Below are 57,671 nucleotides of genomic sequence, written 5' to 3' on the forward strand. Positions count from 1 at the left end.
GTAGCATCATGGCCTTGTGTGGCAACAATTTCATTGTCCCAACGACCAGCCAAGTGTGCTTCATGGGCTTTTTGATGCGAACGTGCACCAAAAGCATCTTGCATTTCACGGGTAATACCGTGTTGCTTACCCAATAACTCAGCAGTAAGGCCCATATTGCCAGAGGCTAAAGCAATATGTTTATTTAGTGCCGGATCAAAATCAACATCATACATCATAGGTACGTGACCCATGTGTTCTACACCGCCAATTAGAAATACATCACCTTGACCAGACATGATACTGGTAGTCGCTTGGTGCAACGCTTCCATAGAAGAGCCACATAAACGGTTAACCGTAACACCAGCAATAGATTTTGGTAAACCAGCAAGTAATGATGCATTACGTGCAATATTAAAACCTTGTTCTTTAGTTTGTTTTACACAGCCCCAAATAACATCTTCAATATCTTCTGGGTTTAATGCAGGGTTACGTACTAAAATTTGTTTCATTAAGTGTGCTGATAATGCTTCAGCACGTACATTGCGAAAAACACCGGCCTTAGAGCGACCCATTGGAGTTCGTATGCAGTCTACAATTACAACTTCGTTCATTTTATTCTCCTCGGCTTAAGCTGATTTAACATCGGTAGTGAAATAAGATTTACCTGATTTTGCCATCTCACGTAGGCCATCAGTAACTTGATATATTTCACCTAAATCAGCATATTTATCAGCCATTGCGATGAAGTTATCTAGACCAAGTGTTTCTAAATAACGGATTGCACCACCTCTAAACGGTGGGAAACCAACACCATAGATTAAGCCCATATCAGCTTCAGCTGCAGTATCTACTACACCTTCTTCTAAACAACGAACAACTTCATTAACCATAGGGATCATCATGCGAGCAATAATTTCGTCGCTGCTGAAATCTTTCTTATCCGCACAATTTTGGCCAAGTAATTCATAAGCTACAGGAGCTGGTACTTTCATTGGACGACCACGTTTATCTTTCATGTGGTCATAAAAGCCTTTGCCATTTTTCTGACCAAAACGCTCATTAGCATACAAAGTACTAACTGGGTCGTTATCAATTTTTTTCATGCGCGTAGGGAAACCAGCTGACATTACACCGGTACAGTGATCAGCAGTATCAACACCAACAACATCAAGCAGATATGCTGGACCCATTGGCCAACCAAATTGTTTTTCCATTACTTTATCGATAGCGCTAAAGTCAGCACCTTCAAGTACTAACTGACTAAAGCCAGCAAAGTATGGAAATAAAACACGGTTTACATAAAAGCCAGGGCAATCATTGACAACAATTGGCGACTTACCCATTTTAGCGGCATAAGCAACAACAGCGGCTACCGTTTCATCTGAGGTATCTTTACCGCGAATTACTTCAACTAATGGCATTTTATTTACGGGATTAAAAAAGTGCATTCCACAGAAATTTTGCGGACGTTTTACACTCTGTGCTAATAGGTCAATTGAGATAGTAGAAGTATTAGAAGTAAGAATAGCATCGTCACTGATTACGGCTTCAACTTCGGCTAAAACCATACCTTTTATTTTAGGGTTTTCAACAACGGCTTCAACAACAATATCTACATCTTTTACACTATCGTAACTTAAGCTTGGCGTGATGTTATTTAATACACCAGCCATTTTCGTAGCATTCATACGGCCACGTTCAACTTGTTTAGCTAATATGCCTGTAGCGGTTGTTAAACCTAAATCAAGTGCTTGGTCATTAATATCTTTCATAATGATAGGCGTGCCTTTATAGGCTGATTGATAGGCAATACCACCACCCATAATACCTGCACCTAATACAGCGGCTTTCTTGATAGTTTTAGTGGCAAGCTTACCTGCTTTTTTAGCTTTGCCTTTAATTACTTGGTCTGCCATAAACAAACCAATTTGTGCTGTTGCGGCATCAGTTTTTGCTAATTTGGCAAAACCGGCATTCTCAGCAGCCATCGCACCAGTGCGATCTAAGTTAGCACTAGCAATTAATGTATTTATCATCACCATTGGTGCAGGGTAATGTTTGCCAGCTTTTGCAGCAATCATGCCTTTGCATGTTGTCGATGACATGATTAATTCTGTCGGAGATAAGTTTAATGGCTCTAATTTAGGCTGACGTTTAGCGCGCCAATCTAGCTTGCCATTAATTGCCAATTTAAGCATGCTAATAGCAGCACTGCGTAAATTTTCTGGCTCAACAACTGCGTCAAGAACACCTTGTGCAAGTGCCGCTGCTGGTTTAAATGTTTTACCTGTAGACATCCAAGTTGCTGCATTATCAAAACCGATAAGTCGAGGAAGACGTACTGTACCACCAAAACCAGGCATAAGGCCCAGCTTAACTTCTGGCAGACCAATGCTGGCATTAGTATCAGCAACACGGTAGTCACATGCTAAAGACATTTCACAACCACCGCCTAAAGCGATGCCATTAATAGCAGCTATAGTGGGTAATTGAATATCTTCAAATGAATCGAAAACGTCAGATGCTTTCTTTGCCCAAGAGGCCAATGAATCTTCAGGCTGACTAAATGAAGTTAAAAATTCAGTGATATCTGCACCAACGATAAATGTTGATTTACCTGAGGTAACCATAACGCCTTTAGCGTCACTGCAGTTGTTAATTGCGGCAACTACAGCGATATATTCTTCAAAAGTTGCTTGATCAAATTTGTTTACTGAACCTTGAGCATCGAACTTAAGTTCGACAATGCCATCTTCGAGTAATTGGGCAGAAAGGCTGTTGCCTTGATATATCATGCTTCGTCTCCTTCACCTAAAAGTGGTGTTGATATTTGAATGATTAATCTAGTTTTTTTAGCGAAATTATCATTCTAAAAAACTTAGATAACTAATAATAGCTGACTGAGTGTGCCTTGAAAAAAAGTAAAACGCAATAAATTTAAACAGGTGTTTTAATTGAGTGTTTGTTTGCTCTGAATAAGTATAGTAAAGCATACAAAAAAATACCCAGCGAATATGGCTGGGTATTTTCATTGAATGCACTCGCGCTAATAAATAGCGGTAAATTTCGTCTTATCTGATGTTTTAATTTTGTTGCTGGAGAAAATTGATGAAATCACTGGCTGGCATTGGTTTGGCATAATAGAACCCCTGTACTTCATCACAGCCAAGTTCAATTAAGCGTTCTTGTTGCTCAATTTCTTCAATACCTTCAGCAATAACTTTAAGTTTCATCTTCTTACCAAGATTGATAATGGTTTCAGCAATAACTGACTGACCTTCTTTATGAATATCGGTAACAAAGGCGCGATCAACTTTGAGTCGATCAAGAGGCAGTTTTTGTAAATAGCTTAATGAAGAAAAACCAGTACCAAAATCATCTAAGGCTATGCTGATCTCTTGGGCCTTTAACTTAGTTAAAGCATCAATAATGATTTGTGGCTCGTCCATTAAAATACTTTCAGTAATTTCTAACTCAAGTTTACTTGGCTTAATTTTATGTTCAGTAATGGTGTTAATAATATTATCAACGAAATTATCTTGTCTAAATTGAGGTATCGATACATTGACTGAAATACTAATGTCGGCGAAATCTTTCTCTAGAATTTTTAATTGTTTACATGCTTGGCTAATAACCCAGTCACCAATTTCAATAATTAAGCCTGAATATTCAGCTAAAGGAATAAAAACAGCGGGGGAAACAAATTTTCCATCAGCGGTGCGCCATCGAAGTAAAGCTTCAGCGCCTATTACTTTACCGGTACTTAAAGATAGTTGTGGTTGATACCAAAGTTCCAGGCAATTATTGGCAAAATCATTACGTAGTTGACGGATCATATTCAGTCGCCACTGCATTTGATCTTCTATATCGGAGTGATAATAAGCAAAATGCTCTAAACGATTCTTTTTGGCAATATTTAAAGCAATATTAATTTGATTTAAAACCTGTACACCACTGCTTTGCGCATGCTCTTTGGTACAAAGACCAAAACAAGCATTGATGGGAAGATGTTGATCACCTGCTGCAAAAGGTTGATGGAATAAAGCCATTAAGCTTTCTGGGGTCAAAGAATCTTCAGGACCGATAATGCCAAAAACATCTGCGCCAACACGGGCAAATTTACAATCACGATTGATACTTTGCATGCGTTGACCAACAGCGGTAAGTAGTTTATTACCGATATCTTGCCCTAAGGCATCGTTGATATCACTGAAATGGTTAATGTCGATTAAGGCCGCGACTTGGTTTTCTTGATCGCTTTGTGCAAAGTGGTCAAGTAGACGAACAAACTCTAGGCGGTTTGGTAAATTAGTTAGCCAATCTTTATAAGCAGCATTAGTGAGCTTTTGGAATAAGTGGACATTTTCGTAGCCGACTGCAACTCCGGTTAAAAACACATTAAGTAGCTGAGTTTGAATTTCGGTAAGTGGGTTAGGGAGCGTTACATGGATAACTGCTCGATAATCTCCTTTGGCAACATATAGATTTAGACTTTCATCTTGGTATTGATGCTTTTGTTGTAAGAAACAAGCTTTTACTTGTTTACTCGCTTGCTCATTTTGAAGTTTGTCGAGTTTTTGATTAATTAAGTTATCATCAAAACCGGTTTGTGCTAAAACATAAAAACTTAAATCATCAACATTCTCAATAATACCTTGGCCTCTAGCGCAAAATACGGCAGATAGATCATCATCTATTAGAGCTCTTAATTGTGCTAAAACTCCTTGGCTATAGGTCGAGAGCGAATGCTGAGATGATAGCTCTGTGGCACCAGAAACTATTTTCTCTAGACCTTTGCGATTCTCATTGACGGTAGCTATTTGTTGAAAAGAACGAATTGCAGCAAAAACAGTTGTTACAAGTTTACGGCGAGTTAATTCTGTTTTTGTTTTATAGTCATTAATATCATATTCTTTGATAACACTTTCTTCGGGAGCATAGCCGGGCTGACCGGTACGTAAAACAATGCGGATATCTTTTCGTTCTAATGTTTCTCTTATGTATTTTACTACATTTAAGCCGGCATCATCCGTTTCCATAACGACATCAAGTAGTACCAGCACAATATCACTATGCTCTTCAATAAGCTGACAAGCATCCTTACCTGAGTAAGCATGTAAATACTCAAGGCGGCGGCCTAATACAATTAAATCGGATAATGCTAATTGAGTAACGGAATGAATCTCGGGATCATCGTCAACAATTAAAACCTGCCAAGTTTCATCACTGCCAAACGCTAAAATCTCGTCTTCATCACTATCATCGATAAATAAAAAATCATCGTTTGAATTTTCGGATGCTTGCATACTGCCCTCATAACTAAGCATATTTATTACCTATATACTCAGCTAAAACTGAAATGTATTTTATTTAGTTTAACTATAACCTAATACTACTTTTTTACACTATTGAACTGGATATTAAAAGTCTGTTTACAAAAAAATTATTTGATTTATTTCGGTAAGTTATAATAAATTGAATTGATTGCTGTCCGGTTAATAGCACTTTATCATGTAGCTCAGTGATTTAAGCCGCTAAGTATTGACCATTAGGTGAATTATACCTACTTTATCTTAAGATATTGCGAGAAGGAGTTAGCAGAGTGAGTAAAGATAAATCAGAAGTTGTGCTACTGGAAAAAGATCTTCAAAAGTCAGGCGATGATAAGGTAATAGTGACAACCAGTAAATCGACTGAAAATTCGGTTGAAGCAGGTGTTTCTCAGCAGTTCTTTAAGCTTGCCAAAAAATTCGCCATCGATGGCGCTTTATTGCCTGAAGATAAACAAATGCTCATTGAAGATAGAACAGTTAAACGAGCTAGGTTAAGCCAGTTACGCAAGCAGAAAAATATTGAAAGCATTATGCAGAAAACGTTAACTTATTGTGCGGATTTTGAAATAGGGCAAAGAACGGATCTTGATTGGTTTAGTCGCTATATTGCTTTGTCTGAAGAGGTAAGTAATCCTACCATGCAAGATCTATGGGCTAAAATTTTAGCGGGAGAGCTGACCAAGCCTGGCGCATTTTCATTTAAGGCCCTACAAGTTTTTCGAGATATGAGCATTTTTGATGCAAAACTATTAGCTAAAGCTTGCTCCTTAGCGATAAAAGATCCCAATAAAAAAGGCATTCGGTTAATTACTGGTGCTTATCAACAGCCAGGTTTATTTAATTTCTTCTCTAAGCAGCGGCAGCAATATTGTAATTTAAGCCATTATGGTCTGAATTACGCGGACTTATTAGCTTTATCAGAGAATCACCTTATATATTTGCAAGAAAGTGAATCGAGCCTGATAAGTAAAGGAGAAATTCTACAGTTTACCTATAACGGTTTACCGTTAAAGTTAACGGCAATAAAAGCCAATGTTTGCCTGCAATTTTATAAATTTACCCCACTAGGGGCTGAGCTTGCTCACTTGATTAGCGATAAAAGTAATGATGATTTTTTTGAACACTTAAAAAGTAAATTAACGCATTATTTTGCTGTTCATAGTACTTAAAATAAGCACAGTTTTTATGAACTATATCTCGTTCAAAATATCGGGATAGATTAGGTTTGCAGCTTTAATATTAATTTACTAATGTTATACTATCTCAATTGTGATACTATCTCATTTTGAGGGCCTGAACTGGCCAATGAAAATAAATTAATTTAGACTCACGGAATAATCATGTTAGATAGAATAGGCATTACAGCAACTTCCTTATGTGCATTACATTGCATATTATTACCTATTTTATTACCACTGTTACCCTTACTAGGTTTAAGCTTTCTAGCTGATCATGCGTGGGAGCATGTCTTCCTGCTGATGACCGCGGCACTTGGTACCATCGCCTTATTTTCTGGCTTTAAACGCTACCACAAACGCCTTTATCCGTTCTATTTACTTTATTTAGGTGTTGCCTTGTATTGGATAAAACATGACTTCTCTCAGGAGTTAGAGCCGTACTTTATTATTGGTGGCGCTAGCCTCATTATTGCAGCTCATTTCATTAATATGAAACTGTGTAACAATTGTAAGCAATGTGATGACGAAGCTTGTAATAGTTAATAGCTGTAAGTAATGCCCCACCAAGTACTAACTTAGTGGGTTTAGAAACTAGCTTTCAAACTCTTTTAATTTTCTCGTTAAAGTATTTCTACCCCAGCCCAGTTTTTTCGCTGCATCTTGTTTATGACCTTGGGTAAAGATTAGCGCCCGCTCGAGCATGATTTTTTCAAATTCTATTTGAGCATAATCAAGAATAGCATCTTTACCTTGTGCTAGTTCTTGATCCATCCAAGCGCTGAGCACTTCCTGCCACGCATTAGACTCATGCTTTAAAGGTGTCGAACTTTCGGTTAATTCATTTGGTAAATCTTCAATCAGAATTTCTTGACCACTTGCCATTACCGTTAAAAATCGACAGATATTTTCTAACTGCCTAACATTGCCTGGCCAATGGCAGTTATTTAGAAAGTGACTGGCTTTTTTACTTAATGTTTTAACCTCAACACTCAATTCATTCGCCGCTTGTGTTAAAAAATGTTGGCTAAGCTGGGGTATATCTTCTTTACGTTCCCTAAGGCTAGGTAAGTGAATTCTAATAACATTGAGTCGATGAAATAAGTCTTCTCTAAATTCACCTTTTTTTACTCGCTCTTCAAGGTGTTGATGAGTGGCTGCAATAATACGTACATCAACCTGGACCGGTGAATGTCCACCGACTCGGTAGAATTGGCCGTCAGACAGTACTCGTAAAAGGCGGGTTTGAATATCTAGCGGCATATCGCCAATCTCATCTAAAAATAGCGTACCACCATGGGCTTGTTCAAATCGTCCTTGTCGCATAGCATTGGCACCGGTAAAAGCCCCTTTTTCATGTCCAAATAATTCTGATTCAATAAGGTCTTTTGGAATGGCTGCCATATTTAATGGAATGAAGGGGGCATTTACTCTTGGACTATGGGAGTGTAGGGCTTGTGCAACTAACTCTTTACCTGTGCCGGACTCACCATTAATCAATACACTAATACTTGAACGTGATAAGCGGCCAATGGCACGAAATACTTCTTGCATAGCTGGCGCTTCACCAATCAAACCAACCGCTAAAGGAACATCTTTTTTTTGCTTATTTTTTGGATTTTGTTCTCTAGCATGAGTAAGTGCACGTTTGGTAAGACTGATGGCTTCATCGATATCAAACGGCTTGGGCAAATATTCAAAGGCGCCACCTTGATAGGCATTAACGGCACTGTCTAAATCTGAATGTGCAGTCATAATAATTACGGGAATATGATTGTGCTGTTTATTTATCTTTTTTAATAATTCCATACCATCAATATTCGGCATACGAATATCCGAAATAATCACTTCTGGTTGGCCATGATCTAAAGCAATTAATAAATTTTCAGCGCTTTCAAAGGCGGCACAACTGATATTTGCATTGGCAAAGGCTTTTTCTAACACCCATCTAATTGAGCTATCGTCGTCAACTATCCACACTTCTTCTGTGATCATAATTCATTCTCTTGTGATAAATGTTCTTGCTTTAAAGGCTGTTGTTTCAATGGTAGTAGAATTGTAAACTCGGTATGACCAGGACGGCTATGGCAGGATAGTTTACCTTGATGCTGATTTATCAGGGTTTGTGCAATGGATAAACCTAAACCTGTGCCATTTGAACGTCCAGATACCATTGGATAAAACAAGGTATCTTGAATTTTACTTGGAATACCAGGGCCATTATCAATAATACTAATTTGCACGGCTAATTTTACGCGTTTGCCATGAATGGTCTTATTGCTGGCGATTCGTGTTTTTAAAGTAATGTCATGTACTTCATCTATGGCTTGAATTGCATTATTAACAATATTAAGTACGGCTTGTTGTAGCTTTTCTTGATCACATTCAATAGGGGGAAGTGAAGGGTCATAGTCACGCAATAAATGAAATTTTTGTCCATTTGAATAACTGACCAGCTGACATACTTTTTCGAGTATACCGTGAATATTGTGTGCCTCTATTTGCGGCAATTGATTTGGCCCCAGTAAACGATCAACTAAATTTGTTAATCTATCTGCTTGCTCGATGATCATGTTGGTGTATTCTTGTTGGTCTTCATTTAGTTCTTTACTTAGTAGTTGTGCCGCACCACGTAAGCCGCCAAGTGGATTTTTAATTTCGTGAGCTAGGCCCTTGATGAGATCGCGTGCAGCAAGCCATTGTTGGTGTTGAAATACCTCTAGGCTTATTTGTTTTTGTTGGTCTATTTGCTTGAATTCAAGTAATACATGAGGACTGCGAGCAAACTCGACCGAAGATGCTGTTACTTCTGCGGTAAAGCGATGACTTTCATTGAGCTCAACAACTATATCACTATCAGTAAACTCCTGACCTGTGGCAAATAGTTGTTTTAAGCGAGGGCTATTAATGCTGGTATTAGCAAAAATTGTTTCCGCTGCAGTATCATATAAACGATAAAGGCTCTTGTTTAATAGTGCTTCGGCAGCAGGGTTTGCATATACAATGGCTAGTTCTGGATTAAGAATAATTACAGCCGTCACTAACTGATTAGCGAGAGCCTGCTGATAAGATAATTTTTGCTCTTGTATATAACTTCGACTACGCATAAAAACCCTTAGGAAGACATATCTATTGCACTGTTTTGGTGCGTAAAAGGCAAGTTTACTAAAGAAAGGTTTTATTTGCAGTGCTATTTTTATTAACTAGAAGATACTAACTCTGTAATATTTCTTGCTAGCCCAGTGGTAGTAGGCACTAAAAACAATAGGGTTAACTTAGTTAGCAGAAGCTCTATGCATATAAAACGTTACTGATGCTGATGATGCAATAACCTTGCCTTTTTCATCAAGTAGTAACATTTTTATTTTATGTTCACCTCTATCAATATTTCTTAGAGAAAACATAGAGTGCTTTTGAGGGTTTTGATGAGGTTTTCCGTCGAGGACTAATTGTACTTCTAATCCAGACTTAAATCTTGGCTTGATACCGCCGCCAATATATATAGAGCCAGTATTATCACGTATGGTGGCATTGTTTTTAGGGGTATTTATTACTATTTCGTATTTTTCAATAATTTTTTGAGGAGTAATATCTAGTACTTTAGTTTCAACCGAGGTACTTGATTGAATTATATTACCAGGCTTAGTTTTTACTTCTACTGCGCCAGCTCTAGGGGAGTCAGAAAAAACTAATACGCCTTTTTCATTACGCCAGACATAAATTTTGGCTGTGTTTGGGTGCACAGGAGCTGCTAAGGTAATTACCAATAGTGAAAACAGTAATAACTTGATCATAGTTCGTTATATTCTTCCTGTGCTTGGGTGTTCAAAATCCGCATCGTTCCATAATGTACGCTAACTTAAGTATATATCTATAATTTATACAACAAAATGTTTTTTATTGTTTTATCTGTCAATTAGTAATCTTTAAAGATGAACCGCTTGTAACTTGCTATTTTACCCATAAAAAAACTCACCTAAGTGAGTTTTTTTATGATGAGCGCCAAGCGCTACTGATATAGTGCTAAGCGAAATTAAACGCTGTAGTACATATCAAATTCAACCGGGTGAGTAGTAGCGTTTAATAGTTCAATTTCTTTACGCTTAAGGCCAATATAAGCATTAATCATATCGAGATCCATAACACCACCTGCGGTTAAGAAATCGTTATCAGCTTCTAAGGCATCAAGCGCTTCACCAAATGAAGAACAAACTTGTGGAATGGCTGCTGCTTCTTCTGCTGGCAGGTCGTATAAATCTTTATCCATAGCATCGCCAGGATGGATTTTGTTTTTGATACCGTCAAGTCCAGCCATTAACATAGCTGTGAAGCCTAAGTAAGGGTTCATTGTTGGATCAGGGAAACGAACTTCAATACGCATTGCTTTCGGTGAAGGTACCATAGGTATACGGATTGATGCAGAGCGGTTACGTGCTGAATAAGCAAGCATTACTGGCGCTTCAAATCCAGGGACAAGACGCTTGTATGAGTTTGTTGAAGCATTAGTGAAAGCATTTAATGCTTTAGCATGCTTGATGATACCGCCAATATAGAAAATAGCCATTTCAGACAAGCCACCGTACTTATCACCTGAGAATAAGTTAACGCCATCTTTAGCTAAAGATTGGTGAACATGCATACCAGTACCATTATCACCCACTAATGGCTTAGGCATGAAAGTAGCTGTTTTACCGTATGCGTGTGCAACGTTATGAACAACATACTTATATATTTGTACTTCATCAGCTTTCAATACCATAGTATTAAAGCGACAAGCGATTTCGTTTTGGCCACAAGTCGCTACTTCATGATGATGCGCTTCAACAACTAAGCCCATATCTTCCATAACTAAACACATAGCTGAACGTAAATCTTGTGAAGAATCTACTGGTGCTGTTGGGAAGTAACCACCTTTAACGCCAGGACGGTGACCCATGTTACCTTCTTCGTATTTGGTACCTGAATTCCAAGCAGCTTCTTTATCATCAATTTTGTAGAAAGAACCACTCATATCAGTGTGGAAACGAACATCATCAAAAACGAAGAATTCTGGTTCAGGACCAATTAATACTGTATCGGCAATACCAGTACTACGTAAATATTCTTCGGCACGATGCGCTACAGAACGTGGGTCACGGCTGTAACCTTGCATAGTGGCAGGTTCTAAAATATCACAACGAATATTTAAAGTAACAGCCTCAGTGAATGGGTCTAGCACAGCGGTTGATGCATCAGGCATCATAACCATGTCAGATTCATCAATGCCTTTCCAACCTTCAATTGAAGAGCCATCGAACATTTTACCGTCTTCAAAGAAATCTTCATCTACTTGGTGATGAGGAATTGAAATATGTTGTTCTTTACCTTTTGAATCAGTAAAACGAAGGTCAACAAATTTGACATCGTGTTCTTTAATTAAGTCGAATACTGCTTGTGACATTTTGTCTCTCCAGTGAGGTTAATTTTATAAATTGTTATAAATAATCGAGTAAGTTTTAAAATGGATGAAGTTATAAAGGTTCGTTATTATCATTATTCATCTATTATTGCTCATTAATTAGCTAAAATCATGCCAAGATGAAGGGCATTGATTAATAAGCTTTTTTATTGTTTAAGCTTTTCTTTGTGCACCATGTTGGCGCTTGCGTTGCTCTATTTTGGTGCGCCGATGACTGTTGTAAGAATGTTACTATAGAATATATTTAGCTGCTTGCCCTTAATAATTTATACTTTTTCAGCTGTTATGCTTAAAATATATGCCCAAGGATACCTTTAATCATGTTTGTAGCTATATAAATGTGTATTAGCCATAGCTATACTGCTAATTTTTATAATCTTTTATTAAGTAGTTACCTTTAAGGCATGGGGTTTTTTATGAATAAATTGATGGCTATTGTGCTAGCTAAAGTTTCTTTTATCATCTTTTCGTTAATTATCTCGATGAGTGCTTATGCTAAAGAAGAGCTAAGTAATTGGCAAAAGCCAACGCCAATTTTTAAGCAAGACTTTGATTGGCTAAAGCTGACCTCAGATGAATGGCTTAAAGGCGATATAGTGTCAATGTACGATGAAAAATTAGAGTTTGATAGTGATACTTGATATGCAAACTATTGATTTGGATGATGTAGCCGAGCTACGTAGCAAGCAGTGGCAAAGTATTCGTATGTTTGATGGCACTATCGCAGAAGGTTATTTAGTACTAAAAGATGGGCATTTATCTTTAGTTAAGCATGGGGTGACTAGCCACTATGAATTAAGTAATCTTTTATCGATTGCCTCTTCAGGAAAGAACGAAATAGATTTATGGGATGGTTATGTTAATTTAGGCATAAATTTACGACAAGGTAATACGGTACAAGTTGATTATACCTTTGCTGCTGGCATGCAGCGCCGCAGTTCGAGTAGTCGCTTTAAGGCTGATTACACCACAGATTATAGTCGTTATGAAGATCAAAAAACTGAAGAAACTAAAGTTACCGCAGATAGTGAACGGTTAACGCCATCTTATGACTGGTTCTTTAATCCGAAGGTTTATTTTCGTGTCGCCGATGTTGAATATATAGCGGATGAATTTTTAAACCTTGATTATCGTATTCATTATGGTGTTGCCCTGGGTTATCACCTTGTCGACACAAGTAGAACAACTTGGGATTTTAATGCTGGTCCAAGTTATCAGAAAAGTAAGTTCTTGGATGTTCACAATGATGATAGCGATACCGAAGATTCATTTGGTTTAACTTTAGGTACCGATTTTAGCTTTGAAGTAAGCAATGATATTGATTTTGATGTTTCTTATAATGTCCAAATGGTTAATGAAGCCTCCGGTGGTAATATCCATCACTTTCAAACAGGTTTAGAAATCGATCTTACTAATGATTTTGATCTTGATTTAACTTTCTATGCCGATCGTACCGATAATCCAAAACCGGATAGTGAAGGCGGTATACCTGAAAAAAATGATTTCCGTTTAGTGGTTAGTTTTGGTTATAACTTTTGATTAATCCACTCTGCTTTATAAAATGTTTGTATTTAAGTTAATACAAACCTTTTTTATTATTAATACTTTGACTGTAGGCCTATTACATCGTGTGAAAAATTTTCTATTACTTGGCCTATTCTTTGTCACCTTGGTTAGCTCTATTAGTTATGGACAGCAACCTTCGGAGCATACAGCTGTATGGAGTGCACCTACACCTATATTTTCTCAACAATTTGATTGGCTGCAGTTACGCTCTGGCGAATGGCTTAGAGGGGATATTATCTCCATGTATGAGCTTGAGTTTGACAGCGATGAATTTAATACCATCTTTTTTGATTGGCAATATGTAGCAGAATTACGTAGTCGCTCTTGGGACTTTATTGGATTATAGCCTGTCAAGCCGAGTAGATTTTCTATTTGATTATCAAATTCAGTTTGTTGAGCAGAGCTCGGGTAAGCGAAATTCACATTTAAAGACTGGCTTTGGCTTTGAATTTGAGTTGAGTAATGATGTTGAATTAGATGTCATTTTCTACCTAGACCGTGTTGCCGAGCCAGTTTCATCAATTAATACCGTGGCACCAAAACCCAATGACTATAGTTTGGTATTCAGCCTAGGCTATGATTTTTAATCTTTACAGCACTCTGATTTACTGGGCTCTTATTTTCAGCGTCATGATGCTGAATTATTCATGGCTGACCACAACATCGGTAAGGGCGTTACAACTGCAAAGCAAAATATAACCTTGTTGCCGCTCGCTAGCAGATAAGCCATTAGTCGAATGCTGCTTAACTTGACCGCTTATTAATTTCGCTTTGCAACTGCCACAACAACCTCCTCGACATGAATAAGGTAAAATTAATCCCGCAGCTTCTCCTTGCTCTAATAAAGAGTCTTCTTTATTGCCTAGATATTGTTTATTCCAACGCTTAAAGGAAATTGATACTTTCGCTTTGTTGTATCCGGTTGTTATTATTTTTCTGTCAATCATAGAGTTAGTCATTGTATTTCCTTTATTAGTAGAGCTGACATCTTGCTTCGAATATTCATATTCACCATAACTTTCGTAATGGTAATGGTTAGGCGGTAAACCTAATTTTCGTAAAAGTTGTTGGGCTGTTTTTCTGAATAATTTTGGTCCACAAACATAGGTTTGATAATGACTAATCTGCTCTATATTGTGCAACATATGCTCATTTAAGCGCCCTTGAAAGCCATACCATTGTGGGCTGCTAGTTTGAGTCAGGGTGTAAATTATTTGGCAATTGCCATGTTGTCTAGCCAGACTGGTAATTTCAGCTTGAGCGATCAGGTCGTTTTCCTTTTGCGCACTATGAAGAAAGACGATTTGATTTTTACATTGTTTAGTGACCATATAACGTAGCATTGAAAGCATTGGTGTAACACCACTGCCAGCACTTAACAATAATATCTTCTGTGGAACAGACTCACTCAGATAAAAATTGCCAGCAACCACTTGAGTAGAAATTACCTGACCTACCTTAAAGTGATCATGGAAATAGTTAGAGATCTTTCCTTGCGGGATACGTTTTATGGTGATGCTAACATAATCGGCTGTTGTCGGTGAAGAAGACAATGTATAGCAGCACGACTGTGCTTTACCTGCCATTTTAACGGTAAATGTCAGGTGCTGACCGGCGTAATAGTGAAAAGACAGCTTTGTTGCTGATTTTGGGTAAGAGAAAATAAACGTTTTTACATCAGGTGTTTCTATTTGAATCTTTTGACAAATTAATTGAAATGTTTGTTTTGTCGCGGTAGGTAGGACCATTTTTTGATTTACTCAACTAAGTTTAAGCAGCCTGTTTACAGTTAAAGCTTAGTAATTAAGGTATGATATCGCCAATTATAGCGCTTCATTATCTTTGATTATTATATCTATGAGCAAAAAAATCCAACATCTTCATATATTAGGCATTTGTGGTACTTTCATGGGTGGCATTGCCGCTATAGCTAAGCAGCTTGGTTTTAAAGTCAGTGGCTCTGATGCTAACGTTTACCCGCCAATGAGCACTCAGCTAGAGCAACTTGGTATTGAGTTGAACTCAGGTTATCAAGTGGAAAATTTCACTGATGATATCGATATGGTTATTGTTGGTAATGCCATGTCCCGCGGTAACGCGATGGTGGAGTATATGTTAGATCGCAATATTCCTTATATTTCCGGACCTGAATGGCTGTTAGATAATGTTTTAAAAGACCGTTGGGTACTCGCTGTATCGGGTACACATGGCAAAACAACTACCAGTAGTATGCTGGCGTGGATTTTAGAATATGCACATATGTCGCCAGGCTTTTTAATTGGCGGAGTACCGCAAAATTTCTCTTGCTCTGCCCGCCTAGGTGATGCGCCTTTTTTTGTCATTGAAGCCGATGAATACGACAGTGCCTTTTTTGATAAACGCTCTAAATTTGTCCATTACCGACCTCGTACCTTAGTGATCAATAATTTAGAGTTTGATCATGCTGATATTTTTAATGATCTAAGTGATATTCAAAAACAATTTCATCATCTTATCCGTACAGTGCCCAGTAATGGCTTGATTTTGTCGCCGGCCAATGAAGCCGCAATTAATGAAACTTTAGCCATGGGCTGTTGGACAGCAACTGAGTTTTCTCAGCACGACACTCAGCTTGAAACGGGTTGGCAAGTTGAAAAGTTAACGGCTCAAGGCAGTGAGTTTATCGTTAAATTCGACGGTAAAACACAGGGCATAGTTAAATGGGATCTGATTGGTGATTTTAATATTGATAACGGTGTCATGGCAATAGCCGCAGCCCGTCATGCTGGCGTACCAAGCTCAGTGGCTATTGAAGCCCTAGCGGAGTTTATTAATACTAAACGCCGGTTTGAGCTGCGTGGCACAGTCAATGGTATAAGTGTTTATGATGATTTTGCCCATCATCCCACAGCCATAGCAAAAACATTAGCCGGCGTACGTGCTAAAATAGGCGAACAAGTAAAGCCTGGCCGTATCTTAGCGGTATTAGAGCCGAGATCTAATACTATGAAGTCAGGGGTGCATAAAGAAGCGCTGCCTCAGTCACTTATTGATGCTGATCAGGTCTTTATTTATCAAGGAGAGCAAGTAACTTGGTCAGTAAGTGAAATGATCAAACAGTGCCAAGCACCTTGCCAAGTTGAAGATGATATTGAAAAGTTAGTTGAAAATATAGCGCTACAAGCACAAGCGGGCGATATTATTGTTGTCATGAGTAACGGTAGTTTTGCCGGTATACATGACAAATTATTAGGCCGTTTAGCTAACATAACCGTATAAATTACATAACAGTATAAAGAAAAAAGCCGTTTAAGTATTAGCATCTAAGTAATACCATTTCGTATCATATTAGTTTAATTAAATTCGTAAAAAGAGAGCCAAGCACAATGACAGTTTTAACCATACTTACCGCCCCCAATGAGCAGTTATTAAAGCCAGCAATACCTGTAACAGATGTCAGTAAAATCCAGGTTTTAATCGAGGATTTACTTGTTACCATGTACGATACTGAAGACGGTATTGGTTTAGCGGCTACACAAGTTGGTCGCAGAGAGGCTGTAGTGGTTATCGATATTTCAGAAAACCGTGATGAGCCGTTAGTTTTAGTAAACCCAGAGATCGTTAGCGGTGAAGAAAAAGCTAAAGGTCAAGAGGGATGTTTATCTGTACCGGGTTATTACGCTGACGTAGAGCGTTTTACTAAAGTTACCGTTGAGGCGTTAGACCGCCATGGCAAAGAAATTACTATTACCAGTGATGATTTTCTTGCCATTGCTATGCAACACGAAATAGATCACTTAAAAGGTACGTTATTTATTGACTACTTGTCGCCACTTAAAAAACAAATGGCGTTAAAGAAAGTTAAAAAAATGATTAAGAACAGCTAATTTTATTGAATGACTAAGTAAATAAGCAAGAAAGTGGACATTAATGACAAATAAATCAAGCAATGCTGTAACGGGGCAAAGTGACTTTAACGGCAAAATAACACTAGCGATTACCGGTGCTTCAGGTGCGGGTTATGCCTTACGTCTAATTGAATGCTTAGTCGCTGCAAATTATCAATTATATATACTGTGCTCAAGTGCCGGCCGAATTGTTGTAGATACTGAAGTAGGTGTCAAAATTCCTAGCTCCCCAGACGGTGCTAGTGAATTTTTAACGGAAAAGTATCAAGCGAAAGCACAACAAATTACTGTTTTTGGTAAAGAGCAATGGTTCTCTCCTGTTGCTTCTGGCTCAGCGGCACCGAAACAAATGGTTGTTTGCCCTTGCTCGACCGGAACTCTGGCGGCTATTTGTCATGGTATGAGTGATAACTTGATTGAGCGAGCTGCAGATGTGGTGATAAAAGAACGTGGCCAGTTAATTTTGATGGTCAGGGAAACTCCATTCTCGACCCTGCATTTACAAAATATGCTCAGCCTCTCTCAACAGGGGGTTACCATTATGCCAGCTTCGCCAGGCTTCTATCATAAGGCAGAGTCAATTGAAGATCTTATCGATTTTATGGTGGCTAGAGTATTAGATCACCTTGGTATTGCGCAAGACATTATGCCACGTTGGGGTTATAGCTAAGACCAGTAAGGTTGAATTGCTAGACTACTATTAAAAAAGCGACCGGCTGAAACAGCTGGTCGCTTTTTTGTTAGCAACTTATATTGTTAGATTATTGCTAGATTATTTATTGAAGACTCGCGTGAGGCTTAGTCATCAAAACTAAATTCAATATAGGCTCTACCTAATTCACTTTTCAACGGAATAAGAATAACAGGGCCTTTGGCTTTGTGATGAATGGTGTGATTGGGACCAGAAACCACGATAGGTGTGGCCATATCAAACTCAATACCTTTTTCACTTAGCAGACGTTTAGCGCCGCCAGTGACCATATTAGTAATTTCACCTACTAAATCAGTAATCTCTTCGTTTACTTCATCCGGTGCTTCACCGACCATATTTTTCATTGTAGCTAAGGCTAAGCCTGCTTCAAAAGTAATTGATAAAGAGCCTTTTGCTTGCGGGCTAACCATACCAATTAAACCTGATACATCACCCATGGCGACTTCATTTTTTTTGAGTCGTGGTTTTTCTGGTATTAATTCCATTTGAGCCATAGTTGACATGACATTAAGCATTGAAGATAAAAATGGATTGATAAACTCTACATTCATGAAGATTCCGAATCTTAACTGTTTAGACAAAGTACTTTATTTGATTTTGCATGCTTATTTTACAAATGTAAATCAAATAGCGTAATAGTTTTATAGTTTATACAGTTAATCGCTTAGGGGTTTTGTTAGTGATCTGTTTGGGGAGTGATTATCGCTTCTTTAATTCTATAATCGAAAGTTAAGCTGCCAAAAAGTGCAACACCTTGAAGATCTTTACCTTGATAATTAACTGTATTCACTTGCTTAGGGTAAGTATCGATGAGTATTGCATTTTTTACCACTATTTGCGGTAAAAAACTTTGTTGCTTACTTTCTTGATAGGCTATGATTTTTCCTGAGATTATTTCAAAACCCAGCCAATTTAGCGGGATTTTTATCTTGTTTTTCTCTAGTGAAAATTGCTGTTCAAAATACTGCTGGATATATAAATCGTAACTTTTATGCTCTGCTGAAAAGTGAATTTGTTCCCGCTCAGCAATGGCATTTTCAATATCATGGGTGGTAAATTGATGGACTATTTCCAGGTGCTTAGTTTTGGCATTAACATTTAAGTCAGTCACACCAAAGAAATAGGTGTGACCTGTAGCCGAAGCTACAAGTCCCATATAAAAGCTGATAGCAAGTAAGCACTTGGTCAACACTTTAAACATTATTGTCCTTCTTCTTTCTCATCTTCGATTTCTTCATCCGAGATATCTTTAAGTTTCTTATTATAATCACGCATCATATCTTTTTTCTTGGCTTTATAAAGCTCAAAGCGAGATTGAATAGGGCGTGCGGGCCAGTAGTTATTATTTATGTTGACGTCAGCAGTTTGCCAATTAGCATCTAAGGCAATTTCAGTAATTTCTTTATCACGAATTAGCAGTTTAGATACTTTTTTGGTGTTTCTACGCCAGATTTCCGCTGGAATATAAAGATGCTCAGTAGTGCTGTCAGCATAAGTAATATCCAGTAAAATTGGCATCACTAAACCACCGTGATTAGAAAAATCGATAACATAGAACTTACTATCATTCACCAATAACTCTTGTTGCCAAGGTTCTAAATCTTTATGAGCTTTATTGTATTTATTACGGTCGGCATTAGTGGCAGTAAACTTGTCATGTTCATTATAAAAGTCTAATAACTCAGGTTTGTCTTGCGTACGCACCCATTGGCCTTTATTACGTAAATCACTGATGAATTCCGGTTGCTCGTTATCTAGTGCACGCTCCCAAGCTTCTTCGATATCAGGATTTTGACTGTTTGGACGATACAAATAGACATTATCAATAGATAAATCAACGTGATCTGTAGTGTAGAACCAGCCGCGCCAGAACCAATCTAAATCAACCGCTGAAGCATCTTCCATAGTACGGAAAAAGTCTGCTGGCGTAGGTCGCTTGAACTTCCAGCGCTGAGCATATTCTTTAAAGGCAAAGTCAAATAATTCACGACCCATAATGGTTTCGCGTAAAATATTTAATGCCGTGGCGGGTTTGCCATAAGCGTTATTACCAAACTGTAAAATAGACTCTGAGTTAGTCATAATTGGTACTTGATTATTACTTTTCATATAGCTAGTAATTTTGGCCGCATGACCACGGCGAGATGGGTAGCCTTCTTCCCAAGCTTGCTCAGCAAGGAATTGTAAAAAGGTATTCAAGCCCTCGTCCATCCAAGTCCATTGTCGTTCATCAGAATTAACAATCATTGGAAAGTAGTTGTGACCTACTTCATGAATAATAACGCCGATTAAGCCGTATTTAGTACGACGGGAATAGGTTTTCTCACCGGTTTTTTTATCTAGAGTAGGACGTGGACCATTGAAAGTGATCATTGGATATTCCATGCCACCGACAGGACCGTTTACTGAAATAGAAACTGGGTAAGGGTAATCAAAGGTATATTTATTGTATTGCTCCATCGTATGGATAATAGCTTCAGTTGAATACTTTTCCCAAAGAGGATTACCTTCGTTAGGGTAAAATGACATCGCCATAGTGTCACTGTTACCTTGCTGGTAACCTTGGGCATCCCAGATGAACTTTCGGCTAGAAGCAAAAGCAAAATCGCGAATGTTTTTGGCTTTAAAGTGCCATGTTTTTGTTTTGCTACTACGTGATTGTTCATTGGCTAACGCTTCTGCTGGCGTAATGATCAACACTGGCTTGTTAGCTGTTTTAGCTTGTTTTAAACGTTTGCGTTGAGTGCTTGTTAATACTTTACTTTCATTTTGTAAAACACCCGTAGCCGCAACAACATGGTCGGCAGGTACCGTAATTTTTACATCATAGTCACCAAATTCTAAAGTGAATTCACCACTGCCTAAAAATTGTTTATTTTGCCAGCCTATTGCATCGTAATAAGCAGCGGCTCTTGGGAACCAACTGGCAATTTCATAAAGGTAGTTATCATCTTCTTTAAAGTATTCATAACCTGAACGACCACCCAGTACTTTTTGTTCATGCAATTGGTAATGCCAGTTAATATTTATCTCGACGCTTTTACCTGATCTTAATGGTTTAGGCAGATCAATGCGCATCATAGTGCCATTGATAATATAATGTAGTGGCTTACCATTACTTGCACTTACTTTGCTTATTTCATAACCGCCATCGAACTCAGGTGCTTCTACCAGAGAACGAAAGCCTCTAAAGCTAACTTTCTTTTTACTAGGAGCAGTACTGGTCATTTTGTTAGCAGAATCACGTTTCATGCGATTTTGGTCTAGCTGTAACCATAAGTAGCGCAAGGTATCAGGAGAGTTATTCTGATAATCCATGGTTTGCGCGCCGGTTAAACGCTGGGTTTTGTCATCTAGGGCAATGGCAATGTCGTAATCAACTTGCTGCTGCCAATATTTATGGCCTGGTGCACCAGAAGCGGTACGGTAAATATTAGGAGTAGGTAATACCTCCTCTAATTGGCGGAACTTATCATCGAAGGGAGCTTTACTTGCTTGGCTATTTGCTGACAGTAGGCCAGAAAATGCCAGTACTAGGCCTATTAAGGCAGTAGACGTTGAATATTTCATAATTTTCCAGTGTAGATTTAGCACACGTTTTTATAGAGTGTATACAATATTTAATACTGATCTGGCTTTTATATCACAATCAGCAACACCTTGTTACTTACAAAGAGTCATTTGCGATAAAAAGCTAATTAATTAGGATAAATGGATAGAGGGTAATGAAGATCAGACTTGAGTACAGTTTTTACAGCTGCCATGTGCTTCAACGATTTGATGACTGATGGTGAAACCATTGGCATCAGCCATAGTGCGCAAAGCTAAATCAAAGTTATTAGATTGTATTTCTTCAACATGGCCACATTGGTCGCAAATTAATAGTTGCACCGGGTGATTACATTCACCGAAATGATGACACATGATAAAGGCATTAATGGACTCTATTTTATGCACAAAGCCCTGTTTAGATAAAAAATCTAAAGCACGATAAATGGTGGCTGGTTTAGCCGCAGCATCTAATTCTTTTAGTTCAGCTAATAGATCGTAGGCGCCAACAGCCCCTTGATGATTAGCCAATAGTAAAAAAACTTGTTCTCTTACTTTAGTAAAACGAGCGCCTTTTTTTTGGCAAACGAGTTGTGCTTGATGTAATAAAGATTCTGCCGTCATGGTGCTATTCGGATATTTTTAGTCTAGGAGTTGATTAGTTTTCCAGTGTAGCATAGCTCTTTATCAGGACGTAAATATTTTTAGCTTGGCCAATTCACTAGCTAGCATGGCTTGTTAGTGAATGGTTTATATCTTGGTTATAAACCATTCGCCATTTATTTACCCTTACATTACAATGAGGTTCATTTGTCAAAAGACAGCGCTGTCTTTTGACCTTATTTGATGGTTAACCTGCTAGGAAATTAACATGACCCGTTATCTCGCGCTCGATGCTTTTAGAGGCATTACCATAGCTTTAATGATTTTAGTGAATACGCCGGGAACCTGGTCGCATGTTTATGCGCCCTTATTACATGCAGAGTGGCATGGCGCTACACCAACGGATTTAGTCTTCCCATTTTTCTTATTCATCATTGGTTCTGCGATGTTCTTCTCTTTCAAAAAGAGTAACTTTGCTGCCAGCCCCGAGCAATTTAAACGAATTATTAAACGTGGTTTTATCATGTTTTTTATTGGCTTTATGTTAAATGTTATTCCATTTACTACTAATATCGATGATTGGCGCATTATGGGAGTATTACAGCGTATAGGTATCGCGTATGCGGTAGCGGCTTGCTTAGTATTAATACTAAATCGCAGTGGCATATTCATAGTGTCAGCGGTAATCTTATTAGCGTATTGGGCATTACTCTTGAGTGTTGGTGATGGGGCGTTAACCATTGACGGTAATATTATTCGTCAGCTTGATTTAGCCGTACTTGGCGCTAACCATATGTATACTATGCGCGGTGTTGCTTTTGAGCCGGAAGGGTTATTAAGTACCATTCCTGCCATTGTTAATATGCTGCTTGGTTTTGAACTAACGCGTTATTTAACCAGTATTAAAGATAAAAAAAGTAGTGTTATTAAGTTAACTCTTATTGGCGGCTTAGCCATTGGCTTTGGTGCATTATGGAGTTTAGTTCTACCCATTAATAAGTCATTATGGACACCATCGTATGTGATTTATAGCACAGGTTTTGCTTGTCTATTATTGGCAGCCTTTATCTGGTTAATTGATATCATGAAACAAGTTAAACTTGCTCAGCCTTTACTGGTCTATGGTACCAACCCATTATTTGTTTATGTATTGTCATTCTTAGTGGTGACGCTATATTTCCACATAAATATTGGCGATAGCAATATGTATGCTTGGCTATATCAGCAGCTTAGTTCGGTATTACCAGCGAAATTAGCATCCTTTATTTTTGCTTTTTCACATGTGGCACTTTTCTGGTATGTGTCATTAAAGCTCTATCAACGCAAAATATTCATCAAAATTTAGTGACATTATCTTAGCCGTTAATTTCAACGTGAACTTCTTAAGTTAACGGCTTAAAAGACTATCAAAAAGCCTTGTTTTTGTTATGCTTAACTAATAAAGAATGATTGTTAATTATTATTTATTAGCTAAGTAAAGTAAAAATAAGGAGTCTTTTCTACGAGTGAATAAAGCTAAACTCAGCCAAGATGAAAACTTGTCATTCAAAGTCAGTCATCAGCTATTGCCGCAAGATTATCAGCGTATCGATCTCTACTTCTCACTTCCGGTTGAAATGGGCATCAATCCTAGTACCCTCAACGAAGAAGAATTTTTTTACTCCAACATTAAAAGCCATAGTGCTTATTATGCGGATAAATTACACCTGCCGTTAGTCAGAAGCCGTTTTATTAGCCAAAATAAAGGTGAACAAAGCGATTACCGGCTAAACCTTAATTTATATTCTTACCAAGTAAAAAAGGCACTGGATGCCGATATCAAGCAAACATTAAAGCTAAAAACAGCGGAAGAATTTTATCCTGCGGCAATTGAGTTGGCAGAGCAAACGCAATCCTTGACCAAAAAATTACGACGTTATACTCCCTCCGATAACAAACTTATCTCTTTTTTTGAAAATGCCGACAACTATTTAAGCTGGCATATAGAGCAATCATTTTTAAAGTTATTAACGTTAGGGCCAAAGAGTTCTGAATTTACCCCTGAACGTGAGTTGCTGTTGAGTTTATGTAAAGGTGAAAATAGCTATCGCGTTGATAATAAATATAACTCTCAAGTTACCCTAGACGACGCTAACCGTATCACCAATAAAATGCGTTTATTACAACGGTTAATAGAGTATGGTGTGGTCTTTAAACGGCAAACCCGTTATTTGAACCTTAACTTAAAGCGATTAGTGCGTGGTGTGGTAACCGCAATTATCATGGCTTTTGTTATGGTGTTGGTATTGAATGCTCGTTCGAATTTTACCGAAGTGACAGTGGCGTTAGTAGCCTTTCTTGGCCTTATTTATGGTTTACGAGAAACCTTTAAAGAGGACTTAACCAGTCTAATATGGCGTAAAATTCAAAAAGGCCGACCTAAATGGCAAAATCTATTTACCCATAGCGTCACCAAAAAGCGGGTTTTAAGTCAAATTCTGTGGCTAGAATATATCAGCAGTAAAGATTTGCCTAAGTCAGTGAATGCATTGTTTCAGCAGCGCAGACAGCAAAACAAACAAGATGCGCAATTATTGCATTTTCGCTGTGATAACAAGGTTATGGCGAAAGAATTTTTACCGGGTTATGATGAAATTCAGCAACAAACCTTTTTTAACTTAACGCCTTTTGTTCGTTTTTTGAAAAAAGGCGCAGGTCGACTATATAGTTTAGATGGCCAGAAAATTTCTAGCCAAGGGGTTGAGCGGCGTTATCAAATCAACCTTATATTACGTCATGTATATAAAGGCGAAGAATCATTGCAACGTTTTAAAATCACCTTGAATCGCTCAGCAATTGTCAATATCGAACCCATAGGCTAATACCAAGTCCATTAAGTTTGTTCCCACTCAGAGCTTGCCAGCGTTTTGAGAACAAATAGAACTTTTTTTGCATATAGTCACTCTATATGAAAGAAATTTTATGCGGTTATCGAATGGCTGGAAAACTCCCAAGGGCGAGTTTAAAAGGCTGACATGCTGCGTTATTGATTTTGATAAGGGAATAACCATTATCTACAATCAATGCCTGGCCTCTGAGCCTTTTAACTCTCGCTGAATTGGAAGAAACTTATTGGAATTGGTATATAGTCACTTTAGCTAAGCAAAGGTAAATTTAAGCTGTTGCTATTAGCACTTATCTATTACTTGCTTTTATTGCTTGTTTTCCCTACAATACGCCTCCTTAATTCAGCCTGAACTTTTTGTTCCTTGCCTCAACTGGTGTTGGCTGAGCCAGACTATGAGGCTACAACCGTAAGGAGCTCGTAATGCGTCATTACGAAATCGTATTTATGGTTCACCCTGATCAGAGTGAACAAGTGTCTGGTATGATCCAGCGCTACACAGACTTGATTAATGCTGCTGAAGGCAAAATCCACCGTCTTGAAGACTGGGGCCGTCGCCAATTAGCATACCCAATCAATAAACTACACAAAGCACACTATGTTCTTATGAACATTGAAGCGCCACAGTCAGTTATTGATGAGTTAGAAACAGCTTTCCGTTATAACGAAGTTGTTATTCGTAACATGATCATGCGTACTAAAGACGCGGTAACTGAAGCATCGCCTATGGCTGCTGCTAAAGATGACCGTCGTGACGATCGTCGTGATGACCGTCGCGAAGTTAAGAAAGAAGTTACTACTGCGCCAGTTGAAGCTAAAGAAGTCTCTACAGAAGAGAAGTCTGAAGAAGCTGCTAGCGAATAAGTAATTTGTGATGCTCTCGCAAGAGAATTGCCTAGTGTTGGTTGGTGAGGTAGTAAGAACACCAAAACAGTCAACTAGCCCAGCTGGTATTGCTCATAGTCAGTTTTCAATAGACCATAAGTCTATACAAAATGAAGCCGGCATGAATCGACAAGCATTTGTCAGAATACAAGTTGTTGCTACAGGTAAATTATCACACTTAACACGTGAATTAGTTGCTGGACAAAATGTAAAAGTGAGTGGTTTTATCAACCGCCACGAATCTAGAAACGGAAACCCGCTTTTAGTGTTACATGCCCAGCAAATTGAAATGATTAATTAGGCTTTATTTACTAACGGAATCGTTATTTAAATAAAACCATATTGGAGAACTCCATGTCTCGTTTTTTTAGACGCCGTAAGTTTTGTCGCTTCACAGCGGAAGGCGCAACTTCTATTGATTATAAAGATGTTGCTACTTTAAAAAACTATATCACTGAAAGTGGTAAAATTGTTCCTAGCCGTATCACTGGTACTGCTGCTAAATATCAACGTCAATTAACTCGTGCGATCAAACGCGCTCGTTACTTGTCATTGTTACCATACACAGACTTACACAAGTAAGCTTAAAAGGGGTTTATTATGGAAGTAATTCTTCTAGACAAAATCGCCAAATTAGGCGGCCTTGGTGACAAGGTATCTGTTAAATCAGGTTATGCACGTAACTACTTATTACCACAAGGTAAAGCAGTATTTGCATCTGAAGCTAACGTTGAGCACTTTGAAGCTCGTCGTGCTGACATCGAAGCTAAATTAGCTGAAGTATTAGCCGCAGCTGAAGCTCGTGCAGCGAAAATTGTTGAGTTAGCTGAAGTTACTATCGCATCAAAATCTGGTGACGAAGGTAAATTATTCGGTTCTATTGGTACTCGTGATATCGCTGATGCGATCACTGAAGCTGGCGTTGAAGTTGCTAAAGCTGAAGTACGTTTACCATTAGGTGCTATCCGCGAAACAGGTGAATTCGAAATCGTTATTCACTTACACACTGATGTTGATACTAGCATCAAAGTTGTAGTTATCGCTGAAGCATAATAACTTTGTCATAGCGTTAAGCTATAGCGATTAAGTTATTAATAAAAACACCGCACTCTCTTTGAGGTTGCGGTGTTTTTTTATGGCTATTTTTTACTCTTTAAGTCGGATAAAGTAATACCAATTTGACTAAGTTTGTTCCCACTCAGAGCTTGTCAGCGTTTTGAGAACAAATTGAATTTTTTTGCATATAGTCACTCTATATGAAAGAAATTCAGTGCGGTTATCTAATCGCTGAAAATCTCCCGCAGGGCGAGTTTAAAAGGCTTACATGCTACGTTATTGATTTTGACAATGGAATAACCATTCTCTTCAATCAATGCCTTGCCTCTAAGCCTTTTAACTCTCGCTGAGTGAGAAGAAACTTAATCAAAATGGTATAAGTATAAAAAAAGTTGGCGTCATTACAACGCCAACCAAAATGGAGCAGGAAAGTCGAATTAAATGCTCGCATTTTAACTAGTATTGAAACCACTTGATAACCTTACTAGAAAAACTATTAACGTGCTCAGCAACCAGGAAAAGCTGCTTAGCATGTTTGCTCGTGTAAATTAATTACGCTTGTTACCTAGACAGTTTGCCGTGTAATGCCACCGAAATGTTACACTTTTCTATCACATGTTGATACTTTTCTGTTTGTTTTTACACGGCGACTTTTTCCGGTAAATTAGTGTTTAATCCAAGCTAATTACTTTGGTTTTATCGGTATTAATATCATCAGTTACAGTTGTTTTTTAAAGGCTTTATAGTAGAGTGTAGGTTAGTTTATTTCTTTATTCCGTCGTGGTTGGGTGTTAAAAACATTATGTCTGGTGCAATTGAAAAAGTTGTTATTGTTGGTGGTGGAACTACCGGTTGGATGGCTGCGGCAAGCTTATTAAAATATGCGACAGATAAAAATATTACCGTCACTTTAGTTGAGTCGCCAACCATTAGTACCGTGGGTGTTGGTGAAGCGACTATTCCTAATATTGTCGATTTCAATCGTAACTTAGGCATTGATGAAGTTGAGCTGATCAAAGCAACTCAAGCGACCTTTAAGTTAGGTATTGAGTTTGAAGATTGGTATAAAAAGGGAGAGCGATTTTTTCATCCTTTTGCCGATTACGGCTTGAAAGTCGATAATGTTGAGTTTCATCATTACCTTAACAAGCTCAATCAGCAAGGTACCAAAGTTGATTTAGAAGATTACAGCTTTGCTTGTGCGCTAGCCAAACAGGGAAAATTCGCCCAACCTAACCCAAACCCGAGCAATCCACTTGCTGAATACTCATACGCTTATCATTTAGATGCAGTATTGTACGCTAAATTTCTCTGTGATTTTTCAGTGAAAAAAGGCGTTGAACATATTTTAGCCAACGTAACTGAAGTGAACTTAAATAACGACTCAGGTTTTATTGAATCACTGACTTTAGATGATGGTCGTCAGATCAACGGAGATTTATTTATCGATTGCTCTGGTTTTAAAGGGCTGTTAATTGAAGGTGCTATGGGCATTGAACTGGACGATTTAAGCCAGTGGTTACCGTGTGATAGTGCCGTAGCAGTGCAAACTACACTTGTGGGAAATCCTAACCCGTATACCCGAGCCATCGCAAAAGATTCAGGCTGGCAATGGCAAATACCATTACAACATCGTATGGGCAATGGTTACATTTATAGCAGTAAATTTACCGATGATAATGCCGCGCAAGAGAGTTTACTTGCCAGTATTGACGGTAAAACCATCAATGAGGTACGCAAGTTTTCTTTGCCGGTAGGGCGACGTAAAGTTACTTGGCATAAAAACTGTTTTGCGTTGGGCTTGGCGGCTGGGTTTCTTGAGCCATTAGAGTCATTGGGAATTTCATTAATTCAAACGGGCATTGCTAAGTTATTAACCTTCTTTCCTGATAAATCGTTTAATAGTGCCGATATTGCCGAAGTAAACCGTTTACAAAATTGCGAGTTAGACCGCATTGTTGATTTTCTAGTGCTGCATTACAAACTCAGCGCCCGTGATGATACTGAGTTTTGGCGTTATTGCCAGAACATGGCAATTCCCGATAGTTTAGCGCATAAAGTTGAGGTGTTTAAAAGCCAAGGACATGTGGTGATGCATGATCATGAATCTTTTGAACGCGCCAGTTGGTTGTCGATGTACCACGGCTTTAATGTGGTGCCACAGCGCTACGATGTGCGTATTCAAAATGTTGATGTGAGTGTTATTGAAGCTAAGTTGGCGCAAATGCGAAACTCAATGGCGGGCGCTGCTCAGCAGGCGATGTCGCATCAAGACTTTATCAGTAAACATTGCCGATCGCGGTGTGAACTATAGTTTTTTAGTGTACTTATGCTATGGAATATAAAAGAAAACGCGCTGCTTAGTTGATAATTAGCGCGTTTTTAGTGTTAACTTTATTCAGGTGTGGGTGCTGGGCAGTATTTCTGTAAAAACTCATCATGGCTGGGCTGTTTTTTCACCACCTCAACAATGGCATTTTTACCAGCCGTTAAGCTCATCTTTAATTTTTTATAATCTAAAGCATCCACTGTTGGGTTATACCCAGCTGGCATTATACCCATGCCGTCAAATACCGCATACCAACTGGTGGGCTGAAATAACTCTTCAGCACCCGGTTTTAAGCCGCCAGCAACCTTGAAAAAATCAATGCGTTGTTGCAAACTTGTTGGAATAGCCATGTTTTGACAATAAAGCCAAAATTCGGTGTCATCGCGCTCAGTAGTGCAGTAATGTAAAATCAAAAAGTCACGGATCTCTTCATAGTCAGCGCGCACGCGGCGATTTAATTCATTAACCAATGTTTGATTGCAGTTTTTGTCAGGAAACATACGCACAAAAAAGGCCAGTGTTTTTGATACTAAATGAATCGCGGTCGACTCTAGGGGCTCAACAAAACCTTGCGCTAAACCTAACGCCAAACAGTTTTTATTCCATGCTTGTTTGCGCATGCCCGTTACAAAAGGGATCACTTTTGGTTTGGTAAGCGGCTCACCTTCAATGTTGGCTAATAATGTCGCAATGGCTTCTTCGTCACTGCAATATTTATCACAAAAAACATAACCGTTGCCCGTTCTATGCTGGAGTGGTATGCGCCATGTCCAGCCAGCATCTTGCGCGCGTGACGTTGTATAAGGAGTGATTTCGCCAGTATTTTTAGTTTGCACTGTTACCGCTCGGTTGCAGGGTAAATATTCAGACCAATCGTCATAACCTGTGTTCAAAATCCCCTCTATTAATAGCCCTTTAAAACCCGTGCAATCAATAAAGAAGTCGCCAGTTATTTGCTGACCATCTTTTAAGGTAATGTTATCAATAAAGCCGCTATCATTTTTGGCAACTGACTCTACATGACCTTCAATACGCTGTACGCCAATACTTTCTGAGAATTTACGCAGATATTGCCCCACTAATATCGCATCTAAATGCAAAGCATAATGGGCGCTTGCTAGTGGTGTACCCATCGCATTAAACGGTAAGAAAAAGCGGTTGTGATCAGACAGGACTGACTCAGGTGAGTGCGCCATTAACGGGGTTTTATCACCTTCTGCTTTTGACTTTAACCAACACTGATAAAAATCATGTCCATCAATTTCCTGCCCTAATACGCCGAAAGGATGAAAATAGGCATGATCTTTTTTACGCCAATTTTCAAAGCGAATACCCCATTTAAAACTCGCTTGAGTGGCTTTAATAAATTCAGCTTCATCTATGCCTAAGCTACGAATGGTATCAAGAAGCGGCGGTATAGTGGCTTCACCGACACCAATAATGCCGACTTCTTTAGACTCAACTAGCGTAATGTTAACATCGCTATCTTTAAATATATTACCCAGTGTGGCGGCAGCTACCCAGCCAGCGGTTCCACCACCAACAATAACAAAATTTTTAATGGCATCTTGTGTGACTTGCATACGTTTTTCCAGTGATAGTAGGTTGGGTTTAAATTAAAAATTGCTTTTATATTGGCAATGTAGCGTTAAAAACTCATGGTGACTTGGCGATTTATCGACTTGCGATTGCACCATCGTACGCATTTTTTCTAGGTGTTCAGTTAAGTAATCAGCGTCCATCTTGTCTGCACGTTGATCATAACGGTCAGGCATAAAGTTAAAACCATTAAATATAGCTAACCAACTATCACTACCAAATATTTCCCATGGGTAGCGCACGATAGTACCGTCTTGTTTGAATTTGTGCATTTTATCTTGCAAGGTTTTCGGGATATCCATATCACGATAATACTGCCACATAGGACTATCAGTGCGCTGGTTTATTTTATAATGCAAAATAATAAAGTCGCGTACTCGTTCATATTCTTGCGCATTAACCTCGTTAAAGCGTTCGACATCTTGCACATTATATTCAGGCAAGCTTTTATTAAAGGTTAATAATATTTTATCAATCGCGGTTTCAACTAAGGCAATGCTGGTGCTTTCTAATGGCTCTAAAAACCCTGAGGCTAAACCAACAGCAATACAGTTTTTATTCCATGCCTTTTTACGTCGACCTGGGGTAAAAGAAAAACTGCGTGGTTCATGCAGTAATTCACCATCAATATTGCTTAATAAGCTTGCTTTGGCGTCTTCATCGCTACTGTATTTACTGCTGTAAACATAACCATTGCCCATGCGATATTGTAATGGTATTTGCCATTGCCAACCGGCTTTTTGCGCTTGCGCTATGGTACAAGCTATTGGCGCTTGTGTGCTTCTACTTTGCACGGCAATGGCTCTGTCGCATAATAACCAGTGGCTCCAGTCGTCGTAACCTGTCTTTAATGCGCCTTCAATTAACAGCGCTTTAAAGCCCGAACAATCAATAAATAAATCCGCTGTTATATTGCGACCATCTTGAAAGGTTATGCTGTCGATGTCGCCCGTACCTTTGTTGATTTGAGCTTGCTCGATAAAGTTATCAACTATTTCTACCCCTTGTTTAACCGAGTAGTCTCGCATTAAATTGGCAAATAGTACGGCATCAAAATGTAAGGCCCAATCGAATACATCCAATTGACTTGTAGGCGTTTCTGCGGGAAAGAAGAATTTATTCTGCTGCGCTAAATTTACACCCAGCGAGTAATCACTTAAATCACTGGGGTGTTTTTTTTGTGCTTTAAGCCAGTAATGATGAAAAGGCACTTCTTTAGTTCCTTGACCAAATAAACCAAAGGGGTGAACAAAACTATTACCGTCACCTTGCCAGTCTTTAAATTCAATACCTAATTTACAAGTGGCATTGGTGGCTTTAATCACCTCTATATCGCTGAAACCGAGTTTTTTATAAAAACGGCGCAAGGTCGGAATAGTCGCTTCGCCGACTCCAATGGTACCGAGTTGAGAGGATTCAACGACCGTGATTTTTGGCGTATGCTGGGGGAACTGTGTTTTAAAGTGATGACTCAGTGCTGCGGCTGTCATCCAGCCTGAAGTACCGCCGCCAACAATGACCACAGATTTAACTAATTTAGAGCCAATATTCATCAGATAACCTTGCTTTTTCACACCGATATCATGGTGTGTTTTGGGTGTTAAATTAAGTAATAAATCTATCAGGTAAGGTATGTAATTCTTGATTTAAAACAATATTAATTATTTAATAGTGATTAAAAACAAAAAACGTCATAATTTCTTGTGACGTTTTTTAATCAGTTTATATAAGCTAAGTAGCCTTAATAAAAGAACTACTTAGTAGAGCTTGTTTAACTTTTCAATTAGAAAGTTACACGAGCACCAACAGTCCAGCGCGCTTCATATTCGTTGCGGTACGCTTTTTGGTCTGAGAATTCAAGATAAGTCTGTTGAACTTCTTCCAAAATATTTGAACCAAATACATAAATATCAGCATAGTCAGTTACTGAGTAAGTAGCACTGAAATCAAGTTGTGAATAAGTATCTTGATAAAGTGATTGACCGCCAACAGCACCTTGTGAGCCTTGCGTGATTAAACGCGGGCTACGAGAGTTCCATGCGAAACGTGTTGAGAACGACTCTTGCTCATACCATAAAACAAAGTTGTAAGTATCTTTTGACATGCCAACAAATGGTAAGTCACCGCCATTAACATCTTTGTTTTCTTGAGAACTATCAGTAAAAGTATAGTTAGCATCAATACCCATATTGTTAAGGAATGCAACATCCATAAAGTCACTAAAGGCAGCTTTAGCGCCTAATTCAAGACCGTTTACACTACCACCAGCGCCTTGTACTTGAGTAGTGAAAGGCCAAGGACCACGTTTGATGCCATCTTCATCAGGCTCATCTACTAATATTTCACCGCCTTCGGTAAAGCTTTCGATATCAATGTTGAACGCTGAAACGAACATCATAGAAGCGTCGCCGTTATACCACTCAGCAGTTAGTGATAAGTTTTCTGAGCGCCATGGGTTCAAGCTTGGGTTACCCGTTAAGTTACCGTTAACTACGCGTAAACAGTTACAGTCAGCATTAATTACTTTACCCACTGTTTTACCACCACCCCAACTTGCAAGATCTAACGACTGCATGTTTTTAGAGTAAGCACCACGGAAGATAATATCATCAGTTGCAGCAACCGCTACGTTTAATGAAGGTAGGTAATCAGTGTAACTGCGATCAGTTACCGCATCACCAATATCAGGACCTAAACCAGAATGTGGTAAGTTAGTACCTGTAAGGTTTTGCTTAACATAAAGGTCGGTTTCGATAACTTTTAAACCAAAGTTACCACTAACAATGCCTTGTTCGAAGTTAGCTTGTAAGAAATAAGTAAATTCGTTTAAACCTACATCGTAAGTTGCGCCACCATTTTCAGTACGTTGCACGTTACCAAAAGTATCTAGGTGGAATTGACGAGGATCACTAAAGTTACTTGGATCAATTGCCCACATGGTAGGAATACCTTGCACGCTACCAAAGTTAGAAATTTCGCTAACCGTAGTATGTTTATCTAATGCCGTTGGCGCTAATAAAGTATAAGGAACCCAAGTACCTGCAGCAATCGTTTCGCCATCGTGTTCAGCATCTACTTCTAAGTATTCACCTGCAGCAGGGTTACCTTCACACGTTGATGTTGTATGGTATTGATCGACCGCTTTCCATTGCGCGATATCACAGCCATCACCAAAGGTAGAGGTATAAGTAAATTGGTCGTGATCTACTTCACGTTCCATGTAACGAACACCAAAATCTACGCTAGTAATAAATGGCATATCATCAAATTCATAATTCCACTTAGTACTAAAAGTATTGATTTCAGCTCTATCGTCAGTATTACCTTCAGATGAGAATGCACCAACATGGTATGAATCTAAGTTACCCATGTAAGCGGCAACACTTTGCATACCTTGACCGCCGCCAACCATTTGATCGAAACCACTAAATACAGGGCTTTCACCTTGAGCATTGTAGCGAATTAAGAAATCAGCGTCAGCGATACCGCCGGGTGCGAATGTTCCGTAACAACCACCACTTTCACCAACAATTGTATCATCAGCACCACAGTTTTCTGTTTGGGTAAATTGACCAGGGCCTGTTACTAAACTTGTGTGATCGATATTAAGCATATCGCCTTCACCGTAACCATGACGCATGCTTGACTCAGCACTTGCTCGTGTCATACGTACTTGACCTGTTAAGTTGCCGCCATTGTTGTAGTTTAATTCTAAGTTAAAGTTTTTCGAGGTTTCTTCGTTGTTGTTGACCTGAGTAAAGGTCTGCATACGCCAAGGTTTTAAGTTAAAGTCATTAACTGCGCCCCAAGCATTGCCTTCTTCATCGGTGAAAGTATCACCCGTCCAGCTATCGGCATTTGCTGGTAACGCATAGTCGTTAAATGAATGCCAACGGTTGTTTTGTGAGAAACCTTGACGGTTATTGAATCTGTCTTGGTTAGTGTAAAACGCATCAAATGTTAATTCGAAACCTTCACCTAATTCGGCTTGGAAAGAGAACTGGTAACCTTGACGTTCACGAGTTTCTTCTTTATTAAATGCAGCAAAACCTTGTGGTACTACGTGACGAACAGGGCCACTTTCTGGACCAGCTCCCCAAGTATGACTGTTGTTTGCTGCGCCAATACCGCCATTTTCAGAGGTATCGAAGTAACCGTTATAATCGGTTGCTAACGTTACTTCTTGGGTAACGGCAGAAAACAACACACCAAAACGGTCGCTGTTATAGCTTACTAAACCGTTTAAGTTTGGATCTACTTCTTGGCTAATAGAACCTTGAGTTACATCAGCACCAACGTTGAATACCCAACCGCTGTCCATATCAAATGGGCGACGAGTATGTAAGTCAATTGAACCTGAAATGCCACCGGCAGTGCGGCTAGCTTCAGATGATTTATAAACATCAGCACCTGAAAATAATTGTGATGGTAAATCACCAAAGTTAGCACCTGATGAATCAATAGTGGTAGCACTTAAAAAGACTTCACCATTTAAAGTTGAGCCAACTTGAGGTAAACCACGTATAGCAATAGTACCACCTTCACCAGCGGTACGCTCTACTTGCACACCCGTAATACGTTGTAATGAATCAGCAATAGTAACATCTGGTAACTTACCAATGTCTTCTGCAGCGATACCATCAACCTGTGAAGTTGCGAAACGTTTGCCGTTGATGCTGGCTTTAGTACTGCCACGGATACCAGATACTTGAATTACTTCAATATCGTCTTTATTTACTTCAGCAGCTTCTTCAGCGGCCATAGCATATGAGCTAACACCCGTTGAAAAAACTAGCGCAATACTTGTTGATAACAAGCTCTTTTTAAAATTTTTATTTGGCACGATAGACCCTTAACATGTTGTTTTTATTTATATATTTTAGTTATAGATTATTAGTTATACTGCATATTATTTAAGCACTACCATTTTGACCTTTCCTTTAGTGCAATAGTGACACTTTTCTATTATATCTAGATACTTTCCTATCGTTTATCGAGTGCAAATGTCGAACGCTGTCATTTTTGTTAGACGAAAAAATAATAGCGGAATCCAGTTGTTACTTGTATATACAGATATAAATAGAGGGTGGTGATTAAGCGCCTAAGTGGAATAAAAAATAACGACTAACAAGAGGGCAACATGTGTAAGGTAAAACTTGTGGTCAATATTCAGTTTACTCGTAAAAAGGTTAAAAAATAACTCAACGGGATCAAAATATATGCCCATTATTTTTGTAATACGCTTACGAAAATTTCCCTCATGAGCTAAGAGTTTGCTTATTCTGTTGATAATAATAAGCGAGTGAAAATTATTGTTGCTGTAAGCATTGGGTGGTTAGGCGCGTATATTATTGGTGGTTATACTGCTGTGTTATGGAGCGATTCAATTCAAGGCATTATCTTGTTTGTTAGTTTTATTACACTCTTATTGATTTTATTGTCGGGCAGCGGCCTTTATTTATGGTTGAAATATACAATGAACACCCATAAATAGTACCTAAACAGAGCTGTTTATAAAGGCGATGGATTTTTAATGCTTTCTCTAAACTCGGTCGGGGTAATGCCTTTCACCATCAAAAAATGTCGATTAAAATTAGATGCATTATTAAAACCGCACTGGTCGCATATTGCTGAAATTAAAGTATTAGTATTAATCAATAGTTTACAGGCTTTTCCTATGCGTAATTGGGTAATAAACTGATTTAAGGTTTTTTCGGTACGTTGTTTGAAAAATCGATGAAAGTGATTGGTGCTCATATGAGCAATTAAAGCCAAATCATCAGCTCTAATCACATCAGTATAATGTTGGTAGATATAAGTAATGACGTTATCGAGTTTATCGACTGAAATGTCTGTTTTATTACTAAAGGTAAAAAAACTGCTTGATAAAACTTGGTAATTTCTATCATTAGCCATCAACGTTAATAGTTGAAGTAAAAGGATATACCTTTCAATAGGCTCGGCACTTACCATCGCTTTGAATAATATTAAGGATTGTTTGGTTGTAGTAGGGCTATATTCAATTCCCCGTAACGACAGCGTTAACATTTTAGCTAATACGGCCAATTCAGGGTTTAACCTAACTAAGTTATCTAACCAGATTGCAGGGATTTGTGCGACATAGATGATTAAATTCTTTTCATTATTTATTGGCTTCGCTTGCCAACTGTGCGGCAAGTTTGGACCAAGTAAGACAAGATCTGCTTGATTATAATAACTAACGTGATCGCCTATATGTTTTGAACCTTCGCTATTTAACGTTAAGCAAATCTCATATTCAGTATGGTAATGCCAATTAAACTCCTTTAACGGCAGCTCAAAAACATCAAAGCGCCAAGAGCAATTATCTGAAGGGATCATTTTGCCACATTTAGGCTTCATATCGTTTCATCCTTTAAACAGTCTATCTTTTTATTTTGTCGAAAGAGTACCAATAAAGGTAAATATTTTCAGAATTAAATAGTTATAAGTTAAGAGTTAATCGTATTGAATAAAGTTATGTATTTAGTCTTATGGATTGTTGCTAAATACAGATTTTGTATTTTCATAGGTAAGACAATTTTTTTGTGATAGAAAAACATTCACATTTGATTGATTTGTATAACTTGTCGATATATTCCGTTCTAAGATAGTTGCGTTCTCTAATGTTGATTTTAGAACACTATGATTACCAATGTTTTTTAACGTAATTTTGAGGAATGGAAATGAAAATTAAATCCCTAACTTGTGCTATCAGTTTTGCTTTATTAGCCAGTACTTTTGCTGAAGCTAATGATAGAACTATCTATCTTACTTTTGATGATGGTCCTATGAATGCGACACCAGCATTAATCGATACATTGAATAACGCTAATATTAAGGCAACATTTTATGTTAATGCATGGCACTTAGACGGTATTGCGGATGAAAATGAAGATCAAGCGCTTACTGCGCTTACTTATGCTTTGAACTCAGGCCATGTTATCGGTAATCATAGTTATGATCATATGGTGCATAACTGTGTTGAGGATTTTGGTCCAACGAGTGGCGCTGATTGTAATGCGACAGGAAACCACCAAATTAATTCGTATCAAGATCCCGTGTACGATGCCTCCATGTTTGCAAAAAACTTAACCGTACTTGCTTCATATATCCCTTCTATTACAAGTTATCCAAATTATAAAGGCAGTGTTTTAGCTCGCTTGCCCTACACCAACGGTTGGCGCTCAAGTACAGAACTAAAAGGTGACGGTTTATGTGCAACCTCGGATGATTTCAAGCCATGGGAGCCAGGTTATGTTTGTGACCCTGAAAATCCATCAAATAGCTCTGCTGCTGGTATTGCGGTATCTAACCTTTTAGCGAACAGTAATTATTTGATTCATGGTTGGGATGTTGATTGGGCTCCTGAAAACTGGGGAATTCCGTTTCCTGCCAATAGCTTAACAGAAGCCGATGTGTTTTTAAGTTATGTGGATTCTGCGATTAACGCTTGCACACCAGTTAGCATTAATCCGGTAAACTCTAAAACACAAAACTTCCCATGTGGAAATTCTTTGCATGCAGATAAAGTGATTATTCTTACCCATGATTTCTTATTTGAAGACGGTAAACGAGGTCAAGGTGCGACATTAAATCTCCCTAAACTCGCTGAATTTATAACGTTAGCCAAAAATGCAGGTTATACCTTTGATACTATGGATAATTATGCACCAGAATGGCTAGAAGGGAAAAGTTATGAATCAGGTGATTATGTAACCTATTTGAATCGTGTCTATAAAGCAGAAATTAGCCATACAGCACAGTCAGATTGGGCGCCTAATGCAAGTTCTAATTTATGGCTGCAAAGCACGCCAAGTCAAGTTTGGACTAATAATATGCGTTACAATCATGGTGATATTGTTACTTATATGGGCAAAGATTATTTAGTTATCTCTGAACATGTCTCCCAAACAGTTTGGGTGCCAGATGCTACACCAACGCTTTTTAGTGAATTATAAATAATATGATAACTTATCTACTGTTAATTCTTCATTAATGGTGGATAAATTTATCTGTCTGCTAACGATTAATATATAACTTACGAAACTGACTTGGTGTTAGTTCTTTAAACTGTAAGAAACGCCGGTTGAAGTTAGAAATATTATTAAAACCACAGGTATCACTTATCGTAGTAACAGGCATTGTTGTATTAATGAGTAAAGAGCAAGCTTTACTAATGCGCAGTTGATTCACCAGTTCGGTGAAGGTTTGCTCAGTACGTTGTTTAATGAAGCGATGAAAGTGATTAGTGCTCATGTGTACTAATTGGGCAAGCACTTCTGCTTTTAGATTACTGGTGTAATGCTGATGTAAATGACGAATGATCTTATCGAGTTTATCAGTACTGGGATCTGAAGTAATGGCCACATTGTAACCTGAACTCGATAATATTTGCGTATTGGTGTCAGTTGCCATCAGCTGTAAGATTTCTATTAAGCTAATAAAGCGTTGTGTCGGTGATGCTTTTGCCATCTTTTTAAAAATAGCAGTGACTTTTTTAGCGACGGTGGTGCTAAATTTTATCCCCCGTTGTGATAACTCTAATAAATGTTTTAGCGAGACTAAATCTGGCATGGCGGTAAGTTGTTCAAGCCAAAGCACTGGGATTTGTGCCACATAAACTTGTTGTGCTTTACCATCAAGTGCTTGGCTACTACACCAAGTATGCGGTAAATGAGGACCGAAAAGGGTTAAATCAAAATCAGCATAGTTCTCAATATGGTCACCAACATACCTTTGACCATGGCTATTAAGTGTTAAAGCAATTTCATATTCAGGATGGTAGTGCCAGTTAAAGGGAATCTGCTCTAATTCATAAAGCCAATACCGCCAAGAAGAGTTTTCTGTTGGTAACACTTTTTCATACATTAATTTCATATTATGTAGTTCTGCTTACCATGTTGAATAGAAAAGTATCATAGGATGGTTGAAAAGTGTAGCAATGGTTTTTTATTCACGGCAAAATAATTAAGTAATATTATCTCTATGCTTAGGGGTAATTGATAATGAACATTAAGAGGTTAAACATGAAGAGTAATATAATCGCAGTGATTTTGGTTTTGGTGACCTTTTTTGCTATCTCATTTATCACTAATATTATTGGACCCTTATTTCCTTCTTTAGTAAAAGATTTTGACATCAGCTTAGCGGTTGCTGGCTTTTTACCGTTCTCCTTTTTTTCCGCTTATGGTGTAATGTCAATTCCTGCGGGTTTGTTGGTTGATAAGTTTAGCGAAAAACCGGTGTTGATTGGCGCATTTGTTATGTCAGCATTTGGCTCGTTATTGTTTGCACTTGTGCCAAGTTTTTTTATGGCGATGGCCTCATTGTTTTGCATTGGCACTGGCATGGCAATGTTACAAGTGGCGATTAACCCCTTATTAAGAGTTTCAGCAGGAAAAGAGCATTTTGCTTTTTATTCTGTCTTAGCGCAGTTACTTTTTGGTGCGGCAGCGACCTTAAGTCCGCTGGTTTATAGTTATTTAGTACAAGGTATGGCGGCAGGCGAAACATCAGGGCTTATTGGTTTGATGAACCATTTGGTGCCAAGCAATATGCCGTGGTTGTCTATGTATTGGGTTTTTGCTGCGGTGTCTGTGGTTATGTTAGTTTTTATTCTATTAATTAAACTGCCGAAAGTAACATTGACTGATGAAGAGTCAGTAGGGGGCTTAGCGATTTATGCGCAGTTATTTAAAAACAAAACCGTTATTTTATTCTTCATCGGTATCGCTGCTTATGTTGGCACCGAACAAGGGGTTGCCAATGCAATTTCTCTTTTCTTAGAGCGTTATCATGGTTTGGATCCGTTAACCGTAGGCGCCAACACGGTCAGTGATTTCTGGTTGATGTTAACCTTAGGCTGCTTTTTAGGTTTGGCTTTATTGAAGGTTTTTGATAGCCGTTTAGTATTGAAAACATTCTCTCTAGGCGCATTTATTTCATTAACGTCTGCCTTATTTGGTAGCGCTGAGGTAGCATTAATCGCTTTTCCGTTAGTGGGTTTTTTCTTGTCTATTATGTGGTCGGTTATCTTTTCGTTAGCACTCAATTCATTAGCTGATCATCATGGCTCATTTGCTGGGATTTTGTGTACGGGTATTGTTGGTGGCGGTTTAGCGACACCGTTAGTAGGGTTGTTGGCTGATTTAACCGGTGACTTACGTATGGGCATGATAGTGGTTTACATAACGTTAGCTTATATTTTTGCCATAGGTTTTTGGGCTAAGCCGTTAGTCAATAATAAAACTATTAACGTCTTTAAACGTGGCCAAAAAGCGGCCGATAATGCTAAGACGGCTGCTTCAAGCTAATCAAAAAAGAGTATTAATTTAATGAAAAATATCATCCCAGCCTCGGCGCTGAGTGCCATTGCTTTGCTATTAACGGCCTGTAATGGGGAAATGGAACCGGCTAAAACCGAGCAGTTAAAAGTAGAAGCAATAGCTACAGAGTCACCATTAACGGCTCAGCAACAATTGACTGCTTTAGCTGAAAATTTGCAGGTTAAGTATCATTTTTTAAGTAATATTGAAACTGATTGCCCAGATCGTCATGGTGAAGTGGTTAAATATTGTTACAGTGCAGAAATACACTTAAGTTTGTCAGAAAATAGCCCAAATTATTTTACTGAAAATGAAGATTGGCAAATAAATTTTTCACAAGTGTATCCAAGTTATGCCAGTGAAAGCAGTGATTTCAATTTACAGCATTTAAACGGTGATATTCACCAAATCACTGCTAAAGCTGGCTTTAGTGGTTTTACTGCTGGTGAAATCAAAAAAGTAAAACTTTGGGTGAAAAGCACGTTAATAACAGAGTCTGAATTGATGCCCAACTATTGGTTATCAGCGACTGACTTATCACCAGCAGTAATTGTTAGTACCAAAACTAGCATAGATGCTGATACGGGTTTGGAACTGCAGCCGTGGGTAGCTCCTTTTACTGATATAGTGAAACAAATAAAGTCATCGCCTGATGATATTAACCAGTATGCTTCAACGTCGTGGTTATATGACAATGAACCTAATCACCTTGAGTTAGGTGCACAAGCGATTGATTTAGCGATTATTCCTACGCCTAACTCTTTGAAAGTCACCGATGCTAAGTTTCGTTTAGATCTATCTTCAGGTATTAATGTTTCATTAATAGGGCTCGAGACAAAAGATATTGCTGCCGCCACTGAGCGTTTAAGTTTTCTAGGCATAAAAGAGAGTGAAACCGGTATAGCGATAAATATTGTACTAAACGATGATAAAAAGCCGGATTGGCGTGCTGGCCATTATCAGTTGGAAGTTAATGGCCAAGGCATTGATATTAATGCCCAAGACAGTAGCGGCGCTTTTTATGCATTGCAAAGTATCGCCAGTTTACTTACTTTAGGTTCTACTACACTACCGTTAGTGAAAATAGATGACCAACCGCATTATGACTATCGTGGTCAACATGTTGATGTGGCGCGTAACTTTCATTCGAAAGCGTTTATGTTTGCGCTTATCAAACAAATGTCAGCTTATAAACTCAATAAATTACATCTACATTTAGCAGAAGATGAAGGCTGGCGCTTAGCCTTGCCAAGTTTGCCTGAATTAACCCAAGTGGGTAGTAAACGTTGTTTAGATTTGAGTGATAAAACCTGTTTACAACCACAGTTGGGCGGCGCAGGTGTAACAGATAGTGACGGTTTTTATAGTGTCGAAGATTACCAAGAAATATTGCGCTTGGCGACCAAGCACTATATTCAAGTGATCCCATCGCTTGATATGCCAGGGCATTCTCGTGCGGCTATTAAAGCCATGGAAGCGCGGTATCACTATTATATGAAACAAGAAAATGAGTTAGAAGCTAAACGTTATTTATTATCCGATTTTGATGATAAAACGCAATATAGTTCTATTCAAAATTATAATGATAATACCTTAAATATTTGCATGGAATCGACCTATGCTTTTGTTGATCGTGTGCTTGATGATTTAAAACTAATGCATGAGCAAGCAGGACACCCACTCGCACTTTACCATATTGGCGCGGATGAAACCGCAGGTGCATGGCTTGAATCGCCGGTATGCCAAGCACTTATTGCCGATAAAACCAATGAATTTGGTGATGCCAAACACCTTGGCGCGCATTTTATTGAACGCGTATCTCATATAGTGACTGATAAGGGTATTGCTGTTGGCGGTTGGAATGATGGTTTGAAAGAAACTGCAGCGACTAAAATGCCAGAGGAGGTGTATTCGTATATTTGGGATACATTACCTGGGGGGGCTCATAGGCAAGTAAGTGAGCAAGCACATCGAAATTGGAATATTATTTTATCAACACCAGATGTTTTGTATTTTGATTTTCCTTATCAAATCGATCCAAAAGAGCGTGGTTATAATTGGGCATCAAGACGGGTAACAACACGATCATTGTTTAATTTTATGCCTGATAACTTACCTATTCATGCAGAGTTTCGCCTTGATACTTTAGGTAAAGGCTTTACCAGTAATGATGAAGTACAACATGACCAAACGGGCAAAGTTATCCATCAGCCGTTACCTAAAGGTTTTACCGTTAAAGGTATTCAAGGGCAGTTATGGAGTGAAACTGTGCGTAGTGATAATCAGGCTGAGTATATGATTTATCCAAGGCTACTGTCATTGGCGGAACGAGCTTGGCATCAAGCGGACTGGCAAGTGCCATATAATTATTCAGGGCAGGTTTTTACTAAAGAGACAGGCGTTTTTACTGAACAAGCAAAACAACAGCGCGATCAGCAGTGGTTAAATTTTTCACGAACGTTAGCGGAAAAAGAATTACCCAAGCTTGACCTTGCTGGTGTTTTTTATCGTCTGCCAACGGTTGGTGCTAAAGTTATTTCGGGTAAGCTTAATGCCAATGTTGCCCTTAAAGGCTTGCCAATAGAATATCGCCAGCTGGGAGAAAATCAAGCAGCTTGGTTGCCATATAAAATACCAGTTACCGTGACTTTACCCATTGAAATACGTACTCGCACTACCGACAAAAAACGTGCTGGCCGCACCATGACATTGACGAAAAAGTAAAGCTTAGAATAAGCTCTTTAACGAAAAATAAGCCGTAATAAATCTCTTACTTATTACGGCTTTATTGATCATGTTATTTATATTATCAATAATTTAGTTTGTATTCTAACGGACAAGAACTGTCAGTGAATAGTATTGATATTTGATAGGAAAGTATCTCAGTGTTTGTTTGTTTAAGGCAAAATAGTGTTATCAAATATTCCTAATAACAAGTAAAAAAGCTGATTTTTTCGACTTGTTATATTTTATAACGATACGGTTTTTTATGAAACAGTCTTCCATTGTGGTCATCGATTTAGGTGGCACAAAAATTAATTATGGCCTTTATCGAGCGGGTCATATCGATATTAATATTGTTAAACCTTTTGATGCGACTTTAAGTGTTAAAGATTCAATACTTTTTATTAAATCCTGTATTGATGAAATAAAAGACAGTGATAGTTGCGCTGTTGCTATTGGCGTGCCTAGCATTGTGGATGTAGAGCAAGGTATTGTTTTTAATGCAGTTAACATAAAGTCATGGCAAAAAGTATATTTAAAAGATGAGCTTGAATCTTTGTTAGCGCTGCCTGTTTATGTTAATAACGATGTTAACTGTTTTGTGCAAGGTGAATACTCATTAACACACTCTCAGGGCTATCAAGATATCATTGGCCTATGCTTAGGTACGGGGGTGGGGGCTGGTATTATTTTACAAAATAAAGTTTATGCCGGTACTAATGGCTGTGCTGGTGAAGTTGGTGATTTTAGTTATTTGAATGGTAGTTTAGATGATTATTGTTCAGGTAAGTTTTTTAAAAATCACTACCTTGAGTGTGGTGCCGAATTAGCAAAGAAAGCTCGCGCAGGAGACAAACAAGCGTTAATTGCTTTTGAACAATTTGGTCAACATTTAGCCGTTGCTGTCAGCCACCTTTTGTTGATGTTAGATCCACAGCTCATTGTTATTGGTGGTTCTGTCGCTAAGTCCTTCGATCTCTTTATTGACTCGTTGTGGCAAAATCTTGCTGCTTTTCCTTATCAAAGTGTTATTAAAAATTTAGTGATTGAACAAAGTCATCAAAAAAATAGTGCTTTGTTAGGAGCGGCTCAGCTTTATTTAGCAATGTTAAATTCAGCAAAGTTAACTATGTCTTCATCGTATGTTATAAACAATAACTCTGAAAAATTGGTGCTATCTGATTTATATTAACTAAGTCGTTTTTGAGCTAAGTACGCCAAAATCAGCCATGATAACGGTTGATAAAGACATTGTTCAGTAACGTGTTGATAAGTATGCTGTTAACACGTGATATTATTTGCATAGAGCAGCACGTTCTCGCTTTTCAAGCGGGCGATAGAAAGAGAGCCATATGTTTACCAATACAGCAGTCCAAGCCGCTAAAAATAGCATCAAGCAGCTAACCTTAGCGACTATAATCGCCATAACAACACTTATGTCGGTAACCATGTCAGCACTTGCCAACAGTGTTCACTTATATCAAAGCAGTGATTGGGTCAGTGATGGTACTTTTACCCAAGGAATTGAAGGGCCTGCCGTGGCTAAAGATGGCAGCTTGTATGTGGTTAATTATCAAAAAGAAGGCACTATTGGCCGAGTAACGGCTAAAAACCAAGTGACGTTATTTACGGTATTAAAAAATGGCTCTGTCGGTAATGGTATTCGTTTTGATCAAGCTGGCAATATGTATATTGCTGATTATGTTAATCATAATGTTTTAGTGGTAAAAGTGGACAGTAACACGGCGCAAGTCTATGCACACTCCGCCAAAATGAACCAACCTAATGATATTGCCATTATGGGCAATGGTATCTTGTTTGCCAGTGATCCTAAATGGTCTGATAACAGCGGCCAGTTATGGCGAATTGGTAGCGATCGTCAAGTGCTTTTACTGGAAAAAAATATGGGTACTACTAATGGTATTGAAGTCAGTCCTGATAATAAAACCTTATACGTGAACGAAAGTGTGCAGCGTAATGTGTGGCAATATCAATTAGCAGCCGATGGCAGTATTAGTAACAAACGTTTATTGATTCGTTTTAAGGAGCACGGCATGGACGGTATGCGCACTGACAAACAAGGCAATTTATATATTGCTCGTTATGGTAAAGGGGTAATCGCTATTGTATCACCACAAGGCAAGTTATTACGTGAAGTGAAACTCAAGGGGAAGTTCCCGACCAATGTTGCTTTTGGCGGTATTGATGGTAAAACGGTGTTTGTTACCCTGCAAAAACACGGTGCAATAGAAAAATTTACCAGTGAGTTTTCAGGAAGAAGTTTTAGTGAGTAAGTCTCATTTTACTCACAATAAGTACCATTACATTGCGGGTGTTTATTGTCTTCTTTACCAAGCACTGCCAGCCTGAATATAGAAAACATTATCGTCAGGGCCTTTGGCAATATCGATGCCAATATTAAAATCATAACGACGTGCAATTAGGTATCTAAAACCTGCGCCCTTACTAACCCGGCTAGGGCTGGTGGAAAATTCATTGGTTGCTTTACCTATACCCGCAAAGGCATTTACTTCCCTGCGAAAGTTGATTTTATAGATTAACTCTAATTCAGACATAGCAACAGATTGACCTTGGTAACGTGCTGCTGAATACTTCGCATACTGATATTTGGTGTGGCATAGGGGGATAATCAACTATCACTATTAGCGTAACAAGGTTTTTCTTCATCAAAAAAACTTATAAATAGGGGAGCTAGTTATAACGGTAAATATACCTTAATATTTTAGTAATCTATACCAAATGTTCCATTCTAGAAGGTGTCCTCAATTATTTTGTAATTGATTGCTAGAGAGTATCGCTTTAACATCGGCTATTAAACAGGACTGATTGATAGTGTTATTGCTGAGTATTCAGAAAGCTTTAGTACTGGTGCCTCGTTAGCGATGCTCGGTTACTCATTTAACATAACCGTTTTTATTTAGCGTGCCTCTAGCTGTTATTAGAACAAATAAGTTCTGTTTTAAAAAAGATAGTTACCTTTAGTTTCAGTACTAAATTGTGAGCAGGATCCACCTTATGGACCCTGAGTTAGTAACTTGCTATAACTTCGTTGTGATTGGCAATATAATGGCTTCAGTGCACCTGTGTTCTGCATATGCTATCTATCATAGGTGGGTAATTGCATTAATTCGAAAGGGTTACATTAGCTAAGTAACTTTAACTGTGCAGTTAACCCATCGTAGTTAGTAATAGCGGGGAAATCAGTAATAACAGTCGCTGCTTTTTTACTGTCAGGGTTGGCAATGGCCAGTAAGTGCTTAATGCCGTACTGCTGAGCAGACTTGAGTATTTCGATACTATCATCAATAAATAGTGTGCTATCACAATCAAAGCCATGTTTGTCTTGCAGGCGTTGCCATAATAACTGTGACTCTTTGCTGACGCCAAATTCATGGGTAGAGTATAAAGTATCAAAGTATTGATCTAATTGAGTGCGTTCAATTTTAAGTGACAGAGCTTCTGGATGAGCATTGGTCACCATAACAATATCTTTACCACTGGCTCTTAGCGCTAATAAAAAATCTTTGGCGTCACTGCGTAATTGTATTAAATGTTGAATTTCGCGTTTGAGCTCTTTAATTGGCATTTGGGTTTGCTCAGACCAGTAATCGAGGCAATACCATTCAATCGTACCAACAACGGCTAAGTAATCAGCTTTTAATTTTACTTTTGCTGCCTCTAGCGAGATCGACATTTTTTCACTGTAACGTAATGGCAGATGCTCTAGCCAAAAATGGTTATCAAAGTGTAAGTCTAAAATAGTACCGTCCATATCAATCAACACGGTAGAAATTTCTGACCAATTAATGTTTGCCATATTGGCCATTCCTTAAAATAAATTGTAGAGCAATAAATATTAGCATTTTGCTATTCCAAAAGTATTGTTTATCGTGTCATTATAGTGATATCTAATGAATAAAAATAACTTAAGTAGCTAGCTATATGGCTGATAACAATCAACTACCTATCATAACTAATCGTCGACAAGTGGCTAAAAGTGCCTTATTTGCTATTGAGCAAGTAAACTTAACTTTTAGCAATGGTGAAGAAAGGCAATATGAGCGCATGATGGGCTCTGGTCGTGGTGCGGTGATGATAGTACCTATGCTTGACGATGAAACATTATTATTAGTCAGAGAGTATTGTGCCGGCACCCATAGTTATTTATTAGGTTTCCCTAAAGGCCTTATAGACGAAGGCGAACTCCCTCATCAGGCAGCAAATAGAGAGCTACAAGAAGAAATTGGTTATGGTAGTGAGCAGTTACAGCAAGTGACTGAACTTATGATGGCCCCAGCTTTTTTTAATGCAAAAATGACCATTTTTTTAGCTCAGCAGCTTTATAGTGCTGAGCTTGAAGGTGATGAGCCTGAGCCTTTACAAGTGGTATCTTGGCCAATTAAAGACTATAAAGAACTATTACAACAAACAGATTTTACCGAAGCACGCAGTATTGCAGCATTAATGTTGGTACGAGATTTTCTTGAAAATTAACTTTCAATGAACTGAAAATCAATAATGTACTAAAGCAACGTTGAACGGGGTGTAAAGATGAACCAAGATAAATTGCTAAACATTGCTTTAGAAAGTGCTAAAAAAGCTGGCGTAGAAGTAATGAAATATTATCGTCAGGGAAACTATACCGCAGAAATGAAAGCCGATGAAAGTCCGGTTACCAGTGCCGACATAGCAGCAAACGATATCCTCATGGACCAGCTTAAAACACTGACACCTGATATTCCTATTATTTCAGAAGAAGTGGGGGCAGTGCCGTTCAGCGAACGCAAAGATTGGTCTCGTTATTGGTTACTCGACCCTATAGATGGAACCGGTGAATTTATTATTGGTAGTGGCGACTTTGCGGTAAACATCGCCTTAGTTGAAAATGGCTGGCCAACCCTTGGCGTTATTCACGCCCCTGATCATTGCCTGACTTATTATGGCCAAAAAAACCTTGGTGCTTTTAAAGATAATTGTCAGGCTAGTTATGCGATTCGTGTAGCCGAGTACCAAGAAAGTCGCCGTATTAAAGTCGCTATAAGTCGCCGTCAGCAACTGCAATTGATGGGGCAATATTTAAATGATGATTACGATTATGACTACGTTGCTTTGGGCAGTTGTTCATTAAAAAACTGTCTTATCGCTGAAGGCGGCGCTGACTGTTATTTGCGTATCGGCGTTACGGGTGAGTGGGATACCGGTGCTAGCCAGTGTATTTTAGAGCAAGCCGGCGGAGATATTATCGATAGTGAGTTTAATCCGCTAAGTTATAATAAGCGTGAAAGCTTACTTAACCCCGACTTTGTTAGTTTAGGCGCTAGAGATTTTCCTTGGCAAAATATTATTAAAGCCCATAGAAAAGTATATGAATAACAGCGAGCTATGCCAGGTATATTGATCTGAAATAATACTTGGCCTTTTATTCTGCACTTTAGTAAAGCGAAGTAGTTCGTTTTGCATAAGATTTATGCTAAATTAGCGTTATTAGTTGAAGTGAGCTTAGCGCAAACTTCCGGTACTACCGTCATTAGGTCATTAGGTCATTTGTTTTAGTTATGTTATCTAACGTATTAAAAAAACATATATCACACCACCAAGCTGGGCGTCGTCCTTGCTTCTTTAAAAGTATCGATCAAATCTAATTTTTTGGTGGATAGCCTCTGCTGTCAGCCAAAATATCACTTTGCTATTTTCCCGACCATTTTGCTATCTGCTACTTTTTCAGCGATTAGTTTAAGCTGTATATCTATCCTTACCGCTAAAGTTAATCGCTAGAATTCAAATCCATAAATATTCAATTAATATTATTTTTATTAATACTACTTAATTAAAACTATTCAATAAGTAAGAGGACATACCATGGCAGCGCAAGTAACGGCACTTTTTAATGAGATCTGGCAACAATATCTTAGCGTAACTCCGTCAGCAAAAAAAATTCACCAATTATTAGGGAATGGCAATGATGTGATCAATGATCATGTAGCTTACCGTACCTTTAATCACCCTAAAATTAACTTGGCACAACTAGCTAAAGGCCTTCTGGCTTTAGGTTACACCGAATGCGGACAATATGACTTTTCGTCAAAAAAATTGGATGCAAAACATTTTGAACACCCTGACACTACTATGCCTAAGGTGTTTATTAGTGAACTACGTGTAGAAGATTTCTCCACTGAAGTACAACAGATTATCGCGGATTTGATTGCCCAGTTACCAGAAGATGTTAGTGAACGTGCTGATTTCCTTTATTCAGGCCGTCTTTGGGAAATAAGCTCAAAAGACTATGAGACCTTGTTAGATGTTAGTGAGTATGCCGCATGGTTGGCAGCATGGGGTTACCGCGCTAATCACTTCACGGTTAGCATTAATCATTTAGACGGTTATGATGATATTGAAATAGTCAACTCAACACTTAAAGAGGCCGGTTATGCACTTAATACCAATGGCGGAGAAATTAAAGGTGATGCAGTAGTGATGTTAGAGCAATCTTCGACATTAGCTGATAAAGCGCCAGTAGATTTTTCCGATAAAACTATGGAAATTCCAAGCTGTTTCTATGAGTTTGCCAAACGTTACCCACTTGCTAACGGCGAATTATATACGGGTTTTGTTGCTGCATCAGCAGATAAGATTTTTGATAGTACAAATGCTAAAGGTTAGCTAAAGCTTATTCTCCTGGCTATTAAGCGTAGGAATCAAGCCGTAAAATTATTAAGCCAGTGCTATGTCACTGGCTTTTTTAGTTATTATTAGTAACTGTTATTCGCAAGACTCATTAGTCTATTGATTAGTCATTGCCATTATTATTCAATTTGATATTTTCTTAAAATCGCCGCAATAACCCCTTGGTCTTTTAATTTTTTCAAGGCTTGGTTAAATTGAACCATAGTAATAGGGGCGTTTGGAGATAAGGCGGCTTGGATTTTGTGTTGACTAACGGTCAGCGCTAGTACTTTAAATATCTCAGCATTTTTGACTTGTTTTAATTGATAGTTTATCAAAATATCAGCATCAACAAGAGCGTCAATTCTGTTGAGCTCTAAACGAATTAAATTCACATACAAGTTACTAACATCGTAGCGAGTAAAATGTTTTTTATCAAAAAATGGTTGTAAAGTAGGGTATTTATAACCGCGAATGGTACCAATAATCATACCTCTAAAATCGAGTATTTGTTGATATGTCTTAGGGTTATCAGCCCTAACGACCATTTTATCTTTTTCAATAAAAAGTGTGTCACTCCATTGGAGCTTTTCACTATTGCTAAGCCAAGCCGGATTAGAGATTAAAACGAGATGAATAGTATTATTTTCTAAATAGCGCTCGATGCGTTTTCGTGGGGTTTTGATATAGGAGACACTAATATCTAATTCATCAGAAATTTCAGTAATTATATCTCTTATGATACCGTCATAGAGTTGTTCTGCTCTTTCAATGGCGTAGGGAGCAGCATCGTGGTCACCGTAGCCAATGATTAACTTAGTTTTACTGTCAGATAAAACTAATGTTGAGAAGAAAGCAAAAAAAAGGATAACCAGCTTAACTATTTTTAATATCATCATAATCAAGTTTACCCTTCCTCTAAGCTAACTAAGGCTTTTATTTAGTATAGACGAGCGAGTGTTATTGCTTGTTCATTTGAAATTTAATTAGCTTTGCTCTTCTTCCATTCCTGCTTTGAATTGATCACTGGGTAATATATTGACACTTTCATGGAGCTCTGAATAAACCAATAGCGCACTACCTTGCTCAAGCTGCTTTTTTACTTGGGCAATCTTGGCTTGCTTACTAATATCCTCAGCACCATACTCAGTACCTTCACGTAAAATGAAGTCTTCAATAATAGCGGCTAAGGTTTCGTTTGATAGTTGTTCTAAGGGGATAATCATAAAGGAGTTTTCAGAGCTTTAAATAATGAACTGCTATTGTACCGCTCAATTGCACTATTGCTCTACACTAATTTATTAAAGAATATACCTTTACACTATTCTTCATTTTTTAGTGATGACGGCGCTTGGTAAAAGTGCTGTATTCTTTTCTTGTTCATTCGTTGCGGCGGGAAAATTTGACTATAAAATACCAGAACGTGAAAGACTTTTCTTAAGGCATCGCAATTAAGGCATCGCAATTAAGGCATCGCAGATTGACGCTCAGTCGTTAGACTAATTTATTAAAGAGGATGCCTTTACGCTCTTCTTCATTTTTTTTAGTGATGATGGCACTTTGTAAAAGTACTGCATTCTGTTCTTGTTCACTGGTAGCGGCGGCAAAATCTGTATCTTCAATACGAGAACGCGAAGCACTGACATTGATAATACTGGTTTGGTAGGTAGCTACTTGGCTAGCCAAAGCATTATTTTGGGCACCTAAAGCACTGGCACTTTCATTTACTTGTTGTGAGCTATCTTGAAGAATGGTTTGTGTTGTCGTCGGATCGCTTGCATCGAGACCACTGATAAAGTTGTCTTGCCCTAATACATCACTAGCTAGGGTGTTTATTTGTTCGGTGATTTGGTCTAACTCACCTTGAATAGCATCACCAGCATAAAGGGGGTTACCTGATTGAATCGATAGCTCTTGTGCACGCAACAAGCCATCATTGATCGCAGATAAAGCGCCAGCCTCAACATTATTAATATTGGCTTGGTCTTGTGCGTTAAAGCTCAGTTGTTGGTTTTGATTAATTTGACTGGTAAGTCGATTAGCAATTTGCAAGCCAGCAGCATCATCGGCGGCTTTATTAATGCGTTTTCCAGAGGCGAGTTTCTCAGCTTGCTGTTCTCTTTGCTGATTGAGTTTATCAATAAAGCTTAAAGTAGCGGGTGATTGATTTACCGACAACATAACTAGACCCCAATAGGCTAAATTTGAACCTCACTATTAACTAGTATAGCAATAGAGAGTTATTTAGCCTGTCTCAACAGGAAAGTCTAGCTGATATATAAGTAACTAGGTTAGTGCTTTTTACTATCGTCTTGAATATGCGTAAGAAAGTAATAAACATAATAAGCAGAGATAGCGAGAAGAATAGCTAAACCACCAAAAGCGAACATTACGACAGGATCGTTAGCTAACATTGATAATAAGTTCATATAGGGCTCCATAATTTACTAAGTAATTCTTGATGTACTTAGTGTAATTAAGTCGCCCACTACCTATGCTGATTTAGATCAATAGAAACGCTGTTTTTCCGCCATTTTTGCTTTGAGCTTTTGTTGCTCGAGAATATTGTTATAGATTTTATTCGCTTTATCTATGCTAAGTTCTATTTTTTTATAGGGTAAATCACGTTCATCCATTAATCGGCTTTTTTCTGCGTTTGGATAACCATTCCATGAGGCAATAGTATTCCAGACAAAAGACATTTCAGTGCTCTTTTCTACGCCTTTGCCTTCACTATAAAGTAAGGCCAAATTATATTGAGCAAGGGCATAGTTTTGGTTGGCGGCATTTTTATACCAACGAGATGCTTTAAAATTATCTTGTTTTACCCCCGTGCCGTCGGAATACATAACGGCTAAGTTAAATTGTGCGCTCGCTAAACCTTTTTTAGCCGCTTTATGGGTCAATTCAAAAGCTTTTTTTATGTCTTGTTTAACGAACTTTCCTTCGGAGTAAAGTAATGCCAACTCAAATTGCGCATCTGGATAATTTTGTCCGGCTGCAAGTTGAAATAACTCGACTGCTTTCATACCATCTTTCGGCACAGAGTAGCCATTTTGATAAACCAAGGCCATTTGATATTGGGCTGGAGCATAACCTTCGATAACTAGCGGGCGAAATTGGGCAATGGCCGCTTTAAATTCACCACGATTTAATTCATAAATACCTTGCTCAAGATCATTACCTTGACTAAAGGCAGAGAAACTAGCGAGTAAGATCATAGTTGGTAGTGTTTTTTTTACGCTAAAGTGTGTTTTGATAATTGCACGGGCTTTGGTGAGCATAATTTTCCTTGGTCGGCTTAATTGCTATAAATAAGTGTAGCTTAGAACTTATGTGAGTTACATTAAAGAACTGTTTCAAGCGGTAACTTTTTTCAGCTATTGTTATAATTCATTTTTCTCACCTCTGCAGAAATTATCAATGAGGGGTTTATTGAGAGGGTTTAAACTCTCTTTAACTAGCTATATAAGTTTAGCGTTTGTCTTTTTTTATTTATCAGCGCGGGAACTTTAGTCACGGTTAACCATTACCGTATGTCGGAATCTGCTTTACAGGAAACCTTACAAACATTCGACCTGGCAATAAAACTTCAAACTCAAAGCTTTAAAAAAACACTTAACTCCAGCCGCTTTGCGATTACAGCAGAAGAGCAGAAAGGATAAGTGGCAAGACTTTTCAGCCTATAAAAATGATACCGCGCTATTGGATGAACTGGAAAATTATCTTGCCATTGCCCCCTTAAGTAATGCAGTGCACTTAGGCTTAAAAGGGGATGAAATCTGTATAGAAAGCAGGATTTTGACTATTGCAGATATATTTGAAGCGTTAACCGCCAGTGATAGGCCTTATAAAGAGGCTAAGTCGTTAAGCCAGAGCATTGCTATTCTTGATAATATGCGTAAAGCCAAGCATATCGATAATGACTTATTTGAATTGTTTTTAAGCTCGGGTGTCTATCTTGATTACGCGGACATTAACCAATATCTATCATCATAACTGATGTTAGATATTGCTTAATGTAAAGTGGCTAAGTGCTCTGTTGTTTAGCAGGATAAGCTAAGAGCACTTCCCTTAAAGACAATTAATAGTCGAATAATTGCATAGTCGACTAGGTAACTATTCGGCTAGCTGATTATGAGAGTAGGTAGTTACCCACCTTAGACTGACATCATTTCTTCAATCTGCTCAGCAAGGTCAAGCCACTCCATTTCATTATCTTCAATATCGCTTTTCAATCTCCCTTGTGTTTTCAGTAAATCTGTCAATTCAACTTTGCGATCTGCTTGGTAAACCTCACTGTCGCTTAATAAAGCTTCTACCTTAGTTAACTCTTCCTGCCATTGATGTATCTTTTTCTCTAACTTATCGGCTTCTTTACGCAGTGGCGCAGATTTTTTTCTTAGCTCAGCTTGTTGTTGGCGGAGTTGTTTTTTGTCTAAGCCTTTATCACTGTTTTGTTGCTCACTTTTAATCGACTTTACCGCTTGTTTTTTATCATCATTAAGCCATTGTTGATAATCATCAATATCACCGCTAAAGTCACTAACCTGGCCATTGGCAACCAGATAAAACTCATCAACACAGGATTCTAATAAAAACCTATCATGGGCAATTAATATAATAGCGCCTTCAAAATCCTGCAACGCCATCACTAATGCTTGACGCATTTCTAAATCGAGATGGTTGGTTGGCTCATCGAGTAGTAATAATTGTGGTTTTTCTAAAACGATTAATGCCAGTACTAAACGTGCTTTTTCACCGCCCGACATGTTGGTAACCGGTTCAAGCGGTTGGTCACCGCTAAAGCCAAATTTACCTAAAAAAGTACGAGCTTGCGGCTCACCTAAGGCAGGCTTTGCACGCAAGATATGATCAACAGGACTCGATGCCATATGCAATTGCTCTAATTGGTGCTGAGAAAAATAACCAATTTTTAGCTCTTGTGCGCAATATCGCTCACCGTTAAGTAAAGCAATATCTCCGGCGAGAGATTTAATTAAGGTTGATTTACCCGCGCCATTTCGCCCTAATAAACCAATGCGACTACCCGGTACTAACGTTAAACCTACATCATTTAAAATAGTGACTTGTTCACCATGATCCGATTTAGGGTAACCACACTGACTTTCTTTAAGTGATAATAGTGGGTAGGGCAAACTTTCCGGTTGTTCAAAGCTGAAAGTAAATTGACTATCAACATGAGCCGGCGCTAAATCAGGTAATTTCTCTAAGCGTTTTAATCGGCTTTGTGCTTGTTTGGCTTTACTGGCTTTGGCACGAAAACGATCAACAAAAGCGGTCAGATGGGCAGCCTCTTTTTGCTGCTTTTGATATTGTGCGTCTTGCTGCGCTAGATGTTCACGGCGTTGACGTTCAAAAGAGGTGTAGTTGCCGCTGTATAATTTTGCCTGTTGGTGCTCAATATGTAAAATTTGCCCAATAACCGTATCAAGAAAGTCTCTGTCATGTGAAATCAGTACTAGCGTACCAGTAAAACGCTTTAACCAGCGTTGTAGCCAAATAACAGCATCTAAATCTAAATGGTTGGTCGGTTCATCGAGTAATAATAAATCAGCACGAGATATTAGCGCTTGCGCTAAGTTTAAACGCATGCGCCAACCACCAGAAAAATCTTTTACTGGGTTAGCCAGTTGTGATTGCAAAAAACCTAAACCATGTAATAACTCACCAGCACGGGCAGGTAGGCTATAGCCGTTAATGGTATCAATTTGATTAATAATGGTGGCTTCAAGGTTACCGTTATCCATGATACGAGCTTGCTCTAAATCATGTTCTAACTGACGAAATTCTTTATCACCATCCATAACGTAATCAAGAGCGCTTCGCTCTAAAGACGGAGTTTCCTGTCTTACTGTCGCTATATCCCAGCTTGTTGGCATGGATAAATCACCAGCATCTGGGGTTAAATCACCCAAAAGTGCGGCGAAAAGAGACGATTTTCCACAGCCATTACTGCCTACTAAGCCAACTTTATGGTTAGGGTGAATAGTAAAGCTAGATGATTTTATTAGGTTTTTAGCCCCTCTATCTAAGCTTAGGTCTGTGGCTGTAATCAATGGTAATTCCTCGATAAAATGGCATAGCGTTGCTGGAAAAATACAAGCTAAAAAAATGCCTGTGCATTGTCGCTTTTCCTATGACCACTATTCAAGGTAAAATAGCGATAATTAACTATTTAGTTGTAGAAGAAGTAGGTAAAAATGAACAAAGCCCTAAAAAAGAGATTTATCGCTGGTGCAGTCTGTCCAAAATGTAAAGCTATGGATACCCTGGCACTGACCAAAGAAAATAACGTAGAAAAAGTAACGTGTGTTAGCTGTGGTGAACAAATGGTGCAAACGGAAGCACATGTCGAGAAGGTAGTTCGTCAACACGAGCAGGTAATTGGTGTTTTTAAACCTTGATTACATGAACTTTATTGCGGTATGCCTTAATTAGTACATCGAAAGTACTCATTGATAGTCATCAACTCCGTGCTTTTTATTTCTAATGAAAGGTTTCTAATTAAATCGTACCGCTTCAAATTACATTGTTAGCTATTTAATGAGTAATAGAGCTAGTATCGAATTAGTAATGCGGTGGTGGTGGCTCAACGTCGTCTATATCATCTGATAAGCTACCAGCATCTTTAAGACGATTAGCGACTAATTGAATTTGATGTTTCAGCTCTGAAATTTCATGCTGATGGGCGGCTAGCTCTTCACTTAGCTGTTCAATTACATCATCTTGAAAAACGTTACGTGATTCTAAGGCGTCAACACGCTCTTCAAGCTGCTGAACATAGTTAGTTTTCGAGCTTTTAGCGGTTAGGGGGATTTCGGCATTGGCCATGATTCAACATATCCTGAGGAACTTATCGTTAATAGGTCGTTATT

Annotated in this window: 51 protein-coding genes and 2 pseudogenes (1 of these 53 running past the window's edge); 26 read left to right on the plus strand and 27 right to left on the minus strand. The window is 38.4% G+C overall.

What is annotated here, in order from left to right; genetic code table 11:
* From HRT50_RS01760 to HRT50_RS01770, 3 genes and pseudogenes are all read right to left on the minus strand, one after another.
* Window positions 1-593, minus strand: a pseudogene (locus HRT50_RS01760) (beta-ketoacyl synthase N-terminal-like domain-containing protein); the annotation flags it as partial.
* Window positions 594-608: 15 nt separating this feature from the next.
* On the minus strand, window positions 609-2,777 hold the full coding sequence (gene fadB, locus HRT50_RS01765; protein WP_291610712.1) for a fatty acid oxidation complex subunit alpha FadB: 2,169 nt from the start codon (window positions 2,775-2,777) through the stop codon (window positions 609-611).
* Between the two features lie 288 nt (window positions 2,778-3,065).
* Complete coding sequence (locus tag HRT50_RS01770) at window positions 3,066-5,288, minus strand: EAL domain-containing protein (protein ID WP_291610856.1); 2,223 nt, start codon at window positions 5,286-5,288, stop codon at window positions 3,066-3,068.
* Window positions 5,289-5,584: 296 nt separating this feature from the next.
* Between HRT50_RS01770 and HRT50_RS01775 the strand changes: the two genes are divergently transcribed.
* Both HRT50_RS01775 and HRT50_RS01780 read left to right on the plus strand, forming a co-directional pair.
* The gene (locus HRT50_RS01775) at window positions 5,585-6,484 is read left to right on the plus strand and encodes a TIGR03899 family protein (RefSeq protein WP_291610714.1); all 900 of its coding nucleotides are present in this window, start codon (window positions 5,585-5,587) and stop codon (window positions 6,482-6,484) included.
* 171 nt (window positions 6,485-6,655) lie between these two features.
* The gene (locus HRT50_RS01780) at window positions 6,656-7,036 is read left to right on the plus strand and encodes a MerC domain-containing protein (protein WP_291610716.1); all 381 of its coding nucleotides are present in this window, start codon (window positions 6,656-6,658) and stop codon (window positions 7,034-7,036) included.
* Between the two features lie 48 nt (window positions 7,037-7,084).
* Here HRT50_RS01780 and glnG read toward each other — a convergent pair whose 3' ends face one another.
* The 4 genes from glnG to glnA form a co-directional block, all read right to left on the minus strand.
* On the minus strand, window positions 7,085-8,485 hold the full coding sequence (gene glnG / locus HRT50_RS01785) for a nitrogen regulation protein NR(I) (protein ID WP_291610719.1): 1,401 nt from the start codon (window positions 8,483-8,485) through the stop codon (window positions 7,085-7,087).
* Window positions 8,482-9,597: a nitrogen regulation protein NR(II) gene (glnL, locus tag HRT50_RS01790; RefSeq protein WP_291610721.1), complete on the minus strand. Its 1,116-nt coding sequence runs from the start codon at window positions 9,595-9,597 to the stop codon at window positions 8,482-8,484. Before glnL ends, glnG begins: the two co-directional genes overlap by 4 nt.
* A gap of 168 nt (window positions 9,598-9,765) precedes the next feature.
* On the minus strand, window positions 9,766-10,284 hold the full coding sequence (locus HRT50_RS01795; protein ID WP_291610723.1) for a DUF4124 domain-containing protein: 519 nt from the start codon (window positions 10,282-10,284) through the stop codon (window positions 9,766-9,768).
* Between the two features lie 239 nt (window positions 10,285-10,523).
* Entirely contained in the window at window positions 10,524-11,930 is a 1,407-nt protein-coding gene (gene glnA / locus HRT50_RS01800; protein WP_291610725.1) for a glutamate--ammonia ligase, read from the minus strand.
* Between the two features lie 434 nt (window positions 11,931-12,364).
* On the opposite strand from glnA, the gene HRT50_RS01805 reads away from it, so the two are divergent.
* The 4 genes from HRT50_RS01805 to HRT50_RS01820 all read left to right on the plus strand — a co-directional run bounded on the left by HRT50_RS01805 (window position 12,365) and on the right by HRT50_RS01820 (window position 14,101).
* Window positions 12,365-12,589, plus strand: a complete 225-nt coding sequence (locus HRT50_RS01805; RefSeq protein ID WP_291610727.1) for a hypothetical protein — start codon at window positions 12,365-12,367, stop codon at window positions 12,587-12,589.
* 1 nt (window position 12,590) lies between these two features.
* A complete protein-coding gene (locus tag HRT50_RS01810; protein WP_291610729.1) occupies window positions 12,591-13,487 on the plus strand; it encodes a DUF481 domain-containing protein in 897 nt (298 codons plus the stop codon).
* A 91-nt stretch (window positions 13,488-13,578) separates the two neighbouring features.
* Window positions 13,579-13,860 carry a hypothetical protein gene (locus HRT50_RS01815; protein WP_291610731.1) on the plus strand — a complete coding sequence of 94 codons (282 nt, stop codon included), beginning with the start codon at window positions 13,579-13,581 and terminating at the stop codon, window positions 13,858-13,860.
* Entirely contained in the window at window positions 13,850-14,101 is a 252-nt protein-coding gene (locus HRT50_RS01820; protein WP_291610734.1) for a hypothetical protein, read from the plus strand. Before HRT50_RS01815 ends, HRT50_RS01820 begins: the two co-directional genes overlap by 11 nt.
* A 54-nt stretch (window positions 14,102-14,155) precedes the next feature.
* Here the strand turns inward: HRT50_RS01820 and HRT50_RS01825 are convergent, their stop codons facing one another.
* Window positions 14,156-15,262: a hybrid-cluster NAD(P)-dependent oxidoreductase gene (locus HRT50_RS01825; RefSeq protein ID WP_291610736.1), complete on the minus strand. Its 1,107-nt coding sequence runs from the start codon at window positions 15,260-15,262 to the stop codon at window positions 14,156-14,158.
* 109 nt (window positions 15,263-15,371) lie between these two features.
* On the opposite strand from HRT50_RS01825, the gene mpl reads away from it, so the two are divergent.
* From mpl to HRT50_RS01840, 3 genes are all read left to right on the plus strand, one after another.
* Window positions 15,372-16,772, plus strand: a complete 1,401-nt coding sequence (gene mpl / locus HRT50_RS01830; protein WP_291610738.1) for a UDP-N-acetylmuramate:L-alanyl-gamma-D-glutamyl-meso-diaminopimelate ligase — start codon at window positions 15,372-15,374, stop codon at window positions 16,770-16,772.
* 107 nt (window positions 16,773-16,879) lie between these two features.
* A complete protein-coding gene (def, locus tag HRT50_RS01835) occupies window positions 16,880-17,380 on the plus strand; it encodes a peptide deformylase (RefSeq protein WP_291610741.1) in 501 nt (166 codons plus the stop codon).
* A gap of 43 nt (window positions 17,381-17,423) precedes the next feature.
* Window positions 17,424-18,071: a flavin prenyltransferase UbiX gene (locus HRT50_RS01840; RefSeq protein ID WP_291610743.1), complete on the plus strand. Its 648-nt coding sequence runs from the start codon at window positions 17,424-17,426 to the stop codon at window positions 18,069-18,071.
* Window positions 18,072-18,199: 128 nt separating this feature from the next.
* Here the strand turns inward: HRT50_RS01840 and HRT50_RS01845 are convergent, their stop codons facing one another.
* From HRT50_RS01845 to HRT50_RS01860, 4 genes are all read right to left on the minus strand, one after another.
* The gene (locus HRT50_RS01845; RefSeq protein ID WP_291610745.1) at window positions 18,200-18,664 is read right to left on the minus strand and encodes a chemotaxis protein CheX; all 465 of its coding nucleotides are present in this window, start codon (window positions 18,662-18,664) and stop codon (window positions 18,200-18,202) included.
* A 125-nt stretch (window positions 18,665-18,789) separates the two neighbouring features.
* Window positions 18,790-19,314, minus strand: a complete 525-nt coding sequence (locus tag HRT50_RS01850) for a DUF6702 family protein (RefSeq protein WP_291610747.1) — start codon at window positions 19,312-19,314, stop codon at window positions 18,790-18,792.
* Window positions 19,314-21,683: a M1 family metallopeptidase gene (locus HRT50_RS01855; RefSeq protein WP_291610750.1), complete on the minus strand. Its 2,370-nt coding sequence runs from the start codon at window positions 21,681-21,683 to the stop codon at window positions 19,314-19,316. Before HRT50_RS01855 ends, HRT50_RS01850 begins: the two co-directional genes overlap by 1 nt.
* 162 nt (window positions 21,684-21,845) lie before the next feature.
* Window positions 21,846-22,286 (minus strand): transcriptional repressor, encoded by a 441-nt coding sequence (locus HRT50_RS01860; RefSeq protein ID WP_291610752.1) that lies wholly within the window; start codon window positions 22,284-22,286, stop codon window positions 21,846-21,848.
* Window positions 22,287-22,533: 247 nt separating this feature from the next.
* Between HRT50_RS01860 and HRT50_RS01865 the strand changes: the two genes are divergently transcribed.
* The 7 genes from HRT50_RS01865 (at window position 22,534) to HRT50_RS01895 (ending at window position 29,404) form a co-directional block, all read left to right on the plus strand.
* On the plus strand, window positions 22,534-23,610 hold the full coding sequence (locus HRT50_RS01865; protein WP_291610754.1) for an acyltransferase family protein: 1,077 nt from the start codon (window positions 22,534-22,536) through the stop codon (window positions 23,608-23,610).
* A gap of 160 nt (window positions 23,611-23,770) precedes the next feature.
* The gene (locus HRT50_RS01870; protein WP_291610756.1) at window positions 23,771-25,126 is read left to right on the plus strand and encodes a hypothetical protein; all 1,356 of its coding nucleotides are present in this window, start codon (window positions 23,771-23,773) and stop codon (window positions 25,124-25,126) included.
* Window positions 25,127-25,572: 446 nt separating this feature from the next.
* Window positions 25,573-26,013, plus strand: a complete 441-nt coding sequence (rpsF, locus tag HRT50_RS01875) for a 30S ribosomal protein S6 (protein WP_291610758.1) — start codon at window positions 25,573-25,575, stop codon at window positions 26,011-26,013.
* A 10-nt stretch (window positions 26,014-26,023) separates the two neighbouring features.
* Window positions 26,024-26,335, plus strand: a complete 312-nt coding sequence (priB, locus tag HRT50_RS01880; protein WP_291610858.1) for a primosomal replication protein N — start codon at window positions 26,024-26,026, stop codon at window positions 26,333-26,335.
* A 53-nt stretch (window positions 26,336-26,388) separates the two neighbouring features.
* Window positions 26,389-26,616, plus strand: a complete 228-nt coding sequence (gene rpsR, locus HRT50_RS01885; protein WP_019029522.1) for a 30S ribosomal protein S18 — start codon at window positions 26,389-26,391, stop codon at window positions 26,614-26,616.
* An 18-nt stretch (window positions 26,617-26,634) separates the two neighbouring features.
* Window positions 26,635-27,087: a 50S ribosomal protein L9 gene (gene rplI, locus HRT50_RS01890; protein ID WP_291610765.1), complete on the plus strand. Its 453-nt coding sequence runs from the start codon at window positions 26,635-26,637 to the stop codon at window positions 27,085-27,087.
* A gap of 805 nt (window positions 27,088-27,892) precedes the next feature.
* Entirely contained in the window at window positions 27,893-29,404 is a 1,512-nt protein-coding gene (locus tag HRT50_RS01895; RefSeq protein ID WP_291610767.1) for a tryptophan halogenase family protein, read from the plus strand.
* 80 nt (window positions 29,405-29,484) lie between these two features.
* On the opposite strand, the gene HRT50_RS01900 is transcribed toward HRT50_RS01895, so the two are convergent.
* The 4 genes from HRT50_RS01900 to HRT50_RS01915 form a co-directional block, all read right to left on the minus strand.
* Window positions 29,485-31,002, minus strand: a complete 1,518-nt coding sequence (locus HRT50_RS01900) for a tryptophan halogenase family protein (RefSeq protein WP_291610769.1) — start codon at window positions 31,000-31,002, stop codon at window positions 29,485-29,487.
* Window positions 31,003-31,035: 33 nt separating this feature from the next.
* Window positions 31,036-32,571: a tryptophan halogenase family protein gene (locus HRT50_RS01905; RefSeq protein WP_291610771.1), complete on the minus strand. Its 1,536-nt coding sequence runs from the start codon at window positions 32,569-32,571 to the stop codon at window positions 31,036-31,038.
* 230 nt (window positions 32,572-32,801) lie between these two features.
* Complete coding sequence (locus HRT50_RS01910; protein ID WP_291610773.1) at window positions 32,802-35,861, minus strand: TonB-dependent receptor; 3,060 nt, start codon at window positions 35,859-35,861, stop codon at window positions 32,802-32,804.
* A gap of 668 nt (window positions 35,862-36,529) precedes the next feature.
* On the minus strand, window positions 36,530-37,399 hold the full coding sequence (locus tag HRT50_RS01915; protein WP_291610775.1) for an AraC family transcriptional regulator: 870 nt from the start codon (window positions 37,397-37,399) through the stop codon (window positions 36,530-36,532).
* A gap of 323 nt (window positions 37,400-37,722) precedes the next feature.
* Here HRT50_RS01915 and HRT50_RS01920 point away from each other — a divergent pair, with 323 nt between their 5' ends.
* The gene (locus HRT50_RS01920; RefSeq protein ID WP_291610776.1) at window positions 37,723-38,997 is read left to right on the plus strand and encodes a carbohydrate-binding protein; all 1,275 of its coding nucleotides are present in this window, start codon (window positions 37,723-37,725) and stop codon (window positions 38,995-38,997) included.
* A gap of 61 nt (window positions 38,998-39,058) precedes the next feature.
* Here the strand turns inward: HRT50_RS01920 and HRT50_RS01925 are convergent, their stop codons facing one another.
* Window positions 39,059-39,916: an AraC family transcriptional regulator gene (locus tag HRT50_RS01925; protein ID WP_291610778.1), complete on the minus strand. Its 858-nt coding sequence runs from the start codon at window positions 39,914-39,916 to the stop codon at window positions 39,059-39,061.
* Window positions 39,917-40,065: 149 nt separating this feature from the next.
* Here HRT50_RS01925 and HRT50_RS01930 point away from each other — a divergent pair, with 149 nt between their 5' ends.
* The 4 genes from HRT50_RS01930 (at window position 40,066) to HRT50_RS01945 (ending at window position 46,382) form a co-directional block, all read left to right on the plus strand.
* Complete coding sequence (locus HRT50_RS01930; RefSeq protein WP_291610780.1) at window positions 40,066-41,352, plus strand: MFS transporter; 1,287 nt, start codon at window positions 40,066-40,068, stop codon at window positions 41,350-41,352.
* Between the two features lie 21 nt (window positions 41,353-41,373).
* Complete coding sequence (locus HRT50_RS01935; RefSeq protein ID WP_291610781.1) at window positions 41,374-44,088, plus strand: family 20 glycosylhydrolase; 2,715 nt, start codon at window positions 41,374-41,376, stop codon at window positions 44,086-44,088.
* Window positions 44,089-44,353: 265 nt separating this feature from the next.
* Window positions 44,354-45,280, plus strand: a complete 927-nt coding sequence (locus HRT50_RS01940; RefSeq protein ID WP_291610783.1) for an ROK family protein — start codon at window positions 44,354-44,356, stop codon at window positions 45,278-45,280.
* A 244-nt stretch (window positions 45,281-45,524) separates the two neighbouring features.
* Window positions 45,525-46,382, plus strand: coding sequence for an SMP-30/gluconolactonase/LRE family protein (locus HRT50_RS01945; RefSeq protein WP_291610860.1), 858 nt, complete (start codon window positions 45,525-45,527; stop codon window positions 46,380-46,382).
* 54 nt (window positions 46,383-46,436) lie between these two features.
* On the opposite strand, the gene HRT50_RS01950 is transcribed toward HRT50_RS01945, so the two are convergent.
* On the minus strand, window positions 46,437-46,742 hold the full coding sequence (locus tag HRT50_RS01950) for a hypothetical protein (protein WP_291610785.1): 306 nt from the start codon (window positions 46,740-46,742) through the stop codon (window positions 46,437-46,439).
* Between the two features lie 509 nt (window positions 46,743-47,251).
* Window positions 47,252-47,926 carry a GMP/IMP nucleotidase gene (yrfG, locus tag HRT50_RS01955; protein WP_291610786.1) on the minus strand — a complete coding sequence of 225 codons (675 nt, stop codon included), beginning with the start codon at window positions 47,924-47,926 and terminating at the stop codon, window positions 47,252-47,254.
* A 125-nt stretch (window positions 47,927-48,051) separates the two neighbouring features.
* On the opposite strand from yrfG, the gene nudE reads away from it, so the two are divergent.
* From nudE to HRT50_RS01970, 3 genes are all read left to right on the plus strand, one after another.
* Entirely contained in the window at window positions 48,052-48,603 is a 552-nt protein-coding gene (gene nudE / locus HRT50_RS01960) for an ADP compounds hydrolase NudE (protein WP_291610788.1), read from the plus strand.
* Window positions 48,604-48,660: 57 nt separating this feature from the next.
* Window positions 48,661-49,482, plus strand: a complete 822-nt coding sequence (gene cysQ / locus HRT50_RS01965) for a 3'(2'),5'-bisphosphate nucleotidase CysQ (protein WP_291610791.1) — start codon at window positions 48,661-48,663, stop codon at window positions 49,480-49,482.
* 486 nt (window positions 49,483-49,968) lie between these two features.
* Complete coding sequence (locus HRT50_RS01970; RefSeq protein WP_291610793.1) at window positions 49,969-50,769, plus strand: DUF1338 domain-containing protein; 801 nt, start codon at window positions 49,969-49,971, stop codon at window positions 50,767-50,769.
* A 143-nt stretch (window positions 50,770-50,912) separates the two neighbouring features.
* Here the strand turns inward: HRT50_RS01970 and HRT50_RS01975 are convergent, their stop codons facing one another.
* The 5 genes from HRT50_RS01975 to HRT50_RS01995 all read right to left on the minus strand — a co-directional run bounded on the left by HRT50_RS01975 (window position 50,913) and on the right by HRT50_RS01995 (window position 54,056).
* Window positions 50,913-51,671, minus strand: a complete 759-nt coding sequence (locus tag HRT50_RS01975; protein ID WP_291610795.1) for an ABC transporter substrate-binding protein — start codon at window positions 51,669-51,671, stop codon at window positions 50,913-50,915.
* A gap of 87 nt (window positions 51,672-51,758) precedes the next feature.
* On the minus strand, window positions 51,759-51,998 hold the full coding sequence (locus HRT50_RS01980) for a YheU family protein (protein WP_291610796.1): 240 nt from the start codon (window positions 51,996-51,998) through the stop codon (window positions 51,759-51,761).
* Between the two features lie 268 nt (window positions 51,999-52,266).
* Window positions 52,267-52,953 (minus strand): flagellin, encoded by a 687-nt coding sequence (locus HRT50_RS01985; RefSeq protein WP_291610798.1) that lies wholly within the window; start codon window positions 52,951-52,953, stop codon window positions 52,267-52,269.
* Window positions 52,954-53,063: 110 nt separating this feature from the next.
* Window positions 53,064-53,201, minus strand: coding sequence for a hypothetical protein (locus HRT50_RS01990; RefSeq protein WP_291610800.1), 138 nt, complete (start codon window positions 53,199-53,201; stop codon window positions 53,064-53,066).
* Between the two features lie 78 nt (window positions 53,202-53,279).
* Window positions 53,280-54,056, minus strand: a complete 777-nt coding sequence (locus HRT50_RS01995) for a tetratricopeptide repeat protein (protein ID WP_291610802.1) — start codon at window positions 54,054-54,056, stop codon at window positions 53,280-53,282.
* 490 nt (window positions 54,057-54,546) lie between these two features.
* On the opposite strand from HRT50_RS01995, the pseudogene HRT50_RS02000 reads away from it, so the two are divergent.
* Window positions 54,547-54,771: pseudogene (locus tag HRT50_RS02000) on the plus strand (HD domain-containing phosphohydrolase); the annotation flags it as partial.
* A 161-nt stretch (window positions 54,772-54,932) separates the two neighbouring features.
* On the opposite strand, the gene HRT50_RS02005 reads toward HRT50_RS02000, so the two are convergent.
* Window positions 54,933-56,852 carry an ATP-binding cassette domain-containing protein gene (locus HRT50_RS02005; protein ID WP_291610804.1) on the minus strand — a complete coding sequence of 640 codons (1,920 nt, stop codon included), beginning with the start codon at window positions 56,850-56,852 and terminating at the stop codon, window positions 54,933-54,935.
* Window positions 56,853-56,996: 144 nt separating this feature from the next.
* On the opposite strand from HRT50_RS02005, the gene HRT50_RS02010 reads away from it, so the two are divergent.
* Entirely contained in the window at window positions 56,997-57,200 is a 204-nt protein-coding gene (locus HRT50_RS02010; protein WP_291610807.1) for a YheV family putative zinc ribbon protein, read from the plus strand.
* A gap of 163 nt (window positions 57,201-57,363) precedes the next feature.
* Here HRT50_RS02010 and HRT50_RS02015 read toward each other — a convergent pair whose 3' ends face one another.
* Entirely contained in the window at window positions 57,364-57,627 is a 264-nt protein-coding gene (locus HRT50_RS02015; protein ID WP_291610808.1) for a SlyX family protein, read from the minus strand.
* Window positions 57,603-57,671, minus strand: partial view of a PQQ-binding-like beta-propeller repeat protein gene (locus HRT50_RS02020; RefSeq protein WP_291610810.1) — the final stretch only. 873 nt of this gene lie beyond the right edge of the window; 69 of the gene's 942 nt are visible here — the last part of the coding sequence; its start codon lies off the right edge, out of view — the gene reads right to left on this strand; the stop codon is at window positions 57,603-57,605. Before HRT50_RS02020 ends, HRT50_RS02015 begins: the two co-directional genes overlap by 25 nt.

The organism is Colwellia sp. (genome assembly GCF_013215345.1).
Classification (GTDB): domain Bacteria; phylum Pseudomonadota; class Gammaproteobacteria; order Enterobacterales; family Alteromonadaceae; genus Colwellia.

What these genes read in the sequence shown, in the direction of transcription:
- fadB (WP_291610712.1), bottom strand. Translation starts at nt 2,777, where the DNA reads ATGATATATCAAGGCAACAGCCTTTCTGCCCAATTACTCGAAGATGGC.
- HRT50_RS01770 (WP_291610856.1), bottom strand. Translation starts at nt 5,288, where the DNA reads ATGCAAGCATCCGAAAATTCAAACGATGATTTTTTATTTATCGATGAT.
- HRT50_RS01780 (WP_291610716.1), top strand. Translation starts at nt 6,656, where the DNA reads ATGTTAGATAGAATAGGCATTACAGCAACTTCCTTATGTGCATTACAT.
- glnG (WP_291610719.1), bottom strand. Translation starts at nt 8,485, where the DNA reads ATGATCACAGAAGAAGTGTGGATAGTTGACGACGATAGCTCAATTAGA.
- glnL (WP_291610721.1), bottom strand. Translation starts at nt 9,597, where the DNA reads ATGCGTAGTCGAAGTTATATACAAGAGCAAAAATTATCTTATCAGCAG.
- HRT50_RS01795 (WP_291610723.1), bottom strand. Translation starts at nt 10,284, where the DNA reads ATGATCAAGTTATTACTGTTTTCACTATTGGTAATTACCTTAGCAGCT.
- glnA (WP_291610725.1), bottom strand. Translation starts at nt 11,930, where the DNA reads ATGTCACAAGCAGTATTCGACTTAATTAAAGAACACGATGTCAAATTT.
- HRT50_RS01805 (WP_291610727.1), top strand. Translation starts at nt 12,365, where the DNA reads ATGAATAAATTGATGGCTATTGTGCTAGCTAAAGTTTCTTTTATCATC.
- HRT50_RS01810 (WP_291610729.1), top strand. Translation starts at nt 12,591, where the DNA reads ATGCAAACTATTGATTTGGATGATGTAGCCGAGCTACGTAGCAAGCAG.
- HRT50_RS01825 (WP_291610736.1), bottom strand. Translation starts at nt 15,262, where the DNA reads ATGGTCCTACCTACCGCGACAAAACAAACATTTCAATTAATTTGTCAA.
- mpl (WP_291610738.1), top strand. Translation starts at nt 15,372, where the DNA reads ATGAGCAAAAAAATCCAACATCTTCATATATTAGGCATTTGTGGTACT.
- def (WP_291610741.1), top strand. Translation starts at nt 16,880, where the DNA reads ATGACAGTTTTAACCATACTTACCGCCCCCAATGAGCAGTTATTAAAG.
- HRT50_RS01840 (WP_291610743.1), top strand. Translation starts at nt 17,424, where the DNA reads ATGACAAATAAATCAAGCAATGCTGTAACGGGGCAAAGTGACTTTAAC.
- HRT50_RS01845 (WP_291610745.1), bottom strand. Translation starts at nt 18,664, where the DNA reads ATGAATGTAGAGTTTATCAATCCATTTTTATCTTCAATGCTTAATGTC.
- HRT50_RS01850 (WP_291610747.1), bottom strand. Translation starts at nt 19,314, where the DNA reads ATGTTTAAAGTGTTGACCAAGTGCTTACTTGCTATCAGCTTTTATATG.
- HRT50_RS01855 (WP_291610750.1), bottom strand. Translation starts at nt 21,683, where the DNA reads ATGAAATATTCAACGTCTACTGCCTTAATAGGCCTAGTACTGGCATTT.
- HRT50_RS01860 (WP_291610752.1), bottom strand. Translation starts at nt 22,286, where the DNA reads ATGACGGCAGAATCTTTATTACATCAAGCACAACTCGTTTGCCAAAAA.
- HRT50_RS01865 (WP_291610754.1), top strand. Translation starts at nt 22,534, where the DNA reads ATGACCCGTTATCTCGCGCTCGATGCTTTTAGAGGCATTACCATAGCT.
- rpsF (WP_291610758.1), top strand. Translation starts at nt 25,573, where the DNA reads ATGCGTCATTACGAAATCGTATTTATGGTTCACCCTGATCAGAGTGAA.
- priB (WP_291610858.1), top strand. Translation starts at nt 26,024, where the DNA reads ATGCTCTCGCAAGAGAATTGCCTAGTGTTGGTTGGTGAGGTAGTAAGA.
- rpsR (WP_019029522.1), top strand. Translation starts at nt 26,389, where the DNA reads ATGTCTCGTTTTTTTAGACGCCGTAAGTTTTGTCGCTTCACAGCGGAA.
- rplI (WP_291610765.1), top strand. Translation starts at nt 26,635, where the DNA reads ATGGAAGTAATTCTTCTAGACAAAATCGCCAAATTAGGCGGCCTTGGT.
- HRT50_RS01895 (WP_291610767.1), top strand. Translation starts at nt 27,893, where the DNA reads ATGTCTGGTGCAATTGAAAAAGTTGTTATTGTTGGTGGTGGAACTACC.
- HRT50_RS01900 (WP_291610769.1), bottom strand. Translation starts at nt 31,002, where the DNA reads ATGCAAGTCACACAAGATGCCATTAAAAATTTTGTTATTGTTGGTGGT.
- HRT50_RS01905 (WP_291610771.1), bottom strand. Translation starts at nt 32,571, where the DNA reads ATGAATATTGGCTCTAAATTAGTTAAATCTGTGGTCATTGTTGGCGGC.
- HRT50_RS01915 (WP_291610775.1), bottom strand. Translation starts at nt 37,399, where the DNA reads ATGAAGCCTAAATGTGGCAAAATGATCCCTTCAGATAATTGCTCTTGG.
- HRT50_RS01920 (WP_291610776.1), top strand. Translation starts at nt 37,723, where the DNA reads ATGAAAATTAAATCCCTAACTTGTGCTATCAGTTTTGCTTTATTAGCC.
- HRT50_RS01925 (WP_291610778.1), bottom strand. Translation starts at nt 39,916, where the DNA reads ATGAAATTAATGTATGAAAAAGTGTTACCAACAGAAAACTCTTCTTGG.
- HRT50_RS01930 (WP_291610780.1), top strand. Translation starts at nt 40,066, where the DNA reads ATGAAGAGTAATATAATCGCAGTGATTTTGGTTTTGGTGACCTTTTTT.
- HRT50_RS01935 (WP_291610781.1), top strand. Translation starts at nt 41,374, where the DNA reads ATGAAAAATATCATCCCAGCCTCGGCGCTGAGTGCCATTGCTTTGCTA.
- HRT50_RS01940 (WP_291610783.1), top strand. Translation starts at nt 44,354, where the DNA reads ATGAAACAGTCTTCCATTGTGGTCATCGATTTAGGTGGCACAAAAATT.
- HRT50_RS01945 (WP_291610860.1), top strand. Translation starts at nt 45,525, where the DNA reads ATGTCGGTAACCATGTCAGCACTTGCCAACAGTGTTCACTTATATCAA.
- yrfG (WP_291610786.1), bottom strand. Translation starts at nt 47,926, where the DNA reads ATGGCAAACATTAATTGGTCAGAAATTTCTACCGTGTTGATTGATATG.
- nudE (WP_291610788.1), top strand. Translation starts at nt 48,052, where the DNA reads ATGGCTGATAACAATCAACTACCTATCATAACTAATCGTCGACAAGTG.
- cysQ (WP_291610791.1), top strand. Translation starts at nt 48,661, where the DNA reads ATGAACCAAGATAAATTGCTAAACATTGCTTTAGAAAGTGCTAAAAAA.
- HRT50_RS01970 (WP_291610793.1), top strand. Translation starts at nt 49,969, where the DNA reads ATGGCAGCGCAAGTAACGGCACTTTTTAATGAGATCTGGCAACAATAT.
- HRT50_RS01975 (WP_291610795.1), bottom strand. Translation starts at nt 51,671, where the DNA reads ATGATGATATTAAAAATAGTTAAGCTGGTTATCCTTTTTTTTGCTTTC.
- HRT50_RS01980 (WP_291610796.1), bottom strand. Translation starts at nt 51,998, where the DNA reads ATGATTATCCCCTTAGAACAACTATCAAACGAAACCTTAGCCGCTATT.
- HRT50_RS01985 (WP_291610798.1), bottom strand. Translation starts at nt 52,953, where the DNA reads ATGTTGTCGGTAAATCAATCACCCGCTACTTTAAGCTTTATTGATAAA.
- HRT50_RS01990 (WP_291610800.1), bottom strand. Translation starts at nt 53,201, where the DNA reads ATGAACTTATTATCAATGTTAGCTAACGATCCTGTCGTAATGTTCGCT.
- HRT50_RS01995 (WP_291610802.1), bottom strand. Translation starts at nt 54,056, where the DNA reads ATGCTCACCAAAGCCCGTGCAATTATCAAAACACACTTTAGCGTAAAA.
- HRT50_RS02010 (WP_291610807.1), top strand. Translation starts at nt 56,997, where the DNA reads ATGAACAAAGCCCTAAAAAAGAGATTTATCGCTGGTGCAGTCTGTCCA.
- HRT50_RS02015 (WP_291610808.1), bottom strand. Translation starts at nt 57,627, where the DNA reads ATGGCCAATGCCGAAATCCCCCTAACCGCTAAAAGCTCGAAAACTAAC.